Origin of the sequence: Yersinia rohdei ATCC 43380, from assembly GCF_000173775.1 — a bacterium.
Classification (GTDB): Bacteria; Pseudomonadota; Gammaproteobacteria; order Enterobacterales; family Enterobacteriaceae; genus Yersinia; species Yersinia rohdei.
In genome coordinates, this window is sequence record NZ_ACCD01000031.1 from 1 (window position 1) to 48,591 (window position 48,591).

Here is a 48,591-nt window from a genome sequence, read left to right on the forward strand (position 1 = left end):
GGGTTTAAGCAGGGTTAAGGAAGGGGATGGGTGGCAAACCACTCCACCAGATAATCCAACATCGCCCTAAGTGTCCCGGGCATCTGCCGCCTGGAAGTATAGATGCCATAAATACCCATTGCTTGCGGTTGATAATCTGGCAATAACTTTATTAACTCGCCACGGGCGATATGGGGTGCGGCTGAGTAGCTGGGTTGTAAGGTAATCCCGGCGCCCTCTAATGCTCCACTTAGCAAAACAACCGATTCATTAGCGCTCAAGTTTCCCCCCACGGCGACAGAGGATTGCACTCCTTGCTGGTCAAAATGCCATAAACTTTTGCCGAAATAAGAGTAAGTCAGGCAATTGTGTACTGCCAGATCTGAGGGCGTTTTCGGAGTGCCTTTCGCTAACAAATAGGCAGGAGCCGCACACACCACGGAATGACAGGTAGCTAGTGGCCTGGCTATCAGGTTGGGGTCTAACTCATTGGTAATGCGCAGTGCCAGATCAATACGTTCTTCCACCAAATTGACGGCCCGATTATTCATCTGTAAATCAACGGCAACCTGTGGATAGCGCCGCAAATACTCGGTGACGGCAATCACCAGTGCGCTTTGCCCAAGAGACTGAGAACAACTGATCCGCAACAAACCGCGCAATTCGTCATTTTCCTGCCCCTCGATCAAATCCATATCTTGCGCAAATTCAAGCATGCGGCGACAGCGTTCGAGGGTCGCTTCCCCTGCATGAGTCAGGCTTAATTTGCGAGTGGTTCGATGCAATAAACGCGCCCCTGCCCACTGTTCCATCTGAGCCAGATAGCGCGTGACCATCGCCCGCGACATCTCCAACGCATCAGCTGCGCCAATCATACTGCCGCGCTCAACAATGGCGACAAAGACCTCTGCCGCGGTGACTCTATCCATGATTAGCTCGATTTAAGCAACAAACAATTGTCCATTGTCAGGTTTTTCTGTCGATTAATGCAATCTATTCTTTAGCCCCTACCCCAGTCACTCTCAGGAAAATAACCATGTTTACTAAAACGCTATTCAATATGGCCTTTGTCGGCCTGACAACGTTAGCTGCTGTATCAACGGCTAACGCAGCTGAACAGTTAAAAATGGAAGTCTACAATCCCGGGGAAAAAAGTATCTTCCCGGTATCGTCAGAAATTATTAGCGGTAAAAACGAAATTGTTTTAATTGATGCGCAATTTCAGCGTAATGATGCCGAAACCTTGGTAAAGAAAATCCAGCAAAGTGGTAAAAAATTAACCACGATATATATCAGCCAGGCAGATCCGGATTTCTATTTCGGGCTGGATGTCATCACCAGCGCATTCCCACAAGCCAAGGTAATAGCAACAGCGGAAACTATTGCAGAAATTAAAGCCACCAAAGAGGGGAAAATAGCCTATTGGGGCCCAATATTAAAAGAAAATGCCCCCACTCGCGTCATTGTGCCAGCAGAACTGCAAGGCAACAGTTTTACTATTGATGGACAAAGAATTGAGATTAAAGGCTTGGATGGCCCATCGCCTGAAAAAACATTTGTCTGGATCCCTGCATTAAAAGCCGTGGTGGGTGGAGTGGCTGTTTCCGGTAATATTCATTTATGGGCCGCAGATAGCCAAACACCAGAATCACGCCAGCACTGGCTGACAACACTGGAAAAAATTAAAACCTTAAAACCCATCACCGTGGTTCCTGGGCATTTTATGGATAATGCGCCACAAACATTGGCTTCAGTCACCTTCACTCAACATTATTTAACCACCTTGAATACAGAGATCCCCAAAGCCAAAAACTCTGCTGAACTGATTGCAGCCATGAAAAAACATTATCCAGATTTGAAAGACGAATCCAGCCTTGAATTAAGCGCAAAAGTGCTGAAAAATGAAATGAAGTGGCCGCTATAAAAACCAATAAAATAGATTAATACTTATTATCCGATCAGGAAGAAATTGAGGTAAATACAATGGCCAGTACAAAATTGCACTACATTTTCGACCCACTATGTGGTTGGTGTTATGGCGCAGCACCACTGATAGATGCGGCTCAAGGTATTCCTGACTTGGCACTCATATTACATGGTGGCGGTATGATGTCCGGGCCTAATCGCCGACAAATAGACAGCCAATGGCGTAGTTATGTCATGCCGCATGACCAACGAATTGCCAAATTAACCGGACAAACGTTTGGTGACAGTTACTTTAATCAATTATTGAATGATACCTCGGCGATAATGGACTCCACACCCCCTATTGCTGCAATTTTGGCGGCAGAAGAACTGGCGGGATGTGGTGTTGCAATGCTCCATCGTATCCAGCAAGCACATTATATTGAAGGCCGCCGTATCGCCGATAACCCAGTATTAAATGAACTGGCTACCAATATTGGTCTTGAATGCTCAGCATTTATCACCGCTTTTAATGCCGCCCTGGCTATATCCAGCCAACATATTGCTGAAAGTCGAGTTTTATTAGCAAAAGTACATGGACAGGGTTTTCCAACATGGGTTTTGGAAGATAAACGGGGAGAAATGACTATTTTGCCAGCAAGTGAGTATTATGGTAATCCATCTGGCTGGGCTACACTGTTAAAAAATTCCATCGCAAAATAACCTGTCACCTAAAATTCACCGCAACCTCCTCATCCATAAGTTGAGGAGGTCATACAATAACAGTGAAACAAAAACTGACCACAAAAATCGAGTATGAACATGCACTGCTACCTAACCCGGAAACTCATCATCTATTTACACGAGTCAATAGCCGCAAATTATTAACCGGATGCCCCTGAGATTGCTCCATCAAAAGAGTATTTTCATTAATTTTATAGAAAACGGGATGGCTTACCGCATAAGGTGTATTTAAAAAATCATACAGATAGCTGTCATCATCATTCACCATTGATAAATAACTAACCTTTCCAATAAAAATGTTATCACCAACATCTAAAACATTAAAAACAATATTTCTCCTGGCTCTAATTAGATTATCATCATCATAAACATCTGCAGACGAACTTATTTCTCTATTGAGAATGCTAACTCTTGAAAAAACGTGATAATTTTTATCTGACTTATTAAAATCATAGTTAATCTCCCAATACCCTTCAATATTATTCATTGGATGAACATAAAAATAGACTCGCCCAATACCGAGTCCGAATGCTATCCCCAGGCAAATTGCAAAACCTAAGTATTGAGCTATTTTTTTTCGCATGTTAACCCTCCGTGTTGATATTTACAAAGGGTATACTCACCATTCTTCTGTTTTTTTAAATAAACATAAGGGTCTTTATTGTAAACAGACAGAAAATCTTTATCCTGAACTTTATCTAAATTAACCAATACGGGTAGTTTTTTAACATCTAAAATCCTTATTTGGTAGAAGCAAGATGTAATTTTAAATGAAGAAAACAGGAAAATAAAAAACACTAGTGCTATAACAAATTTATCAATAAATCGAACAGATGTTGATACCGCTATGATAGATTCATTTTCTAGATTATCTTTAACATACTCATGGGAAGGCAATGTATTATCTAAAGAATTATTTGAAATAAAGTTTGGTTTAATAGCAATACAATATCCTTTCTTAGGTATCGTTATCACTAACTCATGTGCCTTATCATCTAGTGCATTACGTAAATTACTGATGGTTTGCGTTAGCGTATTATCAGTCACATAACTCCCTACCCATATTTCTTTCTCAATCATTTCGCGAGAAAGGCAATCTGGATAATGACTACACAGCAAAGATAATAATTCAGACTCTTTATTTCTTAATTTCACAACACTGCCATTTTTATTAACCATTCTTTGTTGTGGGATAAAAACAATGCTTCCAATAATTATTTCATTCATTTAACTTCTCACACTTAGAGAATATTATCACAATAAATTATCAGAAATAACATCATCCAGCCTTAGTCACAAGGCATGAAAAAAATCAAAAATCATAGAATTTATTAAAACCTAATAATAGATATTAAAAATCATCATAACCAGATGGGTGTCTATCAATAAAAATCGATTAGCAACAAAAACAACCACCACACTGAGTTTGTTTATAAGATATAATCAATAACATAGTCAATTCAAATATTAACTTTCCTTTCGCATTCCATATATCCACTTAAGTTAATAAGCACATCTTAAATAGTTATCATGTAATATAGAAGAGATCATAGGGACAATATGAAAACAATAAAAAAAACAACGATAGTATTATTTTTATTGCCAATAATATTCGGGTGTCAACTAAAAAATAAAACTCATTTTATAGAAAAAAGCACAATAAATAAAATTACCGCATTAACATCTAGCATCCATTTTCTAAAAGAAGAATGTAATAACGAAGGGCTACCAAGTGAAGCAGAGACAATTAGCGCCGCTCTGAGAATGATGGGGCAAAACAAGTCAGATATCTCTACAGAATTTCACATAGAAATATCAAGCATGGCCAAAATAAGATACGCAGAGATAAAATCAGACATCTTAGAAAATGACATTAAATGTCGTGAACTTGAAAACCTCCTCTCCAACTTCATTATCAAAATAAATAATTAACTTCCTCACCAAAAAACAGATAAATTACTCCAGCCAAAGCAATATATGGGCCAAAGGCTATATACTTTAATCTTTTATTTAAACAGTAATAAATAACAATATAAGAAACAACCCCAAAACAGGAAGATAACAAAACCAAAAACGGTATTGCAGTAACACCGAACCAAGCGCCTAACATAGCCATCAGCTTGAAATCACCATGCCCCATGCCAACAATCCCTTTAAAAAACTTAAATGTCCAATATGGAAACCATAAAAAAATATAACCAACAACTGCACCGAGCACAGATAAATGTAAGGGAGAAAACACATCATTAATATTAACAAGCAGACCAACCCATAATAGCGGGAGGGTAATATTATCAGGAAGTAGATAACAATCAAGGTCGATGAAAGTTAACACAATCAAAGACCAAATGAGCAATAGACTGGCGGCTATTATAAAATAATCTTGATAAGTAACACCAACAGCAAGAGTTAAAATAGCTGTCAATATCTCAACAATGATGTAGCGGGAATTTATTTTTTTCCCACAACACTGGCTAATGCCACGTAAAAAAAACCAACCGAAGAGTGGTATGTTATATTTTAATGGTAAAGGATGAAAGCAACTCGGACAAAATGACTTAGGAAAACACAAATTAAATCCAGATTTAAATAAGCAATGTTCTGTAATACTATAGCTCACTTTACTTGTTGATACTGCTCTAGAAATAGAAAGCATAATGGGAAGACGATAGATAATAACATTTAGAAAACTACCGATGCAAAACCCAAATACAACATAAAACAAAACACTAATAAATTCAGATAGTTCGAACATAATTTTATTATATACCTTGTGATGGCAGTATGGTTATCTCAGCAGAAACATAATCCTGCTCTTGATTGAAGTGTATATTTACATTGCTGATCACAATAGTCTCATCGTTACACAATATAAATATCACATCCAAAAACCTAATTAACTCAATAGATTCTACTTTAACAAAAACAACATCCTGCGCTAAGAATAAAATCTCCGAATTAACATCATACTCATTAAAAACAATCATCAATCCATTAACAATACTTTCCTTGGGATCACTGTGTGAAACAGGGGTATGCTTCAATGTTAATTTTTCTGCTATAGAGGAATGATGTGTTATTTTTGTTTTCAACTCATCATATTCCTTAATTAATAAATTACTTTCCAATGAAAATAGGATAGAAAAACATGTAAGTAAAAACATTAAAAATATAAGAAAACATTTAAACCAATTATAGTAAAAAAACCTTAAAATTGAATTTTCAATACTCATAATTGATGTTGAAACACGATATTGTAAGTATCATCATCATGATAACTTTTAGTCATACTTAAACCGGCCATTTTTAAATCTATCTGATCAAATTCAGAGTCAGTAACATTACTGTTAGTGATATCTAAATTATAAATAAGCGTTCTATTTTTATTGTCAAATCTGATACTGTTTATTGCAGAATTGATATTTACCATAGCTGTATTAGAGTCATGCAGATACATAATAAAATTATATCTGTCTGTAAGTGGGTAGCCATTATCATTCTGACTGTATGAATCATACTGTTCTACTGATGGGAATTTTGCATAAAAACCTCGCGATAATTCATTTAATATATTAATGTCATTCTCAATTTCATACTTGTTAAATAGAGAGTTAATAAAAACAACAACAAACAATAATAATAAAATGCTAATTCTTGTAAAAGAAAAATAATTGTCAGCCACTCGTTTTCTATAACGATAATACCTTCCACACAAAAGATTAACATCACTATCATTGACATTATTAGCCATAATGCGTAATGCATCGCAAGACTGCCCTCGCTGCAAATTTTCAGGTTGACTATTAGTACAAATAAATACATCTTCTGAAAGAAGATGTGACTTAGTTAATAATAGTTTTTCTACAATGGTATCCTTAACTAAGAAACCTGAAAAATAATTATTTCTTATCAAATATTCATTGTTTAATTTTACTGACGTCCATTGCCCATTACTGAAGGGTAAAGTTAACACATCCGGGATAATCACCGTGGTGGATATACCTGCATCTTTTAGCCACCCCAACCAGAGTTGCATGAATTTATGTTCAACTGCAGCAACATAACAGCAATCACTATCCGTTTTTAAAATAATAGTGTGAAAATAATCTATATTACTCACAATCGTTTTTTCAAAAGAAAACCTAAGACTCTTTAAATTATTTATTTTTTTATTGCCTTGTAATTTAATTCGTCTGTAAATAATCTGGCTGGTACAAACCAATATTTTCACATCACTATTAAATAACATGGGGATATCTATTAACTCTGAAGGATTATTTAACCTGCCAAACTGTTCATTCTTTCCATCATTTGATGTCAAATGCCAATATATAATATCAGTCATATGACAACCAAACCTAATGACCAATGTTGCCTGAGAGGTGATTTTACTTGATAGGATATTCACCGATGCTAAACCTCCTGTCTAACAAGGTAATTTTTTTGTTTTTTATATAAAAATGACTCTTCAACTGATGACTGATATATTTATCTGAAACTTTAAAGGTTGATAAAAAATGATATTCATCATGAGAAAAACTTAACATTTCCAAATTAATTATTTTAAGTACATCGTCAATATCGATAGTTGTGTCATTCATGATTGATTCAAAGAAGTGCGTAACACTACTCCAACCATTTTCAGGTTTGGATAATATAATTTTAGTAATATCTACTTCATTAAGTACATGTAAAAAAATGGCTTGTATTAGCTTTGTATGTCTCGCCTCTAACATATTCACATTAATTAATAATTTATCATCATTTCTAGAACAAAATATAGGTGATGTATTGAAAAAAAATTCATCAATTTTCAGTAGGGTTTCAAAAAAATAACCCACAAGTAACTCTTGTTTTATTTTAATTATAAGTTCAATATCATCATGATCAGATTCATGGTTAGTTTTAAAGAAGAATTCCGAGTCCATTATTATTTCATTTAGATATGATGAAGGTCTATTTTCCAGTTGAAGAATATTTTTTAAAACCCACCAAGGATAAGCTTTATTTTTCGCATTTTCTTTGGATGATGAATATTGAAGAGTATTAATATTAAAGCAATTCCCTATTTCAATTAATTCCACATCAATGTTTTTTCTATTTATAATTATATTTTCAGATTGATTAATCATGAAATTATCATTTGAGACTGTTTTTATCATGTCATTAAAAAAAAACCTCTCTGCCGCTAATAACAACCATTTATTTTCTTTTTCTTTTTTTTCCTTTTCAGTTAAATAATACATTTCAACCCAATAATCAGATGAGATCGTCACCATTACACTCATCAACAAAAGAACACATAGAACTAAAAGTAGAGCAATACCACGCTGTTCCACTTACTCTTATCCTATTAATTGGTACTGTTTAATAAAATAATCACTCGCCTAATAGTACCTATGCCCTCTAATTCAAGAGTAAACTCAACAGCCTTAGGCAAGTAGAGCTTATTATTCCATTTTTTTATCCATATACCATCGTGAAATATTCGTATATGGAATGCGGTAACCCCCGCTAGAATTTTTGAGGCTCTTGGTATGCTTTCAGTTAAGTTATATCTCAATATTTCCAACTGCTTATTTTTTAATCTAAAGCCAACTATTTCTACTTGAGCATGATATACAATATTTGTTTCACTATTAAAGAGTAAATAAATACCATAGTCATCACTATCCAATAAGTGTTTGTCTATTTTAAAGTTACTATCTAATGGGCTTACCGCAAATAAATTAGTGGGCATTACAGCATGGGATATATTATCCTCCATAATATTAATTGCCCTTTGCAGTTGGCTATTCTTCCTTGTTTTTTTGCTAACTATATCACTTCCTTTAATAACTATCATGAGAGATTGATAAATAGTCATACTCATTAAGGTAAAAACAATGGCTGATAGTAATATCTCCAACAGTGTATAACCGCAATCTAAGCGTTTACTCATAAATAAGCTGGTATCCATCTAATATAAACTCAGGTTCTTGGCTATTTACTTGGCTACTCACCTCAACTGTAATAACATTCATGACTTCACTCTCAGTTTTTATTTTTCTTGATTGCCAATACCATAGTTTATTCATCATCAACTCACGTCCCTTTTCCCAATTTTCAGTTTGTTCTATTCTAGCCATTTTAATTTCCGCTAAAATATTATCTGCGACCCAAGATGCCATGATCTTATCCTCTAAAGATTTAGACCACATTAATTGTGTACTGATGATCTTTACCATATTAATACCTACAATGGTGAAAATGGCCATTGCTACCATAACTTCTAATAATGAAAAACCTGAATAACTGTGCCATGCTGAGTAGTTATGGCTATCTTTATGCTTACTCAGCATTATCTACTTTATCCTCCACTAATAATGCTATCCAGTTACCTATATCATCATCAGTACCTACTTCTCTATCTGGCCCAGCTGAAAAAATATCAATTTCTTCATATCTGCCAGGGTTGGTCATCTGGTATGTATTATTCCAGGGATCTCTCGGTAGTCTGCGGATATAACCATTAGGTGGATAACTTCGTGGTATTGGTAACTCTATTGGTTTGACAATGAGAGCGTCGATACCTTGTGCTTCTGTTGGGTAATAACCATTATCTAGCTTATACATATCCAATGCATTTTCTATAGCAACAATATCACTTAGCGTTTTTTGTTGATCTGCCCTATTTTTATTAGCCATCAGGCTAGGGATTGTTAAACTAGCAAGAAGTCCTAATATTATGATAATCACCATTATTTCTAGTAATGTAAAACCACCCATTTTTACTTTTCCCATAAAACCCCTTAGATAAAATCACAAAATTAAATTATTCATTTCCAATATTGGTTGAAATATTGACAAAACAATAAAAAAAACAAACCCAGCCATGAAAATCATTATTACTGGTTCTAGAAGAGTTATAAAAATATCCATATACCCAATCAACTCCTGCTCTTGAATATCTGTTATTTTCTCCAAAAAAACATCCAACTGGCCACTACGCTCACCTGATGAAATCATATGTAATATCATAGGAGAGAATACTCGACTATCAGATAAAGACGATGAGAAACTTCCTCCCTCACTCACTAACCTTATTGAGTCAGTTAATTGTTTTTTTATATATCCATTAGTTAAAACCGTACTGCTTACTTTCATTGATTGTATTATCTCAACCCCATTAGAGTTTAAAATAGCCATCATCCTTAGATAGCGGGAGATATTTATCTTAGTAATTACTTGACCTAATACAGGTATTTTTAAATAGTTACGCTCAATAAATATCTTTATCATTTTTATTTTTGACATTAGGTTAGCCACAATAAATAGCATTATTAATGTAATCAATATTAATAATAGGTTATCTTTAAGCCAATAACTGACAGTCATAAGAGTTCGAGTTGATAAAGGCAGTGCTTTTTCATGAAAAGAAAACTGCTCAATTATGTTAGGTATTACAAAAGATAAAAGTATAATAATTACACTTATAGAAACAAATACTAAGAAACAAGGGTAAATTAATGTTTGAATTATTTTATTTCTTATCATGTACGTTTTTTCAATATGCTCAGCAAGCTTGGATAGCACCAGGTCTAAGTGGCCAGATACTTCCCCAGCAGCAATCATAGAACGATATAATTCATTGAAAACAGCTGGAAAAAGAGAAAGTGAATCAGAAAGTGAATATCCTTCAATTACTTTACTTCTTATCTCATGAATAATATTGTGAATATTACTTTTTATATGTTGTTTTTCAACTATCTCCAATACTTCATCTAATGGTATTGCTGCATTGACTAAAATCGACATTTGTCTGGTTATCAGAACAAGTTCTAACTTCTTTATTCCTGTGGAAAACTTGCTAATTATACTTATTTTATTTATCCGTTTTACCGTTACATCTAATAAGAAAAGATCTTTTTGGTAAAGAATATGTCTGGCTGCTAATATATTATCCGCTTCTACAGTCCCTTTTATCTTCTGTCCTTTAGGGTTTAAAAAAGTATACTTATATACAGGCATGTTTATCTTCTAAGTTTATTCGCTTCACTTCTTCTATTGTTGTTAAACCCAAAATAACCTTATCTATACCATCCTGGTCAATGTTGTATATATCTCCCTTAGCAAGTTTAATTAAATCACCTTCACTCCTTCCTTTATAAATACCTTCTCGCATACTGTTGTTTATAATCAGTAATTCATGTAATGCTATTCTCCCTCGGTAACCGGTTGTATTACATTTATCACAACCTACTGCTCTGTATCCATATCTATTCAAAGGAATTTGATAATTAATGCACATCTCTCGTAATACTTCTGATGTAGCTGAATATGCCAGTCGGCATTCAATACATAATCGACGAACTAAACGTTGTGATAAAACAGCCAGTAGTGAACTTGAAAGCATAAAGGGTTCAACCCCCATATCTTTAAGCCTGGTTACCGCGCCAATAGCGCTATTTGCATGTAATGTTGATAAGACCAGGTGCCCGGTCAAAGAAGCTTGCACTGCAATTTGAGCAGTTTCTACATCTCGGATCTCGCCAATAAGAATAACATCAGGATCTTGTCGTAGTATCGCTCTCAGGCTACGTGCAAACGTCATATCAATTTTTGAGTTTACTTGTGTCTGTGAAATCCCATCGATATCAAATTCAATCGGATCTTCAACCGTCATAATATTTTTTTTATGTACGTCTATACCCATTAAAGCAGCATAGAGCGTGGTGCTTTTTCCCGCGCCCGTTGGGCCGACAACCAAGACAATGCCATGAGGTCTATGTACTAACGCCGTCATTGCATTACAATTATTTTGGGACATTCCTAAAGAGCGCAAATCGAGTTTTAGGCTACTTTTATCCAGTAACCGCATAACTACACGTTCGCCATGATTTACGGGTAATACCGAGACCCGGACGTCTAAAGCTCTCCCGGCTAAATTCAATGCAATTCGCCCATCCTGTGGGATCCTTTTCTCTGCAATATCTAATTTAGCCATGATTTTAATCCTGGAAACTAATAATAATGCCACCTTGTGATTCAACTCTAATATATTTTTTAATATTCCATCAATACGAAATCTTATAATTGTTTTTTTATCGAAAGATTCCACATGGATATCTGAAGCCAGTTCCTTAATGGCCTCAGCTAATATTGTATTTATTAACTTTATTACTGGTGCTTCATTATCTGTATCCAGTAAATCTTCACTAATAGAAAGTTCACCACTAAATGCATAAACCGCTATTTCATCACTTATACTATTTATTATTTTATGTGACTGTATCGAACTGTTCTGATATACAAATACGAGATTATTGTCAAATTCATCATCATTAACAAAACTCAGTATCTGAGGCCGATTACCAACTCTATTACCTTCAAGTATTGCTTCAAGAGAGGCTGAATTTCGGCAGATAAGTTGATAGCCATTGTCAGTGGACAATAAAATAACACCGTTATCTCTTGACCAGGTAAATGTCAGTGGCAGGACATCATTTTCACTCGGTGTCATATTTTAACCCTACCATTTGATAAAACTCTAAAATATCATTTTTAACAAAATTAAAATGATTATCATTGTTTTTATCTGAGATGAAATCAATCGGTATATTTTCATTACCATCAGAGTTATTTACATTATTATATTCTGAATATTTATTCGTTGTAACTTGTGTGTAATCACTCGTCTCTCTCAATATTGTTGGTTTAATAAATAATATAAGATTGCTTTTCTCCATCCTCTCTTTGCTCTGCCTAAATAAAGCTCCAATCAGAGGAATATCACCAAGAAATGGAACTTTGTTTATTGTTTTATTTATTTTTTTATCTAATAACCCTCCGACAACAACTGTTTCTCCACTTTTTACCAGAACTGCATTATTAACAACTCTTTTATTAAAAACAGAACCTAAATTATGGGTATTAATGTCAGAGTTGTCCGCAATACTCGATACCTCTTGTCTGATCTCAAGTAAGACTGAATCCCCTTTATTTATCTGTGGCTTAACTTTCAACATGACGCCAACGGATTGTCTTGAAATTGAGTTGTATACTTTATCGGTTGCTGTTGTTTGCGTGGATGTCAGCACTGGAACCTCCTGACCTACATTAAATTCAGCTTCCATGTTATCTAATGTGACAATACTTGGAGTTGCAAGGATATTATTATTTGAGTTAGTGGCTAATGCGGTAAATAAACCATCCCAATTCCCTTTATAAAAACCGGCTGTTAATCCGGTAATCAGCATTGGCACTGGATTTTCACTACTTTTGTTATCTTTGATACTGTCCGGTTTTGGTAGAAAATTAACTCCGCCATAAAATTTATTGGCCCACTGAATGCCTAGATTTAGTCCCTCTCCATTTTGAGTTTCAACTATAATTGCTTCGACTAATACTTGGGCACGCCTAACATCTAATTTTTCAATCACCTTTTCTAATTCTTTCATTATTTTTGGCACGGCTGTAATAACTAATGAATTTGTCTGTTCATGGGCCTTGATAGAAACATTCTCTTCACTTATTTTCCCTGCTGATTTTTTATTTTTATCATAATAAAATCCATGACTCACTCCATTTAAAACATCTAATAGTTTAGTTGCCTTTGCATACTTCATATAAATGACTTTTGTATTACCATAATTATCCTGTGGTTTATCAAGTTCTCTTATCATTTGAATGGCTTTCTTTCTTATATGGCCATCGCCACTCACTAATACTGAATTCGTCCTATCATCAGCAATAATTTTCCCTGTATTGAATGATTCTTGTCTATTATCTGCTCCTGAATTTAGTATCTGATTGACGAGTTTTGTAATATCAGATGCAGCCGCATAATTCAATTTATAGAGTTCGGCATCTGATTCTCCTGGCAGGTCGATCTCGTTAATAATTGCATGTAAACGATTAACTACAGCAGCACGCCCCGTGATCAATATCGTATTAGAAGGTTCGTAATGAATAACATTCCCTGATTCAGAATTATCATTTAATTGTCGTAATAATGGAGCTAAGTTTTTAGCAGATATATTTTTAAGTTTGAATATTCGATTAACTAACTCATCACCTTGCGTTTCAACTGAGTCTTTTAATATAGAAACAGCTGAACTTTTTGCCCGTTTTGATGGTATGACCTTTAAAATATCATTGGGCATTTCAATGACCGCATAACCATAGACATCCAGGACATTCAAAAAAAATTGGTAATATTTATCTTCATCTAATAATTCATAACTACGGGTGCTCACCAAACCTTTAACTTTTGGGTCTATAATTATAGTCTTGTTAATATTTTTACTGACCGTGTTAATAAATTCTTTGATATCAGCATCTCTGAAGGATACCGAGAAATTAGCACTATTAACTACCGAGCACATTATCATCAATAATGTTATTAAAATATATTTATACGTGCATTTAAGAAATAAAAAGTAAGATAAACTCAGTTGAATATTATGATACATAAAAACCCACCTTACATAGTCACTCAGGGTGTGTTATTCATTATATAGTCAATTTGTAATATAACTCTTTTTCAATTATTATTATTCCCTTGTCTAATATCATAACGATGATGACATTAGTGCTCTCTATCTCATTACCTATGAAGTAGGTTCTTTGTTTTCCATCCACATCTATAATAGCAATAGACTTTGATTCTTCTGTATGTTTTAGGACACCGACTAACTTTATATTACCGGCATAAAGAGGTGAGTGAAGAATATCGTTTGTGTCATTAGTTTTTTTGTTTCCCTCCACATTAGCTCGTCTAAACTTAAAAAAATCAAATTGTTTTATTTCCGCCATGAGGTTCTCTCTTTCAACCAAGTTATCACTCTCTGAAATCACCCCATCATATAATAATGGCATAGTTCTGTTATGCTCATTGATTATATAATCAAGACTTATAAATAACTGATATGAAATATATAATAATATAGATATATCAAATATAGCTTTCCCGTTATTAACTATTATTTTGTGGGGTGTTATTATTTTCCTGGTAAAAAATGATAACACCCTCACCTCTCTTGCAGAGAATTTTTATATTGATATTGTCGTGGGTAAGCACCAGTTTCTAATAACCAATAAACCTGTCTGTCATGTTACTCGATACCATTGTGCTTAATATTCCGGAATCCAATCTGAGTCCATATCTATTTATGGTTTTTACTATCCCATCAGGAATGCCTGCATTTTTTAAATGTACCCTAAATTTATGTATCAACTGATGATAATTGTTATCAGAAATACTTTTATGATTTTCATACCATACAACTTTTATAATATCTTGTTTTCTATTTACATCATTAAACAAACACATAACCAATCTCTTTTGCTTCTCATTGATATCAATAGTCAACTTCTTAGAATGGAAGTGTATTTTATTCATACAGCAATCAAGTGATATCTCTTTTTCATAATCAATCACTCCCTTCCCATTAATATCAATAAACTTACTGCCAGAAACAACAGAGACTGTATCAACATACATATATAACCCCTAAAAATATATTCACTCAGTTAATATAAACAAATCACATAACAGTACATAACAGATGTGATAAGAGAACAAGTGACTATTATCGCGTTTACTTAATGAATAAAACCAATTAAATTATATTTTTTAATTATATTTGATATTTAAAAAGTGGTTTTAATAAATAAAAATATGCACTCAAAAATGACCATAACCATGACAACCATAATGCATAATAACAAAGTTAGGTAATACGTTTTTTAAACACATCAACCAAAACAATTATATAACCCTGATTTATAATGAAGATATCTATGTTTATAATATTTATTAATTGCTTAATTCATCTTGTACTCTATGCGTAATCACAGAGTTAACATACAATAATAATTAAAAAATTCAAGGAATAAATATTATTTAATAATATCAAATCAAGATATTTACCAATAGCACACAATAATAACATTTACATATTCGATTTACCGCCATCCATAACTGATATTTATTAAAATATATAAGTCATACTATTTACATCAATACTAATAACAGTTTTAAAGCTCATCTATTAGCGGCTATCTTTTCATGCAGACTTTGCTTTAGTCATATAACCATAAATTTTAATTACAACCAAGAGAGAGATGTCAATAAAAAACATAACAGGATAAACAAATTAATATTAACATTAAGACCAATGAGAGGTATCCCCCTTAATAAAACTTAAGGGGAATAGATAAAAGGTGAACAATTACATAAAGAAGTCGACGACCCCGCCGTTTAAATTGTACATGCTGCCCACTATTTTTATTTTCCCTTCTTTTTCTAGTTTATTAAGTATCTCACTATTTTTGCGTATATCATCCATTGTGTTCTTTACATTAGTTTTTGCGACAGCATCTACATAATGTTCATTACTACCGCTTTTCTCACCATTAAATTGTGTTTCTTCAATTGCGGGTTTAATTTTATTGAGAAGCCCCGTCAGATTGCCAAGTTTCACGTTATCAATAGCGCCTTTTATCGCGCCACAGCTAGTGTGCCCCATAACTAAAACCACTTTTGCCCCTGCAGCTGCACAAGCAAACTCCAGGCTACCTAATAAATCATCATTCGAGATATTACCGGCAATCCTGGCATTGAATGTTTCACCAATTCCCGTGTCCAGTATAATTTCAATGGGAGCTCGAGAATCAATACAGCTGAGGATAACAGCCGCTGGGAATTGACCCTCTACGGTACTTCGTTTTTGCGCAAGAAAATCATGTTGCTGCATTTTTCCAGAAACAAACCGCTTATTGCCTTGTTCCAATCCTTCAAGTATTTGGTCGGGTGTTAATTTATCCCTTTCTTCTCGAGTCAAAGCCGCAGCATAGGATATTTGAGGTAATCCCAATCCAGCTCCGCCAATAACCCCTAGAGCAGTTAGGCTTAGAGCCGCTTTAAGCACGTTCCGTCGGCTATTAGGATGGTTCTCTTCTGAACAACAGCCGGTTATTTTACCCATATTCTCTCCTTTGAACTATTGTCGCAATTTGTATGCTGCTCAATTAATAAGCAGTCTATTAAATGTAGTACATCTTTTCTAAATTTAGCGATCCCAATTCTGCGGATGACAAAAATTACGTGATGATAATCACTGTTATAAACAGTAATTAATTTCTCCAGGGCGAGCTTTCATCCATTCCACCAATGAATTCTGTTTTGCCATCGATACAGATGAAGTACAAATTGAGAGAATAGATTTAAAAGAGATGAAATGATGAACGCCACAATCGTCAGCTTGCTTGATAACCCACCAACTTCGGGCAAGTGTTGAGCCCCTTTTACTCGGCGTAGTAGTGATATTCGTTGAGTCGCGTTGTTGGCTAAAAGTGAGATGGGATAAAGGAAGAATAGGATAAGAGCGACTTCGGGTTGGGCTATGATGAGCACCAACCCGAGCTATGAGCATTAAGAGGTTTGTACAAAACGATCGAGCTGCCGGCGCAGTTGATCATTTTCTTTTTTTAGCTGATCAATTTTCTCCAGCAGAGTTAAGGTCATTGCCACACCAGACCAGTCCAGATCCAACTCATTTTGTAACCGCCGGGCGCGTTTAAGATAACTTAATGCATCGGCGTCAAAAATCCAGAGACTATCTGCGGGTCTTAGCGGCACAATCACCCCCAGCCCGACCACTTCGATCAATTCATCCTGCATTATCCCCGTAAACTGGCATAATTCAGTCAGGGTATAGGTGATTTCTATTTCAGCCATAATCTGTTACTCCCATCCAGTCCGAGGATCAAATGCTGCCTGCTCTGACAATTGTTGCCACAGTGCCCGCGTTTTCTCATCTGGTTTTGGTGGCATCACCACTTTGAGGACAGCGTACAGGTCGCCAGTGCCTTTTTTACTGACCAGCCCTTTACCTTTGATGCGCAACTTCTGGCCACTTTGGCTACCCGCCGGGATGGTTAAGGTGATTTTTCCCGTCAGAGTCGGCATCTCAACACTGGCCCCCAAAGCCGCTTCCCACGGAGCTAACGGCACTACTATCTGTAAATTTTGACCATCAATATCAAACAATGGGTGCGGCGCAATGCGAATAATCAGGTATAAATCGCCATTGGCTCCCCCGGCAAAACCAGGTGCCCCTTGGCCTTTAAGCCGGATACGCTCGCCATCTCCTACTCCCGCAGGGATTTTCACTTTCAGTGTTTTAGACGTTTCCCCCCCCGGCATTCCCGATGCATCAATAGTGGGGATTTTGTAAGAGATAGAGCGGGATTGTTCAGCCAAGGTTTCTTCTAAAAAGACGGGTAACTCCATCTCCAGATCTTGGCCGCGAATTCCTTGAGATGCTCGATGAGAACTGTGCCCCGTAGCAGCGCCACGGTTGGCAAAGAAAGATTCAAAGAAGTCAGAAAAGTCATGAGCGCCCCCACCGGCACTGCTGTGCCACTGTTGCCCTCCGCCATTGTAGGCCGCCTGCTGTTGTGAGAAGCGCGGGTCATTACGATGCAGCCTTAACTCATCATATTCGGCCCGCCGTTCTGCATCTTTGAGGACTTCATAAGCTTCGGCAACTTCCTTAAACTTACTTTCGGCATCATCTTCAGAGCTGACATCAGGATGGTATTTGCGAGCCAGCCTACGATAGGCCGTTTTAATCTCTTTTAAGGAGGCGGTTGGTTCCACTCCCATCACGGCGTAATAGTCTTTAAATTCCATGCAGTAATATCCTTAAATTCAATGTGCTGTACGCAATAGATTTCAAGATATGGCACTCATAACTCTAAACTATAGCTTATGTTATCGCAGTGCTTGTAACCATCTATCATCCAAATCACTGATGTGAATCATATAAGCGTTACAAATCATATAACTGATCACTTGGCTTATTTGCCGCCGGCATCGCCCTTTTCTGATTGACCTGCTTTACCGACGCGCGAACCACTAATTTGCCTTGTAGGAGGATATTGCTGAAAGGGGCATCTGGGCGCAATAAACGCCTTTGTAACAATTGGATAGCCTCAGCCCCCAACTCATCACGAGGGACATGCACCGCCGTCAGCGGCACATCATGTATTTCCGCCAGATTAAAACCATCCATGCTCATCACAGAAATAGTCTCCGGCACATTTATCTTGAGTTTATTCAATGCATTAACTGCGCCAACTGCCATATAGTCTCCTCCGGCTAAAATGGCCGTGGGCAGTGGATGGCTATCGCTACAGGCGGTGATATAGGCCGTGATGGCTTGCTCTGCTTCCTCGGCACCAAAACCATGGGTGGTGAGCAAATGCTGATTATCATCAAAACTCATATTATGGCTGGCGAAAGCCTCTTTGATCCCCACCAGTCGCAACTCCATCGTGTTTCGCCGTAAGCATTGCAGGGTCAGAATGCGCCGGTGCCCCTGTTGTATTAGATAATTAGCAGAAAACTCGCCAATTAATTGATGGTCAGGGGAAACACTGTCTAATGACATTTCTTTATCACGACAATTAATTAATACCGATGGCTTATGTACCCCTGCTGCTAATGTGTGGATCCGAGAATCATCAATGCCGATAATGATTGCCGCTTCCGTCTGCGGATGAGTTATTTTTTCTAAGAACAATGAGATATCACTGTGAGTTTCAGACAACCCACAGTAGCGAATCATCACTTCATGCTGGCTCACCGCCTCCGTAATTCCCTGAATAACTTTATAATAAAAAATATCGGTTCGTACATCAAAGGCCCGGTGCGGCGCAAATACCATAATATTATTAAGCATTAGCCGCCCACTGGATAAATTCTGCAAAATCCCCTGCGACTGCGCATAAGCCATGACCTGCTGCTTTGCTTTCACACTGGTGTTAGCTTTACCGGCTAATACTCGGGATACAGTGCTAATTGAAAGGCCAGTCTGATTCGCTATTTCTTGTATTTTTAGCTTTCCATTCATTTTGTGATCTCTCTCAAATTAGCAAATGAAAAAATTTTCATAGCCAGTAAATGGCTTATTTAGTGCGTTATAAAATATAAATGCGGAAATATTACTCAGCTTATGAAAATTCTTTCAAAAAAAGGCGTATTAAAGCCAATTTAAGCTAGTTACCTTGTTTTTACTAAAACTAAATGATCTTTGGTAAACCAATTTTACAAACTTATCAGTCCGGTTATTTATGGTTAAATATAAAATTATCAATGTTATCAATTGAATAAATTTATAATCCGATTTTAATGTGAACAAGATCACAATAAAACTCAGCATAATCTTAATAGCCAAAAATGGATCATACCAAAATAATAAGTTGGTCAGATTAATTTGCTGCCGACTAACGACAGGAGTCTGGGATGAGTATTGAGATTAATCAATCTGCTAAAGTTGTTGGGCGGCGAAAAATAAAGTCATTACGTTGGTGGATGCTGGCGCTATTTCTACTTGGGGTCACGGTTAACTATATTACCCGCAACTCTTTGGGGATACTCGCCCCTGAATTAAAAACCAGCCTGAATATGACCACAGAACAATATTCATGGATTGTGGCGTCATTTCAACTGGCTTACACCCTGTTCCAGCCGCTCTGTGGTTGGCTAATTGATGTTATCGGTTTAAAAATGGGGTTCCTGATTTGCGCCAGTGTTTGGGCGGTGGTGTGTATGATGCACGCCGGCGCAGGCACTTGGTTCCAATTGGCGGTATTGCGTTTCTTTATGGGCAGTGCTGAAGCCGCCGCCACACCGGCAAACGCCAAAGCCATTTCTGACTGGTTCCCGAAAAAAGAGCGCCCAATAGCCGCCGGTTGGGCGGGGGTGGGTTTCTCCATTGGCGCAATGTTAGCCCCGCCTATTATTGTGCTAGCGCATGTGGCCCTCGGCTGGCAAGGCGCATTTTTATTCTCCGGTGCCTTAGCCATGATTTGGGTATTGCTGTGGTGGCGTTTTTACCATTCACCGGATACCCACCCCAATCTCAGTGAAGAAGAATTTGAATTCATTCATCAAGATAATGAGCCAGTGCTGCCACGGCTACCTTTCCTGAAATCACTGGCTATTCTCAGTAAAAATAAGAAATTCTACGGCATTGCTATCCCTGCATTTCTGGCAGAACCCGCATGGGCGGTATTTAGCTTCTGGGTTCCCTTGTATCTGGCGACCGAACGCGGCATGGATTTAAAGCAAATCGCCATGTTTGCCTGGTTGCCCTTCCTGGCAGCAGATATCGGCAGTGTTGCCAGTGGTTACTTAACTAAGTTGTATCAGAAATGGTTTGGTTGCAGCCGCATCAACTCGGTGGTGGCCAGCTCGGTAACCGGCGCTTTTATGATGATTTCACTGGCATTTGTTGCTATCACCCAAAACCCCTATCTGGCGATTGCCTTGATCTCTATCGGTGGCTTTGGACATCAGGTTATTTCCTGCATGCTTAGCGCCTTAGTTGTTGAATCATTTGATAAAAACCAAGTGGCAACCGTCAATGGGCTGCGCGGTTCATCCGCCTGGATAGCCAGCTTCTTGTTTACCTTATTGATTGGTGCAGTTTCCGACACCATCGGCTTTAACCCCTTGTTTATCGCCATGGGTTTCTTCGATTTGATTGGTGCCGTGTTCCTGATTGCCCTGTTTGCTGAACGCCGTAATAAAAAACAGTCGGCTGCCTGATGTTATCCCGGCAACAGTGCCGCCTGTGCTGTTGCCCCCAAAAAAGATGAGCTGTGATGAAAACATTAAAAAATTGGCAGTTAAAACATGACTATCCCGACCATCTGGAATTGCTGGTTGATGGTCGACATAGCTTTTGTCTGTATGTATTAGAGCCAAACCTTTGCCGTGTGCTGATTAAACGCGACGGCGAGCTGGCGCTGAACCGCACCTGGAGCATCGCACCGCAGGGTGATGTGCCCTGGGCTGGGCGTGACCGGCTAAGTCTGGAGGGTTTTTCTGTACCGGGTTATCAGTTAGAGCGCCGCGACCAACAACTGATAGTCACCACCGACTGCTTACGGGTCACTATTCATCAGCCACTGTATTTGGAATGGGAATATAAAAATCAGCAGGGAGAATGGCAACCACTGGCGGCAGACCGCCCTACCAGTGCTTATTTACTCAGCCCGCAAGGAGAAGCAATTGCTCACTATCAGCGCCGCTATCCTAACGAGCAGTATTATGGATTAGGCGAAAAAGCCGGTGACCTTAATCGCGCTGGCCGCCGCTTTGAAATGCGCAATTTAGATGCCATGGGCTACAATGCCGCCAGCACTGACCCACTCTATAAACATATTCCATTTACCATCACCCGCCGTGATGATGTCAGTTTTGGTCTGTTTTATGACAACTTAAGCAGCTGCTGGCTGGACTTAGGTAATGAGATTGATAATTATCATCTGGCTTATCGCCGCTATCAGGCCGAAGCGGGCGACCTTGATTACTATATGTTCCTCGGCCCGAAAGTGCTGGATGTCACCAAAACCTTTGTTCGCCTGACCGGTAAAACTCAATTTGGCCCTAAATGGAGCCTTGGCTACAGCGGTTCGACCATGCATTACACCGACGCCCCGGATGCACAGGTGCAACTGCAAAAATTCATTACATTGTGTCAACAGCATGATATTCCTTGCGATTCTTTCCAGCTTTCGTCCGGCTATACCTCCATCAATAATAAGCGGTATGTCTTTAACTGGAATTACGACAAAGTGCCGCAACCCAAGGTGATGAGTCAGGCATTTTTGCAAGCGGGCATCAAACTGGCCGCCAATATTAAGCCATGCTTACTGCAAGATCATCCGCTATATCAACATGTTGCAGAACAAGGTTTATTTATTCGTGATGGTGAAAGCGGGCTTCCTGAGCGCTCATCATTTTGGGATGACGAAGGTTCTCACCTTGATTTTACCAACCCGGCAACCGTGGCCTGGTGGCAGGAAAATGTCACCCAGCAACTGCTGGAGAGAGGCATTGGCTCCACCTGGAATGATAATAACGAATACGAAGTGTGGGACGGTGAAGCGCGATGCAATGGGTTTGGTGAATCAATTGCTATCAAACATATCAGGCCGGTGATGCCTTTACTGATGATGCGCGCATCAATGGAAGCTCAACAGAAATTTGCACCAGATATGCGTCCGTATCTAATATCACGTTCAGGTTGTGCTGGCATGCAACGCTACGCCCAAACCTGGAGTGGAGACAACCGCACCAGTTGGCAAACCCTGCGCTATAACATCCGCATGGGGCTCGGCATGAGCCTATCTGGCTTGTATAACCTTGGCCACGATGTCGGTGGTTTTTCCGGTGACAAACCAGAAGCAGAATTGTTTATCCGTTGGGTGCAAAACGGCGTTATGCATCCGCGATTTACTATTCACTCATGGAATGATGACAACACCGTCAACGAACCTTGGATGTATCCGGCCGCAACGCCGATGATCCGCGATGCCATGGCACTGCGCTACCGGCTATTACCTTACTTTTACACGTTACAGTGGCAAGCTAGCCATGATGACGAGCCAATGTTGCGCCCTACTTTCCTCGATCATGAGCACGATAGCTGCACGTTTAAAGAAAATGACGACTTTATGTTGGGCCGTGACTTACTGGTCGCCAGTGTCGTTGAACCGGCACAGCGCCAGCGTCCTATTTATCTGCCAAATAATAATGTTGGCTGGTATTGTTTCCATACCGGGCAATGGTACAGCGGCGGGCAAACCGTCATCATTGATGCTCCACTGGAGCGTTTGCCTCTGTTGGTGCGGGCGGGTGCAGCACTGCCGCTGTCACGGCGCATCGCCTTTGTGAATGCCGCACTGGATACCCAACGCGAACTGGCACTTTATCCCACCAAAGGCGGCGGGCAATCCAACGGAATGCTATTTGAAGACGATGGCGAAAGTCACCGCTGGCAGCAAGGTGTTGCCTTATGGCTGCACTGGCAAGTGACGACGGATAATCATCGTATTGATATCACTTTTAACCGCACTGGGAGCTATCAGCCAGCATGGCAAGAAGTGGTAATAAAGCTGCCCGAAAACGAACACCGTGAGTTATATATCAATGGCATTGCCGGCCATATTCTGCAATTAAAACATTTGGCTTAACTCGCTGAAATTAGTCAATATGCGGGCTTCATTCCAAAGCCCGCTGGTTATTGCCTACATAAACAGGCCAATTTATGCTGACTAGCGCAGCAATTTTAATGCTCCGGTCAATGACCGCACCCATTTCTCCGGCCCGACTAATCCTAAACCATCTAACTGCTCATCAATAAGAGAACGTAACGGGAAAGCTGCTTCATAATCCTGAAAACTGTGCAGCGAACGCGCGAACGCCGGGAAAGGGACTATCGCCCGTTGATGGGGGGATGCCAACGCTTTCAGCAAAACCTCTCTCATCTGTACCGCATTGGCCTGTAAAATAGGTACTGGCAATGTTGAACTCACATCAATTTCTTTCCCCGTCGAGTCTGATAACGTTATTCCCGCCAATTGGGGGAATTTTGCTGCTAAACCAATACCTACAGCACCGGTGGTATTGGCAATTAAGCCAACAGGAAGTTCGGGGTTAACGATAATTGCAATCCGCATTTGTTCTGTCACAGCCACTGCCCTTTTGCCGCTAATATGTACAAATAGCCTATCCCTATCTGGCGGGTAGGTGCTTTCTTTTATCACCCATATTCAGCTAATATTGGCAATCCTTACCTAATTTAATTAATAAAAAGGTAGAAAATGCCATCACCACTGATAACCCCGGCAGATATAAAAATTTTAAAACAATTGCAACGCGCTGGCCGCATGACTAACCAGGAACTGGCCAATAAAGTCGGGATGGCAAGCTCTCCCTGTTGGCGGCGGGTTAAACAACTGGAAGAAAGCGGCATCATCACGGGCTATCAAGCCAATATTGATAGGCGAAAAATAGGCCTGGGAATTCTGGCTTTTATTCGGGTTAAAATTGACAGCCATAATGAAGAAGAAGCGAAATTATTTGAGCTGCAAGTGGGGGCATTAAAGCCGGTTATCGCCTGCTATGCCGTAGCTGGGGATGCAGATTTCTTGCTGCAAGTGGTCGCGGAAGATCTCGACAGTTTCTCGACCTTTGCGATGTCGGTGATTCGCCAGTTATCAGGGATTAAAGAGATGCAAACGACATTTGTGTTGCGTGAGGTAAAGCCGCTGGATAATTTACCTCTGTAATAGGTGATGTTTAAAAAGCCACCTTCTAGGCCGCCGCCAACACTCTGTTGCGGCCCGCTGCTTTGGCACGATAGAGCGCTTCATCCATACGTTTGAATAAACTATCAGTATCTTCACCCACTTGATGCTGTGCAACACCAAGACTTACCGTCAGTGTCGGCAGATTAGGCTGGCAGATCATCTGAATAGTTTCTCTAATAGATTCAGCCAATTGCAATGCACCTTGCAGATTGGTTAAGGGTAATAGGATGGCAAATTCCTCTCCTCCCCAACGAAATACGCTATCACTTTCGCGAACAATGGACTCCAAGGTTCTGGCCAACAAAATCAGTACCTCGTCACCTTTATGATGTCCAAGTTGATCATTAATAGATTTGAAATGATCTACATCTAATAAAATTAAACTGAAATTTTGGTTATAACGTTGGCTTTGGGTATAAGCTTGCTCGACCAAAGGAAAGAATTGGCGTCGATTACCTAAGTTGGTCAATGGATCCCGCAAAGCAGCATGTTCCAATGCCTGTTCCAGCCGTTTTTGTTCAGTGATGTCATGAATAATGCATAGCATCAGCCGTATGCCATCTAATTCCACTGGCCCGGCATAGGTTTGAACATGGCGGGTATTTCCATCAGCTAATATATGAATAAAGTTAAAGGGTTTATGCCCACCGGGTAATTTGGCAACCTCATTCATCACCGGTAAAACATCCCTCCCCATGGTATTAATTTCCCAGGTATGCTTGCTGCACATCTCATCCCGCGAATAACCATAGAAACGTGTTGCTGCCAGATTTGCATCAACAATCAACCCTTCTCTCGACGGATCAATAAGTAACATTGGTGCGGTATTCGTATTGAAAAACTGCTCATAGAAACCCCTCTCATCACGATAATAAGGTTTTGAGAACAATTGTTCAGCATGAGGTTTGGCCAGGACAGAGGATGAGATAAATAGCCCTTCAAAAACGATCACATCACCGTAAGGCGCTAATTGTATAAGGGAAAGTTGGCAACTCAGAGGAAAGCTAGCCTCTTTTTTCTCAATAGTCCAAATCTCAATAATTTGATCAAGGCCAGCTAAGGCGGGGAGATAAGCATCCAACTGTTGCTGCGCATGTGCTGAAAAACGCCCATTACGCATCAGTGGCAACGCACTGTCACCTGTAATCTTCCGAGCTTCCTTGTTAGCAAAAACTATTTCCTGATTTTTGGGTAAAACAATCCAAACAGGTGTACTCAAAATATTTAATGCATCTAAGTAAGTGCTTAACATAGGAATACCTACCGATATTTGGCATAGGAACAGAATACAGTTAATTACCCCAGATTCACTACATTTCAATTAAAACTAACAAATAGCATTAACTATATTACCCATAGGCACTTTTACTTTATATCTCATGGCATCATCTGCTCCGCCAGATAGCTATCAATAGCGGCTAATTTCTTTCTGCTTTTTCTGCGGGCGAACTTTCATCTCTGTGACCAATATTTTTGCACACTCCAGAAAGCGTGGTTAACAGGCCTAAGGTTTGGTGTTTTATTGCAAGTTATGGTGGTGTAAGCGGGATCATGAGCCTATATGCACTGGGTTACAGCGAATGACTCGGTAAGAAAGCTATTCTCGGTAGCATTTGGTCGCGGTTGAAACCTTACTGGTGTTACGCAAAGGTCAGATTTAGCCCGGTTAAAGGGCTAAATTATTGGCAACAATACCGTTTTAGCGGAGTAAATTTGGCCTCTATTCAGGGCAAAATGCGTTTTCCCTGAGCATCCAGTAAATAGGTTAATAGCGCGGAGCCATCACTACCGACGCGAAACTCCCCGTAGCGGGCTTTCTCAAAACGCTCTGCATGCCCCTCTTGGAAGAAATAACTTGGCGTACCGATATGCAAGGCATGGTTAGCAAGATGGTATTTCATCAGCACTTCTTGCGGCTTCAGCATTTCTCCCTGAGCAAGGCGGGCATCCACGGCCCGATGTTGTTCATCAAGTTCAACCACAATTTCTCCGGTGCTGGCGAGGCGAGCTTGACTCTGGCTTTCAAGCTGCTGATACAACTGGCGAGCTAGCGCATAATCCAGTGCCATATAATCGCCCTGCATCAGCGAACGCGGGTCGACTGGGGCCAGCTCCATAATCACCAAGTTACCCTTTTTCAGTACCTGCTCTTTTTGGAAAATCGACAGGTTAACCAGTAGCAGCGCCAGCAGGAGAGTGCCAGCCGTCAGCCATTTCAGTACACGATTAATTTGCATAAGTTTCTCCGGTCGCTCCAGGCAGTAATTTTTTCGCGGCCCAGGCCAGGCCCAATAGCAGCAGCCCACTGGCTAACAGCAACAGCGATTTATGCAGCAAAGTGACACCGAGGAAATAATACCAATAGATGAGATACAGCATCAGGAAGCAACCCGCGGTGGCCAATAATACTTGGCTGCCCTGATACCTGGCGACCAGCAAGAGTGCCAGACCCAGACCAATACCCGGGGCGAAAATGGCGATGGCACCGCAGACGATGGCAGCAGGCAAATAAACTGCGGTGGTCGCCGCCCGGAAACGGCCAGCATGAATTAACGCGCCAGTGATAAAACCTACCGCTATCCCTACCCCCAGCAACAGCGGCAAAGGGCTATAAAGAGAATTCGCCCAGAATATCCCATACAAAATATCAGACTGCACGTTGGCAAGGCACTGTAGCGCTAGCCCGACCGGTATGCCGGAGAGGAGTGCTAGATGAGCCGCAGTGCGCGGGCGCTCCTGACGGGTGAGAAGCCATAACCATAAAACCACTATGCCGGCGACCAGCAGCACGGTGAGCCCCAACGCCAGCTTGTAAGGTAAAGATGAACTGACAAGGGCAGCAAATGATGGGATAAGGAGAAACACCAAGGTGGTAACCGCCATAAAACGATACAGGCGATCCGGCATAGCAACTGCCATCAGCGCAATGACCGGTAGGTACCAGAGCGCATCGATAATAACCTCACCGCGCCACGAAGATTCAAGCAGTAAATAAACCCCAATACATAAACCATAGGTAGCGGCAATCGCCCACGCCAACCCAATATGGTGTTTGCCGACCCCCTCAGCCCGTAACATTATAGCGGCCAGCGCCGCGATAACTAATGAAGGCAAAATCAGGCTGATACCATTGAATGAGTCAAGCAGGTTGGTGGTGTAAAGCAGCAAAGCCAGCAGGAGCAAAGTAATCAGCGCAGCCACCCAGCCGCCAACAGCCAATGCGACACGTAAATACCAGGGTAAATCGGTAGCGTGGTCGAATGCTGCGATCTCCGCCACCTGCGCATCATTTAAGAGCTGATGCTGGCGAAGTGCTTCTAGCAGGTCAGTTTCCTCACTTGCTGCCAACCCGGTGGCCTGCGAATGAGACATTGTGCGCCGCCAATGCAATAACAGCGCACTGCCTGCCGCCAACAAAATAGCCATGAGCAAACCCATGATGAACAGACTGTCGAGACTCCATGAGTTACCTAACAACTGTATGATAAGCACACAGCCAACCACCATCAGGCTGATAACCCCCAAAGTCAGCATGCATAAATCTGGGCGGCGATAGCGATAGTAACCATAACCGGTGGCCAAGACCGCCCCCCAGACTATGAGCGGGGTTCCACTGAAAAAGGCGCGACTCCAGAGCGAGTCGACAACCAGCAGCGTCAAGGTCAGCAGCAGATAGGCCGCCATCACACGTGAAAACCAACGGCTGGCCAGCCAGCTCGAGGGATGATTCTTGGCGGTGTACTCAGCCAGTGCTTCACGCACCAGCAGAAGAGCAATTTGCACAGCAAGATAGCCATACAGAATGACATTGGGCAACCAGGATAAAAAAGAAGGCATTATGTCATCAAAAAGTAGCCAGACCCGGCTGAGATAATAAAGCTGGAAAGCCAGATTGGCGATGACCCAGGTACAGAACCACAATGCATTCTGTCGGCCAAGTAATGCCAATGGCAGCAGCACACCAGCCCAGGCACGGAACAATTCCCAGCTATCAGCACCGGTTTGGTAAACCTGCCCATACAGTGCAAATAGCCCACCAAAACTCAGCCCGACCGCCAATAAAGCCATTCGCGCCACTGCATCATACCAACGCCACCAAACCACCACCGCCAGCGCAATAATCAGCAGTTGAGCCAGGGCAAATTTAGCCATCTTTGGCATTGCAGCCCAGTTCCAGGCAATGAAAAACACCGCCCCCGCCACCAAAGCCAACAGGCCCAACAAAGTGAGAAATGCAGTAAGAAAACTGCTCCACCCCATCAGATTTGGCCGAACACCACAATAATGAAGGATTTGTTGGTAAACAGTGGGCGATAACTTGCGGCTTTCTGTCGTTGGGGAGTCCATTAATGAGGAAAGGGAACGACACAGACGTTCTGCTGCCTTCGAGGGCATGGCATCTTTCTGATTCGACGACAAATCCATACTGACTTCCTTATCGATGTGACGTTTAACTTATCGGAGTTCCGTGCATATTTTCACGAAAATACTAAACATTTTAAACATTATATGCAAAGAACACCTTCAGCACTCCTATGAAAAAGGATTATCACAGATAACATAATTTTATTCCTCCCTAAAAATCAGCCTCGCCACTTTCACTTACTTGCCTACCCGCTAATCCAGCACAGCTTTTATTGTAGATAAAACCAATTAATTTACTTCTGAGCATAATCACAACTATCACGAGCATCAACAAGCAGCTGATAGGCATATATACCTATTCAGCAAGCAACATGAAATAGGTAAATTGCTTTAACTCCAGCTCTACATTTTTATTTCCCCCGTCTCAAACCACGATAATTAAAACAAATAAGCATCATTACATACAAATAAGCATCGCTACATATAGTTATCTTGTTGCAATGAATTTAATTCATATATTCAGTTGTTAATAACTAACATAAAATAAAGAAATTTCTTATTTACCACCTTGTAGGATTCTTCTTTGCATTTGTAGGAAAACGTGTATTTTTACATTCCAATCGGATGAGAAAATTAACTAAAGTCAGCTGAGCGGCTGACATCATAATTTATTTTTACCTTTAAATACAACAAGAAAGAAAACTTCACTTTTAATACCTTCATATGGTGAAACTGGTCTAATTAGTTTTGTTTGCTATATTTCACTGCAAAGACGCATTTGTTTAGATTAAAAGATAGTGTATATTTTGATTCATGGTTATTAAGGTCGAACCAAGGAAAAGTTAAGTAAGATTTATTATTCACCGTATCGATTAGAGATGTTCACCGTACAGATGAGTCAGGGATTTTCGTCCACCCCCCTGAAGTATCACCCAGATTCAATTACTCATTCATACGCGTTCGATACTGAGGCTATGCCAAAAAGTTATTGGGCGTGAAAATAAAAGAACCTCATTTTTTATCGGTTATTTGAGTCACTGAAAATGATATCAACCGGATAATTAAGACCGGTGTGATATATCAACATCCACAGTACCAGCTTTATTTTTCCTCATATAACCCAGCACAGCTGCATGAAAAAGTTAACGATAGTCGCGCTAATACTATTAGGCGCATTTATACCTAAAGGAATCAGTCAATGATAAAACCCATCCGACTTTCCATTATCGCTTCGTTATTAATGGGTAGCGGTATGGTACTGGCGGCAAACGTGGGAGGTGAGAATAAAACCACCACACCCCCTGAGGCGCGAGCGTATACCGTGCCCCTGACCAGTAGTCTGTACCAACTGGCCTTGCAAAGCGGTATTAGCGTGGCGCAACTGCGCACCATAAACAAAGGCAGCCTTGACCGCCGTGACACTCTCAACGCAGGTGAAAGCCTGTTGCTACCGGCAAGCTCCCCATTGTTTCCGGCGCAAAACAAGGATGACCTGATAGTCAGTAACTTGCCTGAACTGGGCATGGGCAACACCCCGCTCACCCCGTCCGACACCGGTGCCATGAAGGTGGCCGGTACCCTAAAAAACGTGGGTTCGCAGGACTGGAACACCCTGACCGGTGACCAGGTGAAAAATCAGGCCGGGAACTGGGCAAAAAATCAGGCCAAAGCACAAGTGGTGGCCCCGCTGCAACAAGGGGCGCAGGATTTTCTGGGTAAGTTTGGTAAGGCGCAGGTGGGGATTGCCGTTGATGACAAGGGCAGCCTGAAAAACAGCACCGCCGCTCTCTTCACGCCCTGGTATGAAAATGACGACCTTATCGCTTTCTCTCAGGTCGGTATCCACCGCCAGGACGACCGCACCATCGGTAATTTAGGGGTCGGGGTACGTCTCGACCGAGGCAACTGGATGTGGGGGCTCAATAGCTTTATTGACCAGGACCTCAGTCGTAACCACACCCGGGGAGGGGTTGGGGGCGAACTGTGGATGGATAACGCCAAGCTGGCAGCCAACTACTACCACCCGGTCTCTGGCTGGAAGGATTCCAAAGACTTTGACGATTATCTGGAGCGGCCGGCTAGTGGGTTTGATGTCCGCGCTCAGGGCTACCTGCCCGCCCACCCACAACTGGGTGCCTCGGTGGTGTATGAGAAATATTACGGCGACGAAGTGGCGTTGTTCGGCAAAGAAAACCTCCAGTCAGACCCCCATGCGGTCACGCTGGGAGTGGATTATACCCCGGTGCCGTTGCTGACCCTGAAGGTCAGTCATAAAGAGGGGCAAGGGGGCAAGAGTGAAAACAAAGCCGACCTGTTACTCAGTTATCAACTGGGGACACCGCTGGCGAAACAACTTGACCCGGGCAACGTCGCCCTGGCCCGCTCACTGAAAGGCAGCCGCTACGACCTGGTTGACCGTAATTATGACATCGTCCTCGAATACAAAGAGAAAGACGGTGGATTAAGTCTGGATCTGGCCGCAGTGCCGGCAGACCTGCTAGAGGGCGATGACTACATCATGCAACCTCTGGTGCGCAACAAATACGCTATCGCTGCCGTCAGTTGGAATGGCGATGTTATCCCGCTGGCACTGACGGCAACTGCCGGGGCCACCAACCCGCAAGGCTGGAAGATAACGCTACCGGACTGGGATTCATCCCCGGAGGCGACCAATACTTACACCCTGTCCATCACTCTGGTCGATGAGAAAGGGCATCAGGTGACGTCCAACCCGGTAGACATTGTGGTTGGGCATCAGCGGCAGAGCCAGTTGGCACTGGAAAGTGCCAGCATTGCACCGGCCTCCGGCTTGTCGACCGACTCCATTTTGTTGGCGGCCTATCTGGAAAACCACCAGGGCGTGTTGATTAATGACGCGCAACTTCAGCCGACATGGCTGGTGACCAACACCGTCAGTGGGGCCGCGGTTCCCTGGGTAGCACCGGGGGAAACCTGCCCGGTCAATGAACAAGGTACGACGCAGACCTGCCTGCAAATGGTACGCGGCGAGACGGAAGACCGGGACGGTATCAGCCACCATGTTGTTGAACTGGTCAGTACCCTGCCGGGCACCTTTGAGGTCAAGGCTGACCTTGGGGCCTACGGGATGACCGCGCCCCAGACCGTCAGTTTTACCCTCCACGGCCCGACCGCGGTGGTGCGAGCTGAAATCCAAGACCCGCAAGGGCAAGACATTTTGACCAGCGGCACGCCGCCTAATGTGGGGGTGACCTACAGCGTGAAGTTGTTTGATGTAGACGACATTGATATCACCACCAGTATCCCAGAAGCCGATGTGCACTGGGCGCTGGACGGGGCCAACACGGCGGGCTGCGCCGTCACCCTGAACAACCATGATACCGGGGTCACCGGTTACCAATTTACGCCACGCGTCAATGCGGACAGCAACAGCGGTGTGGCCTGCGGTGACCAGGGTTTTGGCCTGAAAGTGAACTGGTAGCCTAAACATTTTTTAGACACGAATTGACTCTGGCCCTGCGTCAGACAACACAGAGACAGAGGAAAGGACAATACATGAACATGAATTTTACCGTCAATAAACGGGTACTGGTACTGGCATTAGCCCTGGCGGGCTGTTCGGCGGGATCCCTCTGGGCCGCCAGCACCCCAACCACCGCCCCGGTCAAAGGGAGTGCACCGGTATTGAGTGCGCCCTCCAATGGGGCTGTCGGTGCCGTGGACTTCAGCGGAACCTATGCCACGGAGGGCAAGTTGTCCACCGGTGACACCCTGGTGATGACTTACCAGTACAACGACAGTGACGGCGACCTGGATGCCTCTCTGACCACCGTCACCTGGAGTTATCTTGACGACGCGGGCCAGTCGGTCACCATCCCGGCCACCAATGCACCGGCTGCGGCATCGGGAAGCAACGGCACCTCGACCATCACTATTCCGGCCGGTGCCACCGGCACTCGCGCCATCAGTGTCACGCTCACCGAATATTCGGCCACGGGTGACCCTTTGCGCGGTAACGTCATCACCGTCACCGACACCAGTACCGGCGGGGCCGGGGGCGGAACCACCACACCACCAGGGCCGGTCACACCGGGCGCGGATGTGGCGGGCGGGATCTTCCTGCAATCTGATTCACCCGCCGCAGGCAGTGGCGCCACTGATTATGCCCGTTCAGCCGCCCATCCACAGGTCGGAGAGACTTATGTGTTCCGTGCCTGGGATGACAGCAACGGCAACGGCGTATGGGATGCAGGCGAAGCCAACCTGACGGCGACACTGGGCAGTATTCAGTGGCAGTTGGACGGCAGCAATGCGACAGCAAATGGCAACAGCACGCTGAGTAACCATGCCATTAGTGGGGCAACCAGCGACAGCTATACCGTGCCGGTCAACAGTGCCTCAAGTTCCGGCGCGACCCCGGGTGACCAGGGCTTCAGCCTCAAAGTGGACTTCAACTAAGTTCTCCGAATTTTTATCTCACAAGATACGTAGGGTGTCGGACAGCCGCACCCTCACTAATGACTCACTAAGGACATAACAAACCATGCATAACACCAAAATCTTCACCTTAAAGAAAATTGTTCTGGCTCTGGCCATCGCCGGTTACACCATGGGCAGCGCATATGCGGTCATGACGGCGCCGACCGGCAGCATTCAGGGGACAGCCCCAGTATTGAGTGCGCCTTCCAACAGTGCCATTAATGCGGTTGACCTGAGCAGCAATGCGGCAGGTAGCACTCTGGCCTCGGGTGATACCATCACCCTGACCTATAATCACACTGACGCCGACGGCGATGCGGATGCCTCGACGGCCCATGTGACCTGGTATTACGTCAAGGGCGAAACAGAGGTGCCTATTGCGGCCAGCGCGGTTACTAATACCCCGGCCACTACCACCACGCCAGGAACCAGTGTGCTGACCGTCCCTGGTGGTGCGATTGGTGCGGATGCCATCAAAGTGGTGATACAAGAATACTCGGTCTCGGGTGACCCGCTGGCAGGCCGGACGCTGACCATCGACGACACCAACGTTGCTGGCCCAAGTAACCCGACCATCACCCCACCAGGGCCAGTGGCACCAGGTACCGGTGAGAACTCTGGCGTCACACCGGGTATCTACCTCAGCACGGATACCGCGTTTGCCAACAACCTGATTGGCAATACCGGCACCCGCTTGAATGTGGGCGAGAGCTACGTGTTCAAACTGTGGGACAGCGCGGCAGTCGGCACTACCGACCTGACGGCGAACGTGACCTATAACTGGCGTCTGGTAGGCACCAGTGCGACCGATAGCACCACGGCACCGGCGGCGGGCTTTGCAACCAGTATCTCCGACGGCAACTTCACTGTACCGACCAATGCTCAACCAAACGGTTCGGCGCTGACCGGTTCTGCAGATGGTGCACAGGGCTTCAACCTGGCGGTGGATTACAACTAATCCCCGACACGGCAGACAGTCGTACATTCACGGGCAGGCCTTTCTGCCCGTGTTTTATCAGACTGACATTGCCTGCCTGAGCGTCTGTAAAGGCGGACACTGAGGCAGGGCATGTTAGCGACCGGGCCGAATTATCCCGGCGACAAACGAGCGAAAGAATAAGGATACCGATAAATGAGAAACATCCACACCCTGCCGGAGTGCACCTGGCTGAAGGGGATACCACTGGCCCTGTTACTGGGGCTAATAACCGGGTCTGCACAGGCGGTACTGAGTGATAACACCGGGCAGATACAGGGTACAGCTCCGACGGGAACCATCAGACTTTGGGTAGACCTCCCGGACGGGAACCCTCTGGTGACAGACAATACCCTATTAGGGCTGTCGATGGTGCCAAACACATTCAAGGTCTCCCCCATTGCGGCGCAGATGCTACAGGATGCCGACCTAGACAGTGGGTTGAGTTACCAGATAGACACCGCCAATGCCACGCTGAGCTGGACACACAATGGCACCCCATTGACGGCAGCCCAACTGGCGGCCCCGCTGGGAGCTAACTTCGTCGGCGAGAAACTGACAGTGAAAGTGAATGCATTGGTGACCATCAGCAGTATCACAGGGCTTCCGACGACCGCAGGGCCCCAGCTCTACAGCACCGAGTATACCGTGCAGGTTAATGCGCCTGATGCATTGAATCTAAGTCTGGACAGTGACACCGCCCATGTGGAAGACGGAACCATCATGATGACCGCTACCGCCAGTAAAGAGGGGGTTCCCATGCCGGGCGCAATCATCAGTTTTGCGACTACCGGCAGCGCCGACCGTCAGGGCAGGACGAGTGGCTGGACTGGCACTAACCGCCCGTTGCGACTGAATGGGGCCAATATAGGGAGCCAAACGTTTACCACCGGCCCCAACGGACAGGTCAGTATTCCGGTGACGCAGGTGGGCGGATTAGGGGTAAAAACTACCATTGGTGCCACCACCACACCGGCGGTAACGGCGTCAACTGACGTGACATTCTCAGTCATCACCAGCCCGGACACGCCACAGGCCAATATGTACGGTCATATGGCGGAGACACTGGAAGCAGGCGGGACAACATTTAAGCGCCCCTCCCTAGAGGCGGAAGTGGCGGGAGTTTTCGTTCCAGGCATGTACGAGTCGTGGTTACACCAATTTAACGAAGTTTGGGGATACCAAACGCGCGAGACAGCCATGCAGGTATGCGCTGGCGCACTACCGTCGTTGAGTGCTCTCCAGGCACTTGCGGCGACAAAAGTGAACGGCCTGCCGGCGTCGCAAGCGGCGGGATGGACGGTACCAGGAGGCTTCGACGCGCGACATTACGCATTTGCCCTAGAGACTGCGCCCAGCTTAAACACGGATCCGTATAGGGTATATACCGTGGACATGCAGCTCAATTCAACCTCTATTGGGGGCTACGGTATCCCGCGCCTCGCATTGTGCACGAAGTAACATGAACTAAACCCAGCGCCCTGCCCAGTCAGTGCCTTTACGACTGAGCAGGGGCCCACAAAATACGGATTAAACATCACCCGCCGCGGAATAAACGACAGCGCGGCGGGCAATCTCCCCCGTCATATCGGCATTTTTACTGCGAGGGCGATAAGGAGAAACATAATGTGCAATACGCTGGTTATGGTGGTTGATGAACACCCGCTGATACGCAGCGCGGTGACTGCGTTAATTAAACGCAAAGGTGAACAGACACTGGATACCGGCTGCCATCTGAAGGCCATCAAATTAATTACTGCTTATAAACCCGACCTGATTATTCTGGAAATCCTGAAACAAGAAGGTCTGGCTCTGGATTTCGTCAAAAAAATAAAGGCCATCTCACCGCGGTCTAAGATTCTGATTTTTTCGTCCCTTAGGTCGGTGATTTTTATCAGGAAATGCCTTGCCGCCGGCGTCCAGGGGTATGTAAATAAAAGAGAGAGCCTCGATAACCTGGAGGGTGTCATTGATGCGGTGTTGTCGGGTCACTGTTGCTTTCCCGATATTGATCTGAGCAACGACACATCAGCCATGTTGTTGATGTAATTAACCGGTTGTGTAATGGATTGTTTATTGACTCAAAAGACAATATGCAGGTAAGCCGCTGGGCCAGTGATAACAGTGAATATCCTCTGACCCTAGGAGATTTCGTTGAGAAAAAGCGTTTCTGCTTTATTTGAAGCGCAGTCAGTTTTATCTCCCTTTGACAAGGAACAAACCGCCCGTGCCAGTTTATTGCCACAAACAGGTAATTAAACACCGGACTACGGATTATTTTTTTTAGCTACAGTGTGAAATGCTGTATTCCAGAATGGATTTAGCAAGCAGGTTAACCCAGTTTAGATACCCTTATGTTTAATATTATTACCTCAGCGATGATTGTTATAGCGTCTTTATTGACATATTCAAGTGCAGTAGAAGCTTCTCAAGGTGTTGCAAAACTAGCCTCATCTCCCGCATCAATACACTCGTTTTCTGGGGGCAATGAACCAGAGAAACTCAAAAAAATCCTAGGCCATTATGAACAATGGGAAGGTGTCAGTTACAAGTTAGGCGGTAATAACCGCAAAGGTATTGATTGTTCTGCTTATATGCAGCGAGTTTTTGCAGATGAATTCTCCCTTAACTTACCAAGAAGTTCACATGAACAAATCAAGCAGGGCTCCCAAATATCTAAGGATGCTTTGCATACAGGCGACCTGGTATTTTTTAAAACCTCACAAAATACACGACACGTGGGTGTGTACATCGGGGAAAATAAATTTATTCATGCATCTAGCAGCATGGGTGTCACTATATCAACGTTCGACAATAAATATTGGGGCCCACGATATGAACAAGCACGGCGTATTCATCATGCGAAAGCTTCTGCCTAATGCTCGATGTTTCTTTTTAATTCACGTATTTTAATTTGTTCAGGCGTAATGGGAGAAACTTTAAGCGCTTTTCCCTGACACTCATCGCATCACTGTTTTACCCATCACGTCATTGTGGAAAGGCCAACCTCCATAGCACTGGCCGCTACAGCAACAGTGTCATTTTGATCAACCACAAGTTGAGCGGGTTCGCGTATGAACTCTGCGCTGAAATTTCTTTTTTTCATTGGGGCACCTGTATTGTTCTGAGGTCAGCATATCACCTCTGTTTAGGTGGCCAAATTCAGTGGGCTACAACACTGGAATACTGACCCTTGACCAGAAAAACCATTTAGGGCCAATCATATTAATTATTATATTTATATTACTTATCACATGAATTAAATATTGAGTGGGATATTTCCTACAAACAATGGTTTCTTAGGTTCATATCTAAGCTTGAAAATAGCAGATATATTAGCGTAGAAAAGTAAATTAAACCTTTAATTTAAAATGTTAATAAAACTCAAAAGACAATCCAACAAAAAAACCGACTCATTTTTTTGTTGGATTCTTTTTTATTTATTACGCACCGATGAAAACATATAATGAAAAATATCAATAAATCGAAAAAATCTTGTATTTTCCATAAAACGTTACTAACAAGTTTACTTATTCCTTTGTGTCATTCCTCTGCTACGTGGGCGGACACCATAAGCCATACAGATGGAACACAACAATCCATCTCTGGCAGTTATGGCAGTGACATTGCCAATCAAAGTGCAGTGTCGGTTAAAGGTACGGGAAGCAAAATTACGGGTGAGGCCGATGTTGACATTATCACAACAGCCCGTAATGCAGATGGGGCGCTAGTTACTGATAATGGCTCACTGGATCTGACGGATACCTCAATAACCGTCAGTGGTAATATCGCTTACGGCGTAATGAATAACAATGGAACCGTCAGCTTACAAGATGGATCCATTGCTAGCTCAGGCGAAAGTGGGCATGGTGTTTTTACCACGGGTACAAATGCTAAAAGTGATATTGATGGTACGGTGATTTCTACCGACAATACATACAGTCACGGTATTTCTGGCGCTTCTGGTGGCACAATTAATCTAAACAATGCCGCTCTGAACGCCAGCGGTGCGCTGAACTATGGCATTTATCTGACCGACGCAGAAACCACATTAATCGGTGCCAATAACGTCATTAATAATACACATGGTATCAGTGGTTATGGAATATATATCGCCAATGGTGCTCATGCCAATCTGGATAACACCACCATCCATATAGACAAGGGTAATGCAGGTGTCAGTGTTAACAAAAACTCAACCGCTACCCTGGATACGCTGGCAATAACCGGCCAAATGACTGCGCTAGATATTAAGGGAACAGCCAATATTAGTAATGGCGATATTCAGTTAGATTCTGGCAAAGTAATAATCGCAATGGGCAGTGCGACTGATACAGCCTCCGTCACCCTCACCGATGTAGTGGCATCCTCGCTTGATAGTGTTTCAGCGTTAGTCGATATAAATAATTATGCCAGTATCACTATTAACGGTGGCTCCTATTATTCTAAAGGGAATAACAACACCGGGCTTTGGGTGTCAGGTAATACCTCGTCCTTGATTGCCAATAATACAGTAGTAATGACTGAAGGTAATGGGGCTATTGGGATAGAAAATCGTGGCTCAGCACTGGTAAATAATACTACAGTCAGTACTAAGGGGAATAATTCCCATGGAATTTATACCCAAGGGGCGACGTTTAATGCCAGTAATATGGATATCACAACAGCAGGAACGGGCAGTATTGCTGCATCATCCGCAATAGCTGGGCAGATGAATCTGGATAATGCGGTTATCCAGACCAGCGGTGCCTCTGGCATGATGTTAGGTACTTTTGCGGGATCATCACTCAATGCTAAAAATATTACCGGCACCTCAACAGGGGCTAGCGCCTACGCCTTATATACACTGAGTAACAGTTCAATTTCGGTGACTGACAGCCAATTTACAACTGAAGGCCTGAACGCGGGCGGAATTTATGCTAACAGTAATTCCGCATTATCATCATACAGTCAGGTTACTTTAGATAATTCATCGGTGGTCAGCCTACAGGGCGCGGGAATAAGAGCATCTGGCGGTAATATTAATGTTGATATGCTCAACGGCTCGCAACTAGTTGGCGGTAATGGATTGCTAGTCTACGCCTCAACAAATGCCACCAACAATAACGCCAGTAATGTGAATCTGAATGTCGATAATCATGTCGTTTTAATGGGCGATATTCTGGCGGACGAAAATAATAATATAAATCTTAACATGACGAATAATTCAGTTTGGACTGGTGCCGCGTATAATGCTAACCATATTGATATTGATAGCAGCAGCGTGTGGAATTTAACCGGTGATGCTGATGCTGAGACCATGCACGTCTTGGGACAAATAAATTTTGTTAACAGTAGCCCTCTATCACGAACCCATAATTTCAGTACATTAACCGTCACCCGTAATTTGACCGGTAATGGCAACCTTACATTTAACACGCAACTAGGCGATAGTAACTCCCCAACAGACCGACTGCATATCATGGGTAACGCCACTGGCGCCCATACCGTCACCGTAATTAACCAAAACGGACTAGGCGCACAAACTACGGGCAGTGGGATTAACTTGATTACTGTTGATGGCGATACCAGCACTGGACGTTTCACGATGAATGATGGGGTGGTTGCGGGAGCCTATCAGTATTTATTGTATAAAGTAGATGCCAATAATTGGAATTTACAATCCAATCTTATTAATGGCGATACTGAAGAAGTTGCTTATCGCCCTGACGTGCCGGGCTATATCGCTGCACCTTGGTTAAATGCACTTTATGGTTTCGTCACCTTAGGCCGTTTACATGAGCGCCGCAGTGTTCTAGAAAGTGCCAATAATAGCTTTAATCAAGCATCATGGGGGCGGGTCAGTGGTGTTTATAATAAATTCGATGCGGGCCGCTTCAGCTATGACTCTGATATCGAGTTTATCCAGTTAGGCCATGATTTTTATCAAGCTGAGAGCGCCTCTGGGACAAAAGCCACTGCGGGTGCCATGTTCACGCTAGGTAAACATCATACAGATACGCAAGATAAGGCCCGTGCATTGCATGCCGATTTATCGATTGATACCGGCAAGATCAAAACCGAAGCCTATGGTTTAGGCGGCTATTACACCCTGATAAGCCAAGACGGTGGCTATCTCGATTTAGTGGGACAAGGCACGCTATATCGCAACGATTATGAAAGCGATGTGAATGCCAAGCAGACGGGCTCTGGTGTGGTGGTTTCTGTTGAAGCAGGGCAAGTTTATCCAATTAGTGATGATTGGAAAATCGAACCACAAGGTCAGGTAAAGTACCAATATTTGAACCTGCGTAATTCTAACGACGCGTTATCGACCATCAACAGTACCCAATATTCAATTGGTCAGGCGCGTGCTGGCTTACGATTATTACAGGATATTGGCAAAGAGCAGGTCGTCAATCCCTACTTTACCAGTGACGTCGTTTATCAGTTAGGCAAAAACCCCGAAGTCTCCATTGATAACACCACTATCCGCCCTGAATTCAGTAAATCTTACTGGCAAACAGGGGCTGGAGTCATAGTTAGAGTAAATGACAGCACTGATATCTATGCTGATGTTAAATACCAAAAGGCCTTTAACAACAACATGGATGGCTACTCAGGCAATCTGGGGATAAAAGTCAGCTTCTAATCCCCCATAAAGCCAGAACCTACCGCGTTCTGGCTTCCTCTAATATCTTTTTATTCCATCGACAACTCACTGCTGCATTGCGCTTTTTTCGTATTTTCTCCGCTAATGCGGCCTAGTCCTGACTTTCATAGATATCCCACATGTGCGGTTCAAAGAGGTCATCTCTTTCAGTTGATCCGTGGCATCCTCAGCCCCTTCTACTTTACTTTCAACGTAATCGGCTAATGTTGTATGGTTGCCTTCGATTCTTGCTGAACCCAAACTTTCCTGCATATGAAAAATACTTTTTAGCTGGGCAAACAACAGAGGATGCACATCAGTTTCAAGGCGCAGGTGTCTTAGTAACTCAAGTTCGGTCAACGCATCAACCAGTGGCGAGTCGAAACGGGGGTTTAACAGTGCTAAATCATAGTGATTAAATTTAGGTATAAAGTTAGATTATCTCAAATATGTAGATATCATTATCTTAAAAAGAGATTAAAAAATACTTTATAGTCATTACGTTAACAGATTATTGCTTGTGGATTATCTCAAAAGTAACTTTATTATTATCTCAAAAATCTATGGCGATACATTGGATTGAATATCACTGTACACCGAACTGAAATCAGCACCATCTCCCTACTATTTTCACTTTGAACCATTATGTTCAGTATTATTCAAAGCAGGGCCAACCCTAAAATGGATGGAACGCCCAGTAATGGATGGATACCTGAAAGTTATAAATCTGGCGAATTTAATCAACGACCCGATGAAGAGGGTAAGCATGAACTTCCCTTCTGAGGTATTAGCAACATGAATTGTGTCACTCAGGCTCCCGTTTCTTTAATTATAATATGCTGACCTGTGTGGTGAACCTCGCAGATCTACAGGCTCGTCATGTTACTTTTCGGATGTCTTCGGGGGGAAGCGTCTTGGTAGATAGCTTTTGGGGTATTAAGTTAGCTCTCCTTCCAGGTCTGAAATATCAAATTCTTTTACATCGGCATTGGATGATACTGCGGTGAAGTACGTTCTGGTATGGCTGACCGGCGTGACACTCTGCGGCGCATTATCCAAGCTGATTATTGGTGATAAGCCCATTAACACCATCGGAGAAAATGGGCTTATCACATGATATTCACTGCTATTAATATTTAACCTATTGGTTAATTACCTATAATAATTAAGATTTAATAGGAATAATGACCTCTGGTTGCACAAAACCATAACGGCTTAGCGGCGTAATTTTTACAGATGTGGGCTGCGTGTTTATTGAAAATTCTTTAGTCGTGCCCGGCATAATATAGGCATTACCCAAAGGAACAACCTCATTATTCGGGACTAAAAATACCTGAGGGCCCAGACGAACGACATGCTTACCCGGATTTTTAATCGTTAACTTATTGCCTGAGGCTGTAAAAACCAGCTCCTCCCATGGGTTTTTAATTTGTGGCACCGCACTGGGCTGGATAAGAAAACCAATTTCCTGACGGATAGGCATGACGGTTGAGTTTCCTTGCACCTGCTCCACGCCTTCAAATGCGGCTTTCAGTAATACTTCCGTGTCCAGCACCGCGCCTTTCTTCAGTACAAAGTTAACTTGCTGACTTTGTCCACCGTCAATACGTGTCACCGGCGGAGAAATCAAAATCTGCTTGCTGAAGTCTTTACCATCGATATCGATCAGTTTTGTGACCAACAATATCGGGTTAGCCGACGTGTTATCAATGGTAAAACTCGCGCGCCCTTCACTTTCTTTTAAAATAACTGTGGTGCTTTCTAATTTGAATGATGCATAAGATGCCATGCTCAAGCAGCTTAAAGAAATAAGTAAATTGAAAATAAAAAATGACTTAAAGCGACTGAATATCGTGTCATATACTGTAATCGTGTTTTTCATAATAAACCTTATAGCTAAATTATTGACTTACCGTGCATTATTCAAATTAATGACATACCGCATCGGCGACTTCATACAATGTCTCTGGATCAAACTTCTCTGGCACGCTATATCCGGCAACACATTCCATTTGGTTCGTCGCCTTTACTCGTAAAACTTTGCCAATAGCATTATTTTCTAGCATAAAATTACCCTCGCCAATAATGGTGCCCAAAAAATCTCCCTGGTCATTGAGCACATTCGCCCCTACAGGCATAGGGTTACCTTTGCTATCACGGATACTCAATAACAACTGGCGAACTTCTGTCGCCTCAAAATTACGGGTCGCGACTGTGCCTCGCATCATCATTAGGTCGGCACTGGTACTGTTAAGACGAACATTAAGGGGTAATGTTTTGGTACTTATTTGAGCTTTTGATGCCGTATAAGGGATCACTGATGGCAGCAAGGCCGTTCCTGAATAATCAGTGATAGCCATTCCGCTGCCCGGCGACGACACGCGTAAACTGGACTGACTTGGTACATTCAAGACCGCGAAGGTATCACCAATAGATGATGAAGACGTCGCAAAAGTATTATTAGCATAAGCCATAGATCCACTCGTCGAAAAATAGGCCGACTGACTATTATTGCTGGCCCGAGAAATACCACCAGACAGTTGCGAATACGCGGTTTTCATATTTAACGCGCCATTAACTCGCCGCTGACTGTCACTTCCCGTAATCCCCACAGAATAACCCTTATTATCGCCCCACGTTCCTTGGTAGGTACTGCCTAATGTCGTATTACCATTAATGCGCTGCATACGCCCGGTGAGCGCCCCTTGTCCTAATGGCATACTTATTCCAAAGTAGACAGAATTTTGCCCCTGTGACGTTGACTGTAAACTTAATGTGGTTGTCACTCGACCAAATTGTTCACTCACGGAGACAGCATGAGAGACGCTACTCTCAGTTTGATAATAAATATTATTAGATAAAGAATAGGAAAATGCGCCCCAGCGGGGATGTGCCCAAGTCACCGCTGCGGATGTAGAATTTTTTAGCTTACCGTATAGCTGGTCATCCAGATTATTTCCCGCGCTCAGGGCATTATCTGGTGACCAGTAATTGACGGAGTCATACACAGTAGATAGCGACGCACTCAAATTGCCGTTAATAGCGACTTGATTCTGTAAAGCAAGCTGATATCCCTGCCCGGTATCTTTTGTGTTGGTATAACGTGCTGATGCCGAAATCCAGGCATTATCGAAGCCGCTATACAGATTTTGTAGACTAAAGTTTTGGTAATCAGTAGAAAGTAGCCCCGCGGTGGTCATGCGGAATGTATTAGTCGGATCGAAAGATACCTCCCCCGTCGCCAATAGCGGTGACTTACTCTCACTGTCATTTAGATTATCGCGGTAACGCCCCAATGCCAGTTGGTATGTGGTCGCATGCTGCCCAAAATTAGGGTCCAATGTATTAGATACGGTAAAATGTTGTTGGGTACCGTCTTCTTCAATCACATTAACATCAGTGGGAACCCCACTGGAGAAGTTACTAATATTCGATAACGAAAAAGGCCCTGGTGCAACCACCGTCCGGTAAATAACGCGCCCACGCTGACTCACTTCAACCGTCGCATTCGTGCTGGCAATCCCTTCAATGGGCACAACCAATTGCATATTATTTAGCTGGGCATTATCAGAATATAATTGCGCCCCCACCATAGGCAGACCAGAATAGGTATCAGCCCTAAGTCCGAATTCACCTAATTGCACGACTGACTTTAAAGATTCAACCGCACGCAAGGCGTAAGTCTCTTGGTTATCATAATGGCTTACCCCTTGGTTATATATATATGAACCACGGTTTCGTAATACCCAGTTAAAAATATTAATACCGGGTTCGAACTGTCCTTGAAATAAATTCAAATTATCGTTTTTGCTTTCGACACGCTGACCAAATAAATTATAATTAAGCAGCAACGCATGACCACCACGTTCGTAATCACTGTTTTCCACTTCAGGGTCAAACGCCTCTTGTGGTAATTTCATCTCGACCAGGAATTTCCCTGGAAATAGCGTTACAACCCCACCGGGCCATAAAGTTTCAATGTTTTCACAATGGTCACCACTCTCGTTATGACGTAACTGCAATTTAATCAACAGTTGGCGGTCTACACATAACTGCCCCTGACTGTCGAAGGTGGCTTCAACCTTGTAAGTTTTATTCGCATTGATAATAACAGTGACATTATGTTGCCCAGGTAAGAATTTATCCTGTCCTTTGAAAAAATCAGCTAATTCTGCCGAGAAGCCTAAACCTTCCAGTGTTTTTGTATCAAACTGGGCTGCGCCCTCTTTTGTGGCAGAAAAAGCTGTCACAGAAAAAAAAGAATAAAATAGAACTGTGAAAGAGAGCAAATAACGGTAAATAAACACAGCTCCCCCAAATAAATAAAAATAATTATTTTAGTAATGTATTAACTAAATACCAAATGAAAAGTTAATACTTGTCGAACCATCAATATTGGCATCTTCCGTAATTGGACCATTCATCGTTGTAGTTCCCGCCAGTATTGGTGATATTGTAACGTCAAAATCAAACGATTTACCCGCAATGGCAGTCCTGGATTCGTCAGAGAAAACGATGAAACCCATGTTATTATACAAATTGCTACCAGTTCCTGTTCCTGACACAACAGTAGAATATATTAGTGTACTTTTACCATCTACGTGATGATTAGATGTCTTCGCGGTATAAAATCCAATTTTACCCGTTCCATTAATATTACCCAATCCATGATTTAAGGATGATGAGGTATCACTGACAGAATCTAAACGGTTATCAGTACTCCGATAACGTAAATAAGTTGCTAAGTCACAATTGATCGTCCAGGTTTTTTTTATCGCAGGTAATTCTGTTGTGGCTGTCCCCGGCTTGACTAAAGATGAAGAGATCCTACCGAGGTCGTAAATACCATCATCAGGTGCAATGACTGTACAGCTTGAAATACCTACTGTTCCTTTAACTTTCAATTCCGAGGATGGCTGTTCCGCCTGTGCCCCGAGAGAAAACATTAACGAGGTAAAAATAGTTAATTTCAACAGATTCAATTTCATAAAAATGAATTCCTTTCAAATGAATTAATATTAATCCATAGAAATAAAAGGCAGAAATATAAATCTGCCCTTATCTTATAGTGCGGCGTCTGCGAAACTTAGATTCCGAAGGCGAAGTTCATGGTCAGAGAGCCATCAATCTTCACATCGTCAGTGATAGGGCCACCCATGTCTGTCGTACCCCCCAGAATCGGGCTTACTGTAATATCAGCCGTAAACACTTTGCCAGAGCTCTGGGTGTTAGCTGCAGATGCCCAACCAGTACGCCTACCGGTTATAAGGCCCGCTGTGGGGGCCGATGAAATTTCGTTTGTCGCTGTAGTGAACAGGTTAGAGGCTTTGCTGTCTACCGTAGCTTGCGTCATTTGCGCGGTGTAGTAACCAATTTTACCTGTGTTATTGACATTCCCCAGACCAAAGGCGTTTGCTGTCGCAACACTTGAAGAAGCTGCACGGTTATCAACCGGCGTGAAGTTCAAATAGGTGCTAGCATCACAGTTAACAGTCCAGGTTTTCGTCTGTCCAGTTAGAGCGGTCCTATCCGTGCCTGATTTCACTAAAGATGCAGACAGGCGACCAAAATCATAAACACCTTCATCAGGTGCAACGATGGTGCAGCTTGGCACAGTCAAGGTACCGATAACTTTTAATTCGGCAGTCGGGACTTCTGCATTGGCTACATTGCTACCAAAAATTACAGACGATAATACCGTCAGACCGATGAGTTGCTTTTTCATAGCCAAAATATCCAAAATATAAATGCAGAGTTAGGTGATATCTAATCAACCCAATACAACGTTAGGAAAAAGGCAGAAATATAAATCTGCCCTTATCTTATAGTGTGGCGTCTGCAAAACTTAGATTCCGAAGGCGAAGTTCATGGTCATAGAACCATCAATCTCTGCATCTTCAGTGATAGGGCCGCCCATGGTGGTGGTACCTGCCAGAATCGGGCTTACTGTAATATCAGCCGTAAACACTTTGCCAGTGCTTTGGGTGTTAGCTGCTGATGACCAGCCGGTACGCAGACCTGTTGTCAGCGCCGCTGTTGTAGTTGCAGTAAATGTGGATGTGGCAGAAGAGAACAGGTTAGAGGCTTTGCCATCTACCGTACCTTGTTTAATTACTGCGGTGTAGTAACCAATTTTACCTGTTTCATTAACATTCCCCAGGCCAAAGTTGGTTGTTGCTACAGAACTTGCAGAAGCCGCACGGTTATCAACCGGCGTGAAGTTCAAATAGGTGTCAGCATCACAGTTAACAGTCCAGGTTTTCGTTATTGCTGTTAGAGCGGTCAGAGCTGTGCCTGATTTCACTAAAGATGAAGACAGACGACCCAAATCATAAACACCTTCATCAGGTGCAACGATGGTACAGCTTGGCACAGTCAAGGTACCGATAACTTTTAATTCCGCCGTCGGCGTTGCTGCATTGGCGACATTGCTACCAAAGAGTAAAGAAGACAATACCGTCAGGCCAATCAGTTGCTTTTTCATGTATTCAGAATCCATATGTGAATTTAATATATTTTATAAAGTCAATCAGCAATCAGTAACAAACATGATCTAGATCAAGTTTTGCTGTGAAAATATTAAACAATAATCACATGTGGAGAGATATAGCATGACAGACCAGTCGGTGTAGGAAATTTCTTGTTTTAAGGATTATCTGAATAAATCAGAATTTTAATAGGCTTGTTGCAAAAATGGGGGCCTGTCGCTTTAGTAGAAAAGGGGGGCAAAATTAGCATTGCCTATTTCTTAAACTGCCAACCGGCGGAATTGTACGTAAACGCCTGGCGCAATATCAATGGTTGTGTCGCATTAAGGAATGGTTGGGTAATATGCTGTTTTTTTGTGATGTTGCCTGCCCATGTCTCTGATCCGAAACGCCTTCAGTCGCCTGCATTACCCCATCGATGTTATTGCACAGTGTGTCCACTGGTACCTGGCCTATGCCCTGAGCCTTCGTCATCTCGAAGAGATGATGGCTGAACGCGGTATTGTCGTTGACCACTCCACGATACGTAAAGGGCCGCGTCAGCATCCCGACGGCGAAGGTTTATTTCCGGCGGAACAATTCTATCTGTTGGCTGCCGAAAAAACCGGCAGCGCCACTTTTGCTAACTTCTCTGCGCTAATGCGGCAGAGCCAGATCAGCTCCTTTTTGCTGTGCAATTCAACGCTGGCAAGCAGGCATCTCTGGCAATCCAGAAAACAAGGGGGGAATATTACTCAAAAAGCGTAATCGAAAAGTTGCCCTGGCTGAAGCCCTGTCACCGCTTAAAAAATCAGGGCCCTGCTAAAACGGATCAAAAAACTGATTATGTTACTCTCCGTTCTGTATGGCACCGAAGCGTTAACCGTTCTTAAAGACAGTTTTGGCTTAGAAAG

The 48,591-nt window shown here is 42.7% G+C and carries 41 protein-coding genes and 3 pseudogenes; 14 read left to right on the forward strand and 30 right to left on the reverse strand.

The genetic code is table 11. The features are described 5' to 3' along the window. Positions 1-14: 14 nt before the first annotated feature. Positions 15-908: a LysR family transcriptional regulator gene (locus YROHD0001_RS02910; RefSeq protein WP_004716168.1), complete on the reverse strand. Its 894-nt coding sequence runs from the start codon at positions 906-908 to the stop codon at positions 15-17. A 107-nt stretch (positions 909-1,015) separates the two neighbouring features. Here YROHD0001_RS02910 and YROHD0001_RS02905 point away from each other — a divergent pair, with 107 nt between their 5' ends. Both YROHD0001_RS02905 and YROHD0001_RS02900 read left to right on the forward strand, forming a co-directional pair. Continuing rightward, positions 1,016-1,903 carry an MBL fold metallo-hydrolase gene (locus tag YROHD0001_RS02905; protein WP_004716169.1) on the forward strand — a complete coding sequence of 296 codons (888 nt, stop codon included), beginning with the start codon at positions 1,016-1,018 and terminating at the stop codon, positions 1,901-1,903. A gap of 59 nt (positions 1,904-1,962) precedes the next feature. Further along, positions 1,963-2,607 carry a DsbA family protein gene (locus YROHD0001_RS02900; RefSeq protein ID WP_004716170.1) on the forward strand — a complete coding sequence of 215 codons (645 nt, stop codon included), beginning with the start codon at positions 1,963-1,965 and terminating at the stop codon, positions 2,605-2,607. A 127-nt stretch (positions 2,608-2,734) separates the two neighbouring features. Here the strand turns inward: YROHD0001_RS02900 and YROHD0001_RS0118545 are convergent, their stop codons facing one another. Next, the gene (locus YROHD0001_RS0118545) at positions 2,735-3,211 is read right to left on the reverse strand and encodes a hypothetical protein (protein ID WP_032817898.1); all 477 of its coding nucleotides are present in this window, start codon (positions 3,209-3,211) and stop codon (positions 2,735-2,737) included. Beyond that, entirely contained in the window at positions 3,196-3,855 is a 660-nt protein-coding gene (locus tag YROHD0001_RS02895) for a winged helix-turn-helix domain-containing protein (protein WP_004716172.1), read from the reverse strand. The genes YROHD0001_RS0118545 and YROHD0001_RS02895 overlap by 16 nt, the downstream gene beginning before the upstream one ends. 333 nt (positions 3,856-4,188) lie before the next feature. Here YROHD0001_RS02895 and YROHD0001_RS0118550 point away from each other — a divergent pair, with 333 nt between their 5' ends. Continuing rightward, positions 4,189-4,560 carry a hypothetical protein gene (locus tag YROHD0001_RS0118550; RefSeq protein WP_032817902.1) on the forward strand — a complete coding sequence of 124 codons (372 nt, stop codon included), beginning with the start codon at positions 4,189-4,191 and terminating at the stop codon, positions 4,558-4,560. Here YROHD0001_RS0118550 and YROHD0001_RS02890 read toward each other — a convergent pair. From YROHD0001_RS02890 to YROHD0001_RS02835, 16 genes are all read right to left on the reverse strand, one after another. Continuing rightward, a complete protein-coding gene (locus YROHD0001_RS02890) occupies positions 4,544-5,383 on the reverse strand; it encodes a prepilin peptidase (RefSeq protein WP_004716173.1) in 840 nt (279 codons plus the stop codon). The genes YROHD0001_RS0118550 and YROHD0001_RS02890 overlap by 17 nt on opposite strands. Positions 5,384-5,390: 7 nt before the next feature. Continuing rightward, positions 5,391-5,720 (reverse strand): hypothetical protein, encoded by a 330-nt coding sequence (locus YROHD0001_RS0118555; protein ID WP_144404252.1) that lies wholly within the window; start codon positions 5,718-5,720, stop codon positions 5,391-5,393. A gap of 137 nt (positions 5,721-5,857) precedes the next feature. Continuing rightward, on the reverse strand, positions 5,858-7,036 hold the full coding sequence (gene gspL / locus YROHD0001_RS02885; RefSeq protein WP_032817905.1) for a type II secretion system protein GspL: 1,179 nt from the start codon (positions 7,034-7,036) through the stop codon (positions 5,858-5,860). After that, positions 7,017-7,967 carry a hypothetical protein gene (locus YROHD0001_RS02880; RefSeq protein WP_032817907.1) on the reverse strand — a complete coding sequence of 317 codons (951 nt, stop codon included), beginning with the start codon at positions 7,965-7,967 and terminating at the stop codon, positions 7,017-7,019. Before YROHD0001_RS02880 ends, gspL begins: the two co-directional genes overlap by 20 nt. Positions 7,968-7,981: 14 nt before the next feature. After that, positions 7,982-8,569: a type II secretion system minor pseudopilin GspJ gene (gspJ, locus tag YROHD0001_RS02875; protein WP_032817909.1), complete on the reverse strand. Its 588-nt coding sequence runs from the start codon at positions 8,567-8,569 to the stop codon at positions 7,982-7,984. Next, positions 8,562-8,969 carry a type II secretion system minor pseudopilin GspI gene (gene gspI / locus YROHD0001_RS02870; protein ID WP_071817901.1) on the reverse strand — a complete coding sequence of 136 codons (408 nt, stop codon included), beginning with the start codon at positions 8,967-8,969 and terminating at the stop codon, positions 8,562-8,564. Before gspI ends, gspJ begins: the two co-directional genes overlap by 8 nt. Then, the gene (gene gspG / locus YROHD0001_RS0118560) at positions 8,959-9,411 is read right to left on the reverse strand and encodes a type II secretion system major pseudopilin GspG (protein ID WP_032817912.1); all 453 of its coding nucleotides are present in this window, start codon (positions 9,409-9,411) and stop codon (positions 8,959-8,961) included. The genes gspI and gspG overlap by 11 nt, the downstream gene beginning before the upstream one ends. A gap of 18 nt (positions 9,412-9,429) precedes the next feature. Next, positions 9,430-10,638, reverse strand: a complete 1,209-nt coding sequence (locus tag YROHD0001_RS02865; protein ID WP_032817914.1) for a type II secretion system F family protein — start codon at positions 10,636-10,638, stop codon at positions 9,430-9,432. Continuing rightward, complete coding sequence (locus YROHD0001_RS02860; protein ID WP_032817916.1) at positions 10,625-12,130, reverse strand: GspE/PulE family protein; 1,506 nt, start codon at positions 12,128-12,130, stop codon at positions 10,625-10,627. Before YROHD0001_RS02860 ends, YROHD0001_RS02865 begins: the two co-directional genes overlap by 14 nt. Continuing rightward, complete coding sequence (gene gspD / locus YROHD0001_RS02855; protein ID WP_032817919.1) at positions 12,117-14,081, reverse strand: type II secretion system secretin GspD; 1,965 nt, start codon at positions 14,079-14,081, stop codon at positions 12,117-12,119. Before gspD ends, YROHD0001_RS02860 begins: the two co-directional genes overlap by 14 nt. A 40-nt stretch (positions 14,082-14,121) precedes the next feature. Continuing rightward, complete coding sequence (locus YROHD0001_RS0118565; RefSeq protein WP_032817922.1) at positions 14,122-14,637, reverse strand: type II secretion system protein N; 516 nt, start codon at positions 14,635-14,637, stop codon at positions 14,122-14,124. Between the two features lie 58 nt (positions 14,638-14,695). Beyond that, positions 14,696-15,112 carry a winged helix-turn-helix domain-containing protein gene (locus tag YROHD0001_RS0118570; protein ID WP_032817925.1) on the reverse strand — a complete coding sequence of 139 codons (417 nt, stop codon included), beginning with the start codon at positions 15,110-15,112 and terminating at the stop codon, positions 14,696-14,698. Positions 15,113-15,842: 730 nt separating this feature from the next. Continuing rightward, a complete protein-coding gene (locus tag YROHD0001_RS02850) occupies positions 15,843-16,598 on the reverse strand; it encodes a carbonic anhydrase (RefSeq protein WP_032817928.1) in 756 nt (251 codons plus the stop codon). 446 nt (positions 16,599-17,044) lie between these two features. Then, a complete protein-coding gene (gene cbpM / locus YROHD0001_RS02845; protein WP_004716194.1) occupies positions 17,045-17,350 on the reverse strand; it encodes a chaperone modulator CbpM in 306 nt (101 codons plus the stop codon). A gap of 6 nt (positions 17,351-17,356) precedes the next feature. Beyond that, positions 17,357-18,307 (reverse strand): curved DNA-binding protein, encoded by a 951-nt coding sequence (gene cbpA, locus YROHD0001_RS02840; RefSeq protein WP_004716195.1) that lies wholly within the window; start codon positions 18,305-18,307, stop codon positions 17,357-17,359. Positions 18,308-18,446: 139 nt separating this feature from the next. After that, entirely contained in the window at positions 18,447-19,529 is a 1,083-nt protein-coding gene (locus tag YROHD0001_RS02835; RefSeq protein ID WP_004716198.1) for a LacI family DNA-binding transcriptional regulator, read from the reverse strand. Between the two features lie 392 nt (positions 19,530-19,921). Here YROHD0001_RS02835 and YROHD0001_RS02830 point away from each other — a divergent pair, with 392 nt between their 5' ends. Both YROHD0001_RS02830 and YROHD0001_RS02825 read left to right on the forward strand, forming a co-directional pair. Further along, entirely contained in the window at positions 19,922-21,229 is a 1,308-nt protein-coding gene (locus YROHD0001_RS02830) for an MFS transporter (RefSeq protein WP_004716199.1), read from the forward strand. A 56-nt stretch (positions 21,230-21,285) separates the two neighbouring features. After that, the gene (locus YROHD0001_RS02825) at positions 21,286-23,661 is read left to right on the forward strand and encodes a glycoside hydrolase family 31 protein (RefSeq protein ID WP_004716201.1); all 2,376 of its coding nucleotides are present in this window, start codon (positions 21,286-21,288) and stop codon (positions 23,659-23,661) included. 81 nt (positions 23,662-23,742) lie between these two features. Here YROHD0001_RS02825 and YROHD0001_RS02820 read toward each other — a convergent pair whose 3' ends face one another. After that, a complete protein-coding gene (locus YROHD0001_RS02820; RefSeq protein ID WP_004716203.1) occupies positions 23,743-24,165 on the reverse strand; it encodes a DUF2000 domain-containing protein in 423 nt (140 codons plus the stop codon). A gap of 126 nt (positions 24,166-24,291) precedes the next feature. Between YROHD0001_RS02820 and YROHD0001_RS02815 the strand changes: the two genes are divergently transcribed. Then, complete coding sequence (locus YROHD0001_RS02815; RefSeq protein ID WP_004716205.1) at positions 24,292-24,759, forward strand: Lrp/AsnC family transcriptional regulator; 468 nt, start codon at positions 24,292-24,294, stop codon at positions 24,757-24,759. Positions 24,760-24,784: 25 nt separating this feature from the next. On the opposite strand, the gene YROHD0001_RS02810 is transcribed toward YROHD0001_RS02815, so the two are convergent. The 3 genes from YROHD0001_RS02810 to YROHD0001_RS02805 form a co-directional block, all read right to left on the reverse strand. Then, positions 24,785-26,032 carry a sensor domain-containing diguanylate cyclase gene (locus YROHD0001_RS02810; protein WP_004716207.1) on the reverse strand — a complete coding sequence of 416 codons (1,248 nt, stop codon included), beginning with the start codon at positions 26,030-26,032 and terminating at the stop codon, positions 24,785-24,787. A gap of 472 nt (positions 26,033-26,504) precedes the next feature. Next, positions 26,505-27,017, reverse strand: coding sequence for a GDYXXLXY domain-containing protein (locus YROHD0001_RS0118575; RefSeq protein ID WP_032817930.1), 513 nt, complete (start codon positions 27,015-27,017; stop codon positions 26,505-26,507). Beyond that, entirely contained in the window at positions 27,007-29,205 is a 2,199-nt protein-coding gene (locus tag YROHD0001_RS02805) for a DUF4401 domain-containing protein (protein ID WP_004716211.1), read from the reverse strand. Before YROHD0001_RS02805 ends, YROHD0001_RS0118575 begins: the two co-directional genes overlap by 11 nt. 1,138 nt (positions 29,206-30,343) lie before the next feature. Here YROHD0001_RS02805 and YROHD0001_RS02800 point away from each other — a divergent pair. The 6 genes from YROHD0001_RS02800 to YROHD0001_RS02775 all read left to right on the forward strand — a co-directional run bounded on the left by YROHD0001_RS02800 (position 30,344) and on the right by YROHD0001_RS02775 (position 37,458). Then, positions 30,344-32,605, forward strand: a complete 2,262-nt coding sequence (locus YROHD0001_RS02800; protein WP_004716215.1) for an inverse autotransporter beta domain-containing protein — start codon at positions 30,344-30,346, stop codon at positions 32,603-32,605. Between the two features lie 80 nt (positions 32,606-32,685). Continuing rightward, positions 32,686-33,582, forward strand: coding sequence for a SinI family autotransporter-associated protein (locus tag YROHD0001_RS02795; RefSeq protein WP_248631003.1), 897 nt, complete (start codon positions 32,686-32,688; stop codon positions 33,580-33,582). A gap of 85 nt (positions 33,583-33,667) precedes the next feature. Beyond that, positions 33,668-34,561, forward strand: a complete 894-nt coding sequence (locus YROHD0001_RS02790) for a SinI family autotransporter-associated protein (protein ID WP_004716217.1) — start codon at positions 33,668-33,670, stop codon at positions 34,559-34,561. Between the two features lie 357 nt (positions 34,562-34,918). After that, positions 34,919-36,040, forward strand: a complete 1,122-nt coding sequence (locus YROHD0001_RS02785) for an adhesion domain-containing protein (RefSeq protein WP_157131860.1) — start codon at positions 34,919-34,921, stop codon at positions 36,038-36,040. A gap of 165 nt (positions 36,041-36,205) precedes the next feature. Beyond that, on the forward strand, positions 36,206-36,628 hold the full coding sequence (locus tag YROHD0001_RS02780; RefSeq protein WP_144404253.1) for a response regulator: 423 nt from the start codon (positions 36,206-36,208) through the stop codon (positions 36,626-36,628). 305 nt (positions 36,629-36,933) lie between these two features. After that, positions 36,934-37,458 (forward strand): NlpC/P60 family protein, encoded by a 525-nt coding sequence (locus tag YROHD0001_RS02775; RefSeq protein WP_004716226.1) that lies wholly within the window; start codon positions 36,934-36,936, stop codon positions 37,456-37,458. A 2-nt stretch (positions 37,459-37,460) separates the two neighbouring features. On the opposite strand, the pseudogene YROHD0001_RS20090 reads toward YROHD0001_RS02775, so the two are convergent. Continuing rightward, a pseudogene (locus YROHD0001_RS20090) lies at positions 37,461-37,685 on the reverse strand (transposase); the annotation flags it as partial. 360 nt (positions 37,686-38,045) lie between these two features. Here YROHD0001_RS20090 and YROHD0001_RS02765 point away from each other — a divergent pair. After that, a complete protein-coding gene (locus YROHD0001_RS02765; RefSeq protein WP_032817933.1) occupies positions 38,046-41,210 on the forward strand; it encodes an autotransporter outer membrane beta-barrel domain-containing protein in 3,165 nt (1,054 codons plus the stop codon). A gap of 150 nt (positions 41,211-41,360) precedes the next feature. Here the strand turns inward: YROHD0001_RS02765 and YROHD0001_RS19795 are convergent. From YROHD0001_RS19795 to YROHD0001_RS02740, 6 genes and pseudogenes are all read right to left on the reverse strand, one after another. Then, positions 41,361-41,639 (reverse strand): annotated as a pseudogene (locus YROHD0001_RS19795) (Fic family protein); the annotation flags it as partial. A 736-nt stretch (positions 41,640-42,375) separates the two neighbouring features. Beyond that, the gene (locus YROHD0001_RS02760) at positions 42,376-43,092 is read right to left on the reverse strand and encodes a fimbria/pilus chaperone family protein (protein ID WP_004716236.1); all 717 of its coding nucleotides are present in this window, start codon (positions 43,090-43,092) and stop codon (positions 42,376-42,378) included. 46 nt (positions 43,093-43,138) lie between these two features. After that, positions 43,139-45,517, reverse strand: coding sequence for a fimbria/pilus outer membrane usher protein (locus tag YROHD0001_RS02755; RefSeq protein WP_004716239.1), 2,379 nt, complete (start codon positions 45,515-45,517; stop codon positions 43,139-43,141). A gap of 45 nt (positions 45,518-45,562) precedes the next feature. Next, positions 45,563-46,198 (reverse strand): DUF1120 domain-containing protein, encoded by a 636-nt coding sequence (locus YROHD0001_RS02750; protein WP_004716240.1) that lies wholly within the window; start codon positions 46,196-46,198, stop codon positions 45,563-45,565. Positions 46,199-46,296: 98 nt separating this feature from the next. After that, the gene (locus tag YROHD0001_RS02745; protein ID WP_032817935.1) at positions 46,297-46,935 is read right to left on the reverse strand and encodes a DUF1120 domain-containing protein; all 639 of its coding nucleotides are present in this window, start codon (positions 46,933-46,935) and stop codon (positions 46,297-46,299) included. Between the two features lie 120 nt (positions 46,936-47,055). After that, a complete protein-coding gene (locus YROHD0001_RS02740) occupies positions 47,056-47,694 on the reverse strand; it encodes a DUF1120 domain-containing protein (RefSeq protein WP_032817937.1) in 639 nt (212 codons plus the stop codon). 376 nt (positions 47,695-48,070) lie between these two features. Between YROHD0001_RS02740 and YROHD0001_RS20100 the strand changes: the two are divergent. Beyond that, positions 48,071-48,229, forward strand: a pseudogene (locus YROHD0001_RS20100) (IS6 family transposase); the annotation flags it as partial. Between the last annotated feature and the right edge of the window lie 362 nt (positions 48,230-48,591).

Excerpts from the sequence above, each read along its gene's own strand:
- YROHD0001_RS02800 (WP_004716215.1), top strand. The coding sequence starts at position 30,344 with ATGATAAAACCCATCCGACTTTCCATTATCGCTTCGTTATTAATGGGT.
- YROHD0001_RS02740 (WP_032817937.1), bottom strand. The coding sequence starts at position 47,694 with ATGAAAAAGCAACTGATTGGCCTGACGGTATTGTCTTCTTTACTCTTT.
- YROHD0001_RS0118545 (WP_032817898.1), bottom strand. The coding sequence starts at position 3,211 with ATGCGAAAAAAAATAGCTCAATACTTAGGTTTTGCAATTTGCCTGGGG.
- YROHD0001_RS02910 (WP_004716168.1), bottom strand. The coding sequence starts at position 908 with ATGGATAGAGTCACCGCGGCAGAGGTCTTTGTCGCCATTGTTGAGCGC.
- YROHD0001_RS02780 (WP_144404253.1), top strand. The coding sequence starts at position 36,206 with ATGTGCAATACGCTGGTTATGGTGGTTGATGAACACCCGCTGATACGC.
- YROHD0001_RS02760 (WP_004716236.1), bottom strand. The coding sequence starts at position 43,092 with ATGAAAAACACGATTACAGTATATGACACGATATTCAGTCGCTTTAAG.
- YROHD0001_RS02815 (WP_004716205.1), top strand. The coding sequence starts at position 24,292 with ATGCCATCACCACTGATAACCCCGGCAGATATAAAAATTTTAAAACAA.
- gspI (WP_071817901.1), bottom strand. The coding sequence starts at position 8,969 with ATGCTGAGTAAGCATAAAGATAGCCATAACTACTCAGCATGGCACAGT.
- YROHD0001_RS02795 (WP_248631003.1), top strand. The coding sequence starts at position 32,686 with ATGAATTTTACCGTCAATAAACGGGTACTGGTACTGGCATTAGCCCTG.
- gspJ (WP_032817909.1), bottom strand. The coding sequence starts at position 8,569 with ATGAGTAAACGCTTAGATTGCGGTTATACACTGTTGGAGATATTACTA.
- YROHD0001_RS0118570 (WP_032817925.1), bottom strand. The coding sequence starts at position 15,112 with ATGTATGTTGATACAGTCTCTGTTGTTTCTGGCAGTAAGTTTATTGAT.
- gspG (WP_032817912.1), bottom strand. The coding sequence starts at position 9,411 with ATGGGAAAAGTAAAAATGGGTGGTTTTACATTACTAGAAATAATGGTG.
- YROHD0001_RS0118575 (WP_032817930.1), bottom strand. The coding sequence starts at position 27,017 with ATGCAAATTAATCGTGTACTGAAATGGCTGACGGCTGGCACTCTCCTG.
- YROHD0001_RS02895 (WP_004716172.1), bottom strand. The coding sequence starts at position 3,855 with ATGAATGAAATAATTATTGGAAGCATTGTTTTTATCCCACAACAAAGA.
- YROHD0001_RS02850 (WP_032817928.1), bottom strand. The coding sequence starts at position 16,598 with ATGGGTAAAATAACCGGCTGTTGTTCAGAAGAGAACCATCCTAATAGC.
- cbpA (WP_004716195.1), bottom strand. The coding sequence starts at position 18,307 with ATGGAATTTAAAGACTATTACGCCGTGATGGGAGTGGAACCAACCGCC.
- YROHD0001_RS02905 (WP_004716169.1), top strand. The coding sequence starts at position 1,016 with ATGTTTACTAAAACGCTATTCAATATGGCCTTTGTCGGCCTGACAACG.
- YROHD0001_RS02825 (WP_004716201.1), top strand. The coding sequence starts at position 21,286 with ATGAAAACATTAAAAAATTGGCAGTTAAAACATGACTATCCCGACCAT.
- YROHD0001_RS02745 (WP_032817935.1), bottom strand. The coding sequence starts at position 46,935 with ATGAAAAAGCAACTCATCGGTCTGACGGTATTATCGTCTGTAATTTTT.
- YROHD0001_RS02835 (WP_004716198.1), bottom strand. The coding sequence starts at position 19,529 with ATGAATGGAAAGCTAAAAATACAAGAAATAGCGAATCAGACTGGCCTT.
- YROHD0001_RS02775 (WP_004716226.1), top strand. The coding sequence starts at position 36,934 with ATGTTTAATATTATTACCTCAGCGATGATTGTTATAGCGTCTTTATTG.
- YROHD0001_RS02860 (WP_032817916.1), bottom strand. The coding sequence starts at position 12,130 with ATGACACCGAGTGAAAATGATGTCCTGCCACTGACATTTACCTGGTCA.
- YROHD0001_RS02900 (WP_004716170.1), top strand. The coding sequence starts at position 1,963 with ATGGCCAGTACAAAATTGCACTACATTTTCGACCCACTATGTGGTTGG.
- YROHD0001_RS02805 (WP_004716211.1), bottom strand. The coding sequence starts at position 29,205 with ATGGATTTGTCGTCGAATCAGAAAGATGCCATGCCCTCGAAGGCAGCA.
- YROHD0001_RS0118550 (WP_032817902.1), top strand. The coding sequence starts at position 4,189 with ATGAAAACAATAAAAAAAACAACGATAGTATTATTTTTATTGCCAATA.
- cbpM (WP_004716194.1), bottom strand. The coding sequence starts at position 17,350 with ATGGCTGAAATAGAAATCACCTATACCCTGACTGAATTATGCCAGTTT.
- YROHD0001_RS02765 (WP_032817933.1), top strand. The coding sequence starts at position 38,046 with ATGAAAAATATCAATAAATCGAAAAAATCTTGTATTTTCCATAAAACG.
- YROHD0001_RS02750 (WP_004716240.1), bottom strand. The coding sequence starts at position 46,198 with ATGAAATTGAATCTGTTGAAATTAACTATTTTTACCTCGTTAATGTTT.
- YROHD0001_RS02865 (WP_032817914.1), bottom strand. The coding sequence starts at position 10,638 with ATGCCTGTATATAAGTATACTTTTTTAAACCCTAAAGGACAGAAGATA.
- YROHD0001_RS02890 (WP_004716173.1), bottom strand. The coding sequence starts at position 5,383 with ATGTTCGAACTATCTGAATTTATTAGTGTTTTGTTTTATGTTGTATTT.
- YROHD0001_RS02790 (WP_004716217.1), top strand. The coding sequence starts at position 33,668 with ATGCATAACACCAAAATCTTCACCTTAAAGAAAATTGTTCTGGCTCTG.
- YROHD0001_RS02830 (WP_004716199.1), top strand. The coding sequence starts at position 19,922 with ATGAGTATTGAGATTAATCAATCTGCTAAAGTTGTTGGGCGGCGAAAA.
- gspD (WP_032817919.1), bottom strand. The coding sequence starts at position 14,081 with ATGTATCATAATATTCAACTGAGTTTATCTTACTTTTTATTTCTTAAA.
- YROHD0001_RS02810 (WP_004716207.1), bottom strand. The coding sequence starts at position 26,032 with ATGTTAAGCACTTACTTAGATGCATTAAATATTTTGAGTACACCTGTT.